General features: G+C 61.3%; 35 protein-coding genes (1 of these 35 cut by a window edge). 12 read left to right on the top strand and 23 right to left on the bottom strand.

Annotated features, from left to right (window positions below; genetic code table 11):
- The 12 genes from RTQ83_RS13115 to RTQ83_RS13060 all read right to left on the bottom strand — a co-directional run.
- Window positions 1–583, bottom strand: a 583-nt coding sequence (locus tag RTQ83_RS13115) for a glycoside hydrolase family 88 protein (RefSeq protein WP_312515110.1), incomplete at its 3' end; no start/stop codon positions are given.
- 179 nt (window positions 584–762) lie between these two features.
- Complete coding sequence (gene ahpF / locus RTQ83_RS13110; RefSeq protein ID WP_312515107.1) at window positions 763–2,331, bottom strand: alkyl hydroperoxide reductase subunit F; 1,569 nt, start codon at window positions 2,329–2,331, stop codon at window positions 763–765.
- 142 nt (window positions 2,332–2,473) lie between these two features.
- Complete coding sequence (gene ahpC, locus RTQ83_RS13105; protein WP_290420525.1) at window positions 2,474–3,037, bottom strand: alkyl hydroperoxide reductase subunit C; 564 nt, start codon at window positions 3,035–3,037, stop codon at window positions 2,474–2,476.
- A gap of 237 nt (window positions 3,038–3,274) precedes the next feature.
- The gene (locus RTQ83_RS13100; protein WP_312515102.1) at window positions 3,275–4,489 is read right to left on the bottom strand and encodes a hybrid sensor histidine kinase/response regulator; all 1,215 of its coding nucleotides are present in this window, start codon (window positions 4,487–4,489) and stop codon (window positions 3,275–3,277) included.
- Window positions 4,486–5,103: a chemotaxis protein CheB gene (locus RTQ83_RS13095; protein WP_312515098.1), complete on the bottom strand. Its 618-nt coding sequence runs from the start codon at window positions 5,101–5,103 to the stop codon at window positions 4,486–4,488. Before RTQ83_RS13095 ends, RTQ83_RS13100 begins: the two co-directional genes overlap by 4 nt.
- Window positions 5,100–5,891: a CheR family methyltransferase gene (locus tag RTQ83_RS13090; protein ID WP_312515142.1), complete on the bottom strand. Its 792-nt coding sequence runs from the start codon at window positions 5,889–5,891 to the stop codon at window positions 5,100–5,102. Before RTQ83_RS13090 ends, RTQ83_RS13095 begins: the two co-directional genes overlap by 4 nt.
- 35 nt (window positions 5,892–5,926) lie before the next feature.
- Window positions 5,927–9,439, bottom strand: coding sequence for a response regulator (locus RTQ83_RS13085; protein WP_312515095.1), 3,513 nt, complete (start codon window positions 9,437–9,439; stop codon window positions 5,927–5,929).
- A gap of 279 nt (window positions 9,440–9,718) precedes the next feature.
- Complete coding sequence (gene uvrA, locus RTQ83_RS13080) at window positions 9,719–12,280, bottom strand: excinuclease ABC subunit UvrA (RefSeq protein ID WP_312515092.1); 2,562 nt, start codon at window positions 12,278–12,280, stop codon at window positions 9,719–9,721.
- 203 nt (window positions 12,281–12,483) lie between these two features.
- Window positions 12,484–13,773 (bottom strand): glycosyltransferase, encoded by a 1,290-nt coding sequence (locus tag RTQ83_RS13075; protein ID WP_312515089.1) that lies wholly within the window; start codon window positions 13,771–13,773, stop codon window positions 12,484–12,486.
- 21 nt (window positions 13,774–13,794) lie between these two features.
- Complete coding sequence (locus tag RTQ83_RS13070) at window positions 13,795–14,331, bottom strand: pyridoxamine 5'-phosphate oxidase family protein (protein ID WP_312515086.1); 537 nt, start codon at window positions 14,329–14,331, stop codon at window positions 13,795–13,797.
- A 153-nt stretch (window positions 14,332–14,484) separates the two neighbouring features.
- On the bottom strand, window positions 14,485–14,964 hold the full coding sequence (locus RTQ83_RS13065; RefSeq protein WP_312515083.1) for a DUF1854 domain-containing protein: 480 nt from the start codon (window positions 14,962–14,964) through the stop codon (window positions 14,485–14,487).
- On the bottom strand, window positions 14,965–17,244 hold the full coding sequence (locus RTQ83_RS13060; protein WP_312515080.1) for an ABC transporter ATP-binding protein: 2,280 nt from the start codon (window positions 17,242–17,244) through the stop codon (window positions 14,965–14,967).
- Between the two features lie 323 nt (window positions 17,245–17,567).
- On the opposite strand from RTQ83_RS13060, the gene cphA (RTQ83_RS13055) reads away from it, so the two are divergent.
- The 10 genes from cphA (RTQ83_RS13055) to RTQ83_RS13010 all read left to right on the top strand — a co-directional run bounded on the left by cphA (RTQ83_RS13055) (window position 17,568) and on the right by RTQ83_RS13010 (window position 31,675).
- Entirely contained in the window at window positions 17,568–19,763 is a 2,196-nt protein-coding gene (gene cphA / locus RTQ83_RS13055; RefSeq protein WP_312515077.1) for a cyanophycin synthetase, read from the top strand.
- An 81-nt stretch (window positions 19,764–19,844) separates the two neighbouring features.
- Window positions 19,845–22,424, top strand: a complete 2,580-nt coding sequence (gene cphA, locus RTQ83_RS13050) for a cyanophycin synthetase (RefSeq protein ID WP_312515074.1) — start codon at window positions 19,845–19,847, stop codon at window positions 22,422–22,424.
- Window positions 22,425–23,214: 790 nt separating this feature from the next.
- On the top strand, window positions 23,215–24,435 hold the full coding sequence (locus tag RTQ83_RS13045; RefSeq protein WP_312515071.1) for an AAA family ATPase: 1,221 nt from the start codon (window positions 23,215–23,217) through the stop codon (window positions 24,433–24,435).
- Window positions 24,435–25,070, top strand: a complete 636-nt coding sequence (locus tag RTQ83_RS13040; RefSeq protein ID WP_312515069.1) for a DUF4276 family protein — start codon at window positions 24,435–24,437, stop codon at window positions 25,068–25,070. The genes RTQ83_RS13045 and RTQ83_RS13040 overlap by 1 nt, the downstream gene beginning before the upstream one ends.
- Window positions 25,071–25,124: 54 nt before the next feature.
- Window positions 25,125–25,967, top strand: a complete 843-nt coding sequence (locus tag RTQ83_RS13035) for a MaoC/PaaZ C-terminal domain-containing protein (RefSeq protein ID WP_312515066.1) — start codon at window positions 25,125–25,127, stop codon at window positions 25,965–25,967.
- A 504-nt stretch (window positions 25,968–26,471) separates the two neighbouring features.
- On the top strand, window positions 26,472–27,707 hold the full coding sequence (proV, locus tag RTQ83_RS13030) for a glycine betaine/L-proline ABC transporter ATP-binding protein ProV (protein WP_312515063.1): 1,236 nt from the start codon (window positions 26,472–26,474) through the stop codon (window positions 27,705–27,707).
- The gene (proW, locus tag RTQ83_RS13025; protein WP_312515059.1) at window positions 27,704–28,816 is read left to right on the top strand and encodes a glycine betaine/L-proline ABC transporter permease ProW; all 1,113 of its coding nucleotides are present in this window, start codon (window positions 27,704–27,706) and stop codon (window positions 28,814–28,816) included. Before proV ends, proW begins: the two co-directional genes overlap by 4 nt.
- Before the next feature lie 17 nt (window positions 28,817–28,833).
- A complete protein-coding gene (gene proX / locus RTQ83_RS13020) occupies window positions 28,834–29,877 on the top strand; it encodes a glycine betaine/L-proline ABC transporter substrate-binding protein ProX (protein WP_312515057.1) in 1,044 nt (347 codons plus the stop codon).
- Between the two features lie 154 nt (window positions 29,878–30,031).
- On the top strand, window positions 30,032–31,222 hold the full coding sequence (locus RTQ83_RS13015) for a dienelactone hydrolase family protein (RefSeq protein ID WP_312515055.1): 1,191 nt from the start codon (window positions 30,032–30,034) through the stop codon (window positions 31,220–31,222).
- A 6-nt stretch (window positions 31,223–31,228) separates the two neighbouring features.
- Window positions 31,229–31,675, top strand: coding sequence for a hypothetical protein (locus tag RTQ83_RS13010; RefSeq protein ID WP_312515050.1), 447 nt, complete (start codon window positions 31,229–31,231; stop codon window positions 31,673–31,675).
- Window positions 31,676–31,690: 15 nt separating this feature from the next.
- Here the strand turns inward: RTQ83_RS13010 and RTQ83_RS13005 are convergent, their stop codons facing one another.
- Window positions 31,691–32,014, bottom strand: a complete 324-nt coding sequence (locus RTQ83_RS13005; protein ID WP_312515048.1) for a hypothetical protein — start codon at window positions 32,012–32,014, stop codon at window positions 31,691–31,693.
- Between the two features lie 499 nt (window positions 32,015–32,513).
- On the opposite strand from RTQ83_RS13005, the gene RTQ83_RS13000 reads away from it, so the two are divergent.
- Both RTQ83_RS13000 and RTQ83_RS12995 read left to right on the top strand, forming a co-directional pair.
- Entirely contained in the window at window positions 32,514–33,347 is an 834-nt protein-coding gene (locus tag RTQ83_RS13000) for a hypothetical protein (protein WP_312515046.1), read from the top strand.
- Between the two features lie 83 nt (window positions 33,348–33,430).
- Window positions 33,431–34,180: a hypothetical protein gene (locus RTQ83_RS12995; RefSeq protein WP_312515044.1), complete on the top strand. Its 750-nt coding sequence runs from the start codon at window positions 33,431–33,433 to the stop codon at window positions 34,178–34,180.
- Window positions 34,181–34,812: 632 nt separating this feature from the next.
- On the opposite strand, the gene RTQ83_RS12990 is transcribed toward RTQ83_RS12995, so the two are convergent.
- The 10 genes from RTQ83_RS12990 to RTQ83_RS12945 all read right to left on the bottom strand — a co-directional run.
- Window positions 34,813–35,217, bottom strand: a complete 405-nt coding sequence (locus RTQ83_RS12990; RefSeq protein ID WP_312515042.1) for a DUF1353 domain-containing protein — start codon at window positions 35,215–35,217, stop codon at window positions 34,813–34,815.
- A 96-nt stretch (window positions 35,218–35,313) separates the two neighbouring features.
- Window positions 35,314–35,775 carry a glycoside hydrolase family 73 protein gene (locus tag RTQ83_RS12985; RefSeq protein WP_312515040.1) on the bottom strand — a complete coding sequence of 154 codons (462 nt, stop codon included), beginning with the start codon at window positions 35,773–35,775 and terminating at the stop codon, window positions 35,314–35,316.
- The gene (locus tag RTQ83_RS12980) at window positions 35,765–36,127 is read right to left on the bottom strand and encodes a phage holin family protein (protein ID WP_312515038.1); all 363 of its coding nucleotides are present in this window, start codon (window positions 36,125–36,127) and stop codon (window positions 35,765–35,767) included. The genes RTQ83_RS12985 and RTQ83_RS12980 overlap by 11 nt, the downstream gene beginning before the upstream one ends.
- Before the next feature lie 135 nt (window positions 36,128–36,262).
- Complete coding sequence (locus RTQ83_RS12975; protein ID WP_312515036.1) at window positions 36,263–36,703, bottom strand: DUF4376 domain-containing protein; 441 nt, start codon at window positions 36,701–36,703, stop codon at window positions 36,263–36,265.
- The gene (locus tag RTQ83_RS12970) at window positions 36,704–37,702 is read right to left on the bottom strand and encodes a hypothetical protein (protein ID WP_312515034.1); all 999 of its coding nucleotides are present in this window, start codon (window positions 37,700–37,702) and stop codon (window positions 36,704–36,706) included.
- A complete protein-coding gene (locus tag RTQ83_RS12965) occupies window positions 37,702–38,745 on the bottom strand; it encodes a hypothetical protein (protein WP_312515032.1) in 1,044 nt (347 codons plus the stop codon). The genes RTQ83_RS12970 and RTQ83_RS12965 overlap by 1 nt, the downstream gene beginning before the upstream one ends.
- Window positions 38,742–43,745 carry a DUF4214 domain-containing protein gene (locus RTQ83_RS12960; protein WP_312515031.1) on the bottom strand — a complete coding sequence of 1,668 codons (5,004 nt, stop codon included), beginning with the start codon at window positions 43,743–43,745 and terminating at the stop codon, window positions 38,742–38,744. Before RTQ83_RS12960 ends, RTQ83_RS12965 begins: the two co-directional genes overlap by 4 nt.
- 10 nt (window positions 43,746–43,755) lie before the next feature.
- On the bottom strand, window positions 43,756–44,109 hold the full coding sequence (locus tag RTQ83_RS12955) for a DUF1799 domain-containing protein (RefSeq protein WP_312515029.1): 354 nt from the start codon (window positions 44,107–44,109) through the stop codon (window positions 43,756–43,758).
- An 8-nt stretch (window positions 44,110–44,117) separates the two neighbouring features.
- On the bottom strand, window positions 44,118–44,450 hold the full coding sequence (locus tag RTQ83_RS12950; protein ID WP_312515027.1) for a hypothetical protein: 333 nt from the start codon (window positions 44,448–44,450) through the stop codon (window positions 44,118–44,120).
- Window positions 44,451–44,482: 32 nt separating this feature from the next.
- Window positions 44,483–44,868, bottom strand: the end of a protein-coding gene (locus RTQ83_RS12945; protein WP_312515025.1) for a phage tail tube protein. It continues 577 nt past the right edge of the window; only the last 386 of its 963 coding nucleotides appear in the window; the start codon falls outside the window, past its right edge; the stop codon is at window positions 44,483–44,485.

Here is a 44,868-nt window from a genome sequence, read left to right as displayed (position 1 = left end):
AGCGCCGGTCGCCGGTGATCCTGTACAGTTTGGTCATCACCGGCATCACCATGTAGAGGCCATCGGCCCACCACCAGTAATCGCGGTTGGGCGTACTCATCTGGTATTCCATGACTTCGCGGGCACGCGCGATGCGCTGCGGGTCTCGCTTCAGTTCGTACAAATCGGCGTAGGTCTGGAAGGCGATCTGCCAGTCGCCGAACAGCACGTAGTCGTCGGTTTCGCCGTAGCTATACTTCCATTGCGCTCGGTCGGTCGACTTCGCACCCATCCAGCGGTTGTGCTCGGCCCAGGCTTCGGAGTAACGCAAATAGGCCGGATTGCCGGTGACGCGATAGGCCTCGATATTGCCGGTATGATAGGCCGCCACGTTCCAGAACGCCCACTCGGTGGCGGGCGTGCGCGCCTGCCAGTAAGTGTTCACCTTGTCGATCACGGCCACGGCCTGGGCGCGAGTGACGCCGTGATCGCGCGTGGGGGCTCCGGCACAGCCCGCGAGCAGCACGCTCAGCGTGGCCAGGACGGCAATCAGGTATCTGGTCGGATTCATCTTCTCGATCGTGCGGTTGAGCTCGCCGATCAAGGTAGCACGGCACGCGTCGCCCAAGCCTTGAATCCCGACCGCCGGCGCCTGAAAACACGGGGTTTTGCATGATCCATGCAGTTTTTTGCATCCGCCAGACGAAAAAAAACGCCACTTCCCTCAGGGAAGCGGCGTTTGTCTTGTCGCGCAGCGGACCGTCACGGTCCGCCGGATGGTGCTTAAGCTGCCTTCTGCTCTTCCTCTTCCACCGGCTGGCGGATCAGGTAGTCGAACGCGGCCAGCGATGCCTTGGCGCCCTCGCCCACGGCGATGACGATCTGCTTGAACGGCACCGTGGTCACGTCGCCGGCGGCGAACACGCCCGGCATCGAGGTGTGGCCGCGAGCGTCGATCTCGATCTCGCCATGCGCCGACAGTTCGATCGTACCCTTCAGCCACTCGGCGTTCGGCACCAGGCCGATCTGCACGAACACCCCTTCCAGGTCCAGCTTGTGGGTCTCGCCGGTGGTGCGGTCCTTGTAGCTCAGGCCGTTGACGATCTTGCCGTCGCCGTGGATCTCGGTGGTCTGGGCCGACTTGATCACCTTCACGTTCGGCAGCGAGTTCAGCTTGCGCTGCAGCACCGCATCGGCGCGCAGTTCATTGCCGTACTCGATCAGCGTCACTTCCTTGACGATACCGGCCAGGTCGATCGCCGCTTCCACGCCCGAGTTGCCGCCACCGATCACCGACACGCGCTTGCCCTTGAACAGCGGACCGTCGCAGTGCGGGCAGTACGCCACGCCGTGGTTCTTGTACTCTTTTTCGCCCGGCACGTTGATTTCGCGCCAGCGGGCGCCGGTCGAGACGATCACCGACTTGGCCTTCAGCACCGCACCGCTTTCGGTATGCACTTCGATCAGCTTGCCGCCCACCAGCTTGTTGGCGCGCTGGGTGTTCATGATGTCGACGTCGTAGTGCTTGACGTGCTCTTCCAGGGCGACGGCGAATTTCGGGCCGTCGGTTTCCTTCAGCGACACGAAGTTCTCGATCGCCAGGGTGTCGAGCACCTGGCCGCCGAAGCGGTCGGCCAGCACGCCGGTGCGGATGCCTTTGCGGGCCGCGTAGATCGCGGCAGCCGCGCCGGCAGGACCGCCGCCGACGATCAGCACGTCGAACGGCTCTTTCTTGCTCAGCTCAGCGGCTTTCTTTTCGCCACCCTTGACGTCGATCTTGGACAGGATCTCTTCGACGTTGGTGCGGCCCTGGCCGAAGTGCTGGCCATTCAGGAACATCATCGGCACGGCCAGGATCTGCTTGTCTTCGACTTCTTTCTTGAACACGCCACCGTCGATGGTCACGACCTTGATACGCGGGTTGATCACCGACATCGTGTTCAGTGCCTGCACGACTTCCGGGCAGTTGTGGCACGACAGCGAGATGTAGGTTTCGAACACATAGTCGCCGTCCAGGCTGGCGATCTGGTCGATGACCGACTGCTCCAGCTTGATGGTGTGGCCGCCGACGTGCAGCAGGGCCAGCACCAGCGAGGTGAATTCGTGGCCCAGCGGGATGCCGGCGAAACGCACGCCGATATCGGTGCCGACGCGGTTGATGGCGAACGACGGGGTGCGCTCGTTGGCTTCCTGGCGCACGGTGATCTTGTTGGACAGCTCGGCGATTTCGCGCAGCAGCTCGTCCATTTCGCGCGATTTCGGCGAATCGTCGAGCGACGCAACCAGCTCGATCGGCTGCACCACTTTTTCCAGATAGGCTTGCAACTGTTTCTTCAGGGTCGCGTCAAGCATGATGTTTTCCTTGTATTGATTACGGATGATATGTCGAGAGTGCTTAACAAAAGCTTCGGCCGAAGGTTTTGGTAGGCACTCTAATGAAGCGGGCCGCCGCAGCGGCCCGTTTCAAGGGTGCTACTTAACTACCGGGTAAAGCTTAGATCTTGCCGACCAGGTCCAGCGACGGGGTCAGGGTTTCTGCGCCTTCCGTCCACTTGGCTGGGCAGACTTCGCCTGGGTGCGAAGCGACGTACTGGGCAGCCTTGACTTTACGCATCAGTTCCGAAGCGTCGCGGCCGATGCCGTTGTCGTGCACTTCCATGACCTTGATCTGGCCTTCTGGGTTGATGACGAAGGTACCGCGCAGTGCCATGCCTTCTTCTTCGATCATGACTTCGAAGTTGCGCGACAGGGTGCCGGTCGGGTCGCCGATCAGCGGGTAGTTCACTTTCTTGATCGCGTCCGAGGTGTCATGCCATGCTTTGTGAGCGAAGTGGCTGTCGGTCGAGACGCCGTAGACATTGACGCCCAGCTTTTCGAATTCAGGCTGGAACGCTGCCAGATCTTCCAGTTCGGTCGGGCAGACGAAGGTGAAGTCGGCCGGGTAGAACATCACCACCGACCAGGTGCCCTTGAAGTTCTCTTCGGTCAGGTCGATGAACTTGCCGTTGTGGTAAGCGGTTGCTTTGAACGGCTTGATCTGGGTATTGATGAGGGACATGGAATCTCCTGTTTGGGGTTGATGAAACGTGATGACAAGCAGTTTATCGTTCTGCCCGCCGTTTGTGAAATTGATTGATCCGATATTCTTGATTGATTTTACCTATCAGTCAAGTATTGTTTGGCCCATCTCGCTGAGACAGGCCAAACTCGAAGCCCGCACAGTGTGTCGCAAATGGCAAGCGGGTGCAACCGGCGTTTCGTTTGGGAAGAAGGTGCCTGGGTTGGCAGCCGAGCGTTATACGTCCGCTTCAGCGCACACCGGATGCTCGCTGCACGGCAGCACCAGGCTGAAGGTCGAGCCCTCGCCCGGCGTGCTGGTCACGCGCAGTTCGCCACCGTGCGAGATCGCCAGCTGGCGCGAGATGTACAGGCCCAACCCGAGGCCCTTCGGCTCGCCGTTGCGCGCGCCCCGTTCATAGGGCTCGAAGATGCGGTCGAGGTCAGCCGGGGCGATGCCCTTGCCGTGGTCACGCACGTCGATGCGCACCAGGTCGCCAAGGCGGTCGACACTCACCTGCACCGGCTGGCCGCAGCCGTAGCGCAGCGCATTGGTCAGCAGGTTGACGATCACCTGCTCGACCCGGAACTCGTCCCAGCAACCGGTCACCGGCGCGTGCGGCACCAGGGTCAGGGCATTGCCGGTAGTGGCCGCCTGCAGCGACAGGTCGCTCACCACCCGCTCCAGCAGCTTCATCAGCTCGACCTGGGCCGGACGGATCGACAGCTTGCCGCTGCGCATGCGCGAAACGTCGAGCATGTCGTCGATCAGGCGGATCATCGACTTGATCTGGCGCTCGTCGCGCTGGATCATGCCTTCCATCTGCTGCGGCCCGAAGGCGGCGCTGTTGCCGCGCTTCAGCTGCAGGCTGCGCATCTGGGTTTCCAGGAACAGGGTATTCAATGGCGTGCGCAGTTCGTGCGCCACCAGCGACATGAATTCGTCGCGCATCTTCAGCGAGCGCTGCAGTTCCTGCTGGGTCTGGTTCAGCTCGCGCAGCAGGGTTTCCTGTTCCTGCCGGCTCTTTTCTAACGCGATCATCTGGCGCGCGGTCTCGCGGCGCTGCTGATCCAGCGCCACGAACACATTGACCTTGCTGCGCACCGCGTCCGAGTCGAGCGGCTTGTACATGAAGTCGACCGCGCCGGTCTCGTAGCCCTTGAAGGCGTAATCGAGTTCGCGCCCGGCGGCCGAGACGAACACGATCGGGATGTGGCGCGTACGCGAGGTCGAACGCATCATCTCGGCCAGCTCGAAGCCGTTCATGCCCGGCATCTGCACGTCGAGGATGGCGAGCGCGAATTCGTGCTGCAGCAGCAGCGCCAGTGCGTCCTCGCCGGAACTGGCCTGGTGGATCACGCGCTGGTCGTGGCGCAGCAGCGCTTCCAGTGCCTGCAGGTTTTCGGGCAGGTCGTCGACGATCAGGATCTTGCTATGTTCTTGTTCGCTCATGGTGTCTCCAACAGGGGCAACACGGTGCGGATGCCGGACAGCGGCAGCACCAGGTGCGGGGCGCAGCGCCGGATTGCTTCCTGGGGCATGGTATTGGACTGTGCTTCTTGTGGGTCTTGTACGATGGTCAGGCCACCCTGCTCGCGGATGCGGCACATGCCGTCGGCGCCATCATAGTTGGCGCCGGTGAGCAGGATGCCGACCATCCGCTCGCCATACACGTCGGCGGCCGATTCCATCAGGACGTCGATCGCCGGGCGCGCGAAATGCACGGGCGCTTCGCAGCTGAGCGAAAAGCTGCGGTCGTCCTCGATTGACAGATGATAACCGGCGCCGGCGAAATACACATTGCCCGGCTCGATCGGCTGCTTGTCGCGCGCCTCGCGCACCGGCAGCGCGGTGCGGGCGTCGAACAATTCGGCCAGGCGGCTTTCGCGGTCGGCCGGCACGTGCAGGATACAGGCCACGGCCGGGCGGAAGCCTTCCGGCAGCGTCGGCAGCAGCGCAACCAGGGCATCGACTCCGCCGGCGGAGCCGCCGATCACGACCAGCTCGACCTGGCGGCCCTTTATCAGGGGTGCCAGCTGCTGCTCGGGAGTCGCTACGGGTTTCATGCAGCCACCTTGCGGAACAGGCGCTCGCGCCGCGCCAGCGGTTCGAAGCGCTCGGCGTAGCTGGAAAAGTCGATGCTTTCCTTGCTGCCCAGGCCCAGGAAGCCGCGGTGGCACAGCGACTCGTGGAACAGGCCGAACACGCGGTCCTGCAGGCGCCGGTTGAAATAGATCAGCACATTGCGGCAGCTGACGAAATGGGTTTCCGAGAACACGCTGTCGGTGGCCAGGCTATGGTCGGCGAAGGTCACGTTCTCGATCAGCTCGCGGTCGAAACGGGCGCCGCCATAGGCCGCCGTGTAATAGTCCGAGAACGCGGCCTTGCCGCCCGCCTTCTGGTAGTTCTCGGTGTACAGGCGCATGCGGTCGAGCGGAAACACGCCACGTCGCGCCGCTTCCAGCGACTCGGGATTGATGTCGGTGGCGTAGATGATGCTGCGCTCGAGCAGCCCTTCTTCCTTGAGCAGGATCGCCAGCGAATACACTTCTTCGCCGGTGCTGCAGCCGGCCACCCAGATCTTGAGCGATGGATACGTGCTCAGCAGCGGCGCCACCTGGTCGCGGATCGCCATGAAGTAATCCGGGTCGCGGAACATCTCGGTGACGGGAATCGTCAGGTATTGCAGCAGCTGGGCGAAGCCGTTCGGCTCGTGCAGCACCTTGGCCTGCAGCGCCGACACGGTGTCGCATTCCATTTCGCGCATGGCGACCAGCACCCGGCGCTTCTGCGAGGCGCCGGTGTAGTCGCGGAAATCGTAGTTGTATTTCAAATACACGGCTTCGACGAGCATCCGCAGCTCGATGTCGAAGTCGCTTGGCGGCTTGCTCAAATGCGCTCCAGGGTTGGCATCCAGACCCGCAGCAGCGAGTACAGGCGGGAGAGGTCGATCGGTTTGGCCAGGTAATCGTTGGCGCCGGCGTTCAGGCATTGCTCCTGGTCGTCCTTCATCGCCTTGGCGGTGATGGCGATGATCGGCAGGCGGTCGAAGCGGCCGTCGGCGCGGATGCGGCGCGTCGCTTCCAGGCCATCCATGCCCGGCATCATGACATCCATCAGCACCAAGTCGATGCCCGGCACTTCATCCAGTTTCGCGATCGCCTCGAAGCCGTTGCGGCCGACTTCGACCTTGGCGCCGCGCTGCTCCAGCGCGCTGGTCAATGCGAACACATTGCGCACGTCGTCGTCCACCAGCAGGATGGTGCGGCCCTCGAACACGCGGTCGCGTCCGCGCACCGCCTTGAGCATGCTCTGGCGCTCGCTCGACAGCTCGGATTCGACCTTGTGCAGGAACAGCGTCACTTCGTCCAGCAGGCGCTCCGGCGAACGGGCGCCCTTGATGATGATCGAGCGCGAGTAGCGCAGCAGTTGCGCTTCCTCGTCGCGCGTCAGGTTGCGGCCGGTGTACACGATCACCGGCGGGAACGAGCATAGCTCTTCCTGCGACATGCGCTCAAGCAGCTCGCCGCCCTGCATGTCCGGCAATTTCAGGTCGATGATCATGCAATCGTAGATCTCGTTTTTCAGCAGCTTGAGCGCTTCGCTGGCGGTGCCGACGGCGGCGATCTCGACGTCGTCGTCCTTGATCAGCTGGGTCACGCTGTCGCGCTGGCGCTCGTCGTCCTCGACCAGCAGCACGCGCTTGATCTTCTGGGTCGACTTTTCCTGCAGCTTGCGGAAAACGTCTTCCAGCTCTTCGCGCGAGCTCGGCTTCAGCGCATAGCCGATCGCGCCCAGGTGCAGCGCTTCGCCGCTGCTCTCGATGCTCGACAGCACGTGCACCGGGATGTGGCGGGTGGATGGATTGTCCTTCAGCTGTTGCAGCACGGTCAGGCCGGAACGGTCCGGCAGGCGCACGTCCAGCAGGATGGCGTCGGGACGCTGGCTGGCGGCCAGGGCGATGCCTTCGTCGGCGCTCATGCCCACCAGGCAGCGGTAATCCAGTTCGCGCGCCAGGTCGTACAGGATGCGCGCGAACGGCGCTTCGTCTTCCACCACCAGCACGGTGCGGCGGCCGTTGGCCGGCTTGTCGCGGTCGTCCGGGAAGGTGGCCAGCGGTTCGGCCTCGGCGGCGGCCGTGGCCACCGGCGCCGGCGCGCTGATCTGGATGGTCGAGGTGGCTGCCGTGTACACCGGCGCCGACACATTGGCCACGCTGGCGGTGCCGGCCACGATCGGGGTGGCGGCCGGCGGTACCGCCGGGATGCCGCGCGGCAGGGTCAGGGTGAACACGCTGCCCTCGCCCGGCGCGCTGGACACGGCCATCGAACCGCCCAGCAGGCGGGTCAGGTCGCGCGAGATCGACAGGCCGAGGCCGGTGCCGCCGAAGCGGCGGCTGGTGGTGCCGTCGGCCTGGTGGAAGGCGTCGAAGATCTTTTCCTGTTGGTCGGGGGCGATGCCGATGCCGGTATCCTGCACCCGGAACGCCACCGCGCCGTCCGGCGCGACCAGCACGTCCATGCTGACCGAACCGCTGTCGGTGAACTTCACGGCGTTCGACAGCAGGTTTTTCAGCACCTGCTCGATGCGCTGGCGGTCGGTATGCAGCGTGGCCGGCACCTCCGGCGCCACCGTCACCTTGAAGTCGAGCTGCTTTTGCAGCGCCAGCGGCTCGAAGGTGCGCACCAGGCCCTCGACCACGCGCCGCACCGGCACGTCTTCCGGCACCAGTTCCAGCTTGCCGGCCTCGACCTTCGAAATGTCGAGGATGTCGTTGATCAGCTGCAGCAGGTCGTTGCCGGCCGAATAGATGGTCTGGGCGAAGCGCACCTGCTCGTCGCTCAGGTTGCCGCTGGTATTGTCGGCCAGCAGTTTCGCCAGGATCAGCGAGCTGTTCAAAGGCGTGCGCAGCTCGTGCGACATATTCGCCAGGAACTCGGACTTGTAGCGGCTGGCGCTCTCGAGATCGATGGCGCGCTGCTGCAGCTGCTCCTGCGCCGATTGCAGCGCCGAGTTCTTCATGTCCAGGTTGAGCGCCTGCTCGGCCAGCTGGTCGTTGGTGGTGCGCAGCTCGGCCTGCTGGTTTTCCAGCGCCGACTGCGATTCTTCCAGTGCGCGCGACTGTTCTTCCAGCTCTTCGTTGGCGGTGCGCAGTTCTTCCTGCTGCACCTGCAGTTCTTCGTTCAGGGTCTGGCTTTCTTCCAGCGCGTCCTGCAGGCGCTGGCGGTACAGCACGGCGGCCATCGAGGCGCCGACCGCGGGCGCCACGAATTCCAGGAATTCCTGCTCGCGCTCGCCGATCTCTCCCAGGAAGGCGATCTCGAACACGCCCTTGACCTTGCCGTGGTTGTAGAACGGCGCGATGATCAGGGCGCGCGGGGTCGCTTCGCCGAGCGCGGTGGCGATCTTGATGTAGTCGCCCGGCAGGTCGCGCAGCACCATCAGGCGGTTTTCCTCGGCCGCCTTGCTGGCCAGCGTCGTACCCGGCTGGATCAGCTCGGCGCGCTGCTCGTCGCTATGGGCAAAGCCATAGGCGCCGATGCGGCGCATGATGCCGTCGTCAGAGCGCACGTACATGGCGCCGACCGCGCCGTCCAGGTATTTCACCACGTAGGGCAGCAGGGCGTCGGCCAGCGGCTCCAGGTTGTGGATGCCAGCGCTGCGCACCGTCAGGTCGTTCTGGCCCTTGCGCAGCCAGTCCTGGTGGCGCAGCTTTTCATTGTGCTCGGCTTCGTGCGACAGCACGTCGTTATAAGTGGTCGACAGGCGCACCAGCTGACGGCGGCCGAAGGCGGCCAGGCCGGCGCCGACCGCGGCGCTCAGGATCAGGAAGATCGCCACCGACCAGAACGTGGTGCGGCGCGCGGTGTCGCTGCGCTCTTGCAGCAGGCGCGACTCATTGGCCAGTACCAGGTCGAAGCTGCGCCGCATCTCGTCGGTCAGCAGGCGTCCGCGTCCGCTGCCGACGGCATCGATATAGCTCAGGTTATTGGCGCGGCGGCGCCCGATCATGTCGTTGGCGAACGCTTCCCACTGCTTCTGGATCTGGGCGATGCGCGTGACGCGCTCGGCCTGGGGCGCGTTGTCCTTGACCAGCTCGGCCAGGGTCTCGATCGACCCGTTCATGCGCTCGGCCGACAACAGGTAAGGCGACAGGAATTCCTCGTCACCGGCCAGCAGGTAGCCGCGCATGCCCGACTCCATCTCGGCCGACAGCTTGCGGATTTCATGCGCGTTGCCGATCACCTTCTGGGAATGCTCGACCCAGGTCATGTTATTGATCAGGTACGCAATGACGCCGATGAAAACGACCGCGCTCAGGATGCTCATCCCCAGAGGAAGCGCGACGTTACGGGTCAGAATGCGACGAAACTCGCTGTTATCGATGGTTGGACCGGCCATGCCTGTTGTTTTGATAGAAAAAAATATCCTAAGTGTAACGCAGATGTGAATTCACGCGCACACTGGAGACGCACGGTCGTGCGCAAACGTGCGGCTGCCTGCGCGTCGAGGATATTATCAAAATGCTTATGGATTGCGCGCACGTACGGGTGCGCGGAGGAAGGCGAACCTTACCACGAGACGCTTTGCGGTGCCGACCGGGGCTTAACAATTCGATCGCTGCGGCTCGTGGGGTTGGCGGCTTCGCCACCACCCCTACGCCACCTCACCATCACGCGATCACGCCAGATGCTTGCGCAAATACGGCGCCGTGCGGCTGACTTTGTTGCGCGCGACCTCCTGCGGCGGACCGGACGCCACCACCTTGCCGCCCTCCTCGCCAGCGCCGGGCCCGATGTCGATCACCCAGTCGCTGCCCGCCACCACCCGCATCGTGTGCTCGACTACCACCACCGTGTTGCCGGCATCGACCAGCCGGTTCAGCTGCACCATCAGGCGGTCGGCGTCGACCGGGTGCAGTCCGGTGGTCGGCTCGTCCAGCACATACAAGGTATTGCCGCGCGTAGCGCGCTGCAGTTCGGTGGCCAGCTTGATGCGCTGCGCTTCGCCGCCCGACAGCTCGGTGGCCGGCTGGCCCAGGCGCAAGTAGTCCAGGCCGACCTCCTTTAATACTTCGAGCGCGCGTTCCACCAGCGGCTCGCCGGCGAAAAAATCGATCGCCTCGCCCACCGTCATGCCCAGTACCTCGGCGATGTTCTTGCCGCGATAAGTCACTTCCAGCGTCTTGGCGTTGTAGCGCGCGCCTTCGCAGGTCGGGCACGGCGCATACACGCTGGGCAGGAACAGCAGCTCGACCATGACGAAGCCTTCGCCGGCGCAATGCTCGCAGCGGCCCTTGGCGACGTTGAACGAAAAGCGGCCGGCATCATAGCGCCGCTTCTTCGCATCCGGCGTGGCCGCGAACAGCTTGCGCACGCCGTCGAACAGGCCGGTGTAAGTGGCCAGGTTCGAGCGCGGCGTGCGCCCGATCGGCTTCTGGTCGACCCGCACCATGCGCTTGACGCCTTCCATGCCGGCCACGATGCGGCCTTCCAGCGGCAGCGCTTCGTCGCGCTCCAGGTCCGGCTCCTCGGATTGTTCTTCCTCGACCGCACCGCCCTGCCCCAGCGCACTGCCGACCAGTTCGACCAGCACCTGGCTCACCAGGCTCGACTTGCCCGAGCCGGAGACGCCGGTCACGCTGGTCAGGACGCCGAGCGGGAAATCGACCGCCAGGCCATCCAGGTTGTTGCGGCGCACGCCTTCGAGCTTGAGCCAGCCGGTCGGCTCGCGCGGCGTGCGGCCCGGCGCCGGCGCTTCGTTGAACAGGTAGCGCCGGGTCTGCGACTCCTCGACCTTGCGCAATCCTTCCGGCACGCCGCTGTACAGGATCTCGCCGCCGCGCTCGCCCGCCAGTGGGCCGACGTCCACTAACCAGTCGGCCTGGCGGATCACGTCCAGCGCGTGCTCGACCACGAACAGCGAGTTGCCGGCCGCTTTCAGCTGGGCCAGCGCATCGAGCAAGGCTTCGGTATCGGCCGGATGCAGGCCGGCCGACGGTTCATCCAACACGTACACCACGCCGAACAGGCTCGAGCGCACCTGGGTCGCCAGGCGCAGGCGCTGCAGTTCGCCCGGCGACAGCGTCGGCGTGCTGCGTTCCAGCGCCAGGTAACCCAGGCCCATGGCAAGCAGTACCTCGAGGCGCGCGGCCAGGTCGGCGGCAATACGCCGGCGCACGATCAATTGCTCGTTATGCAGTTTGGCGTCGGCCTTGTCGACCTTGCCCTCGGTTTCGGTGTACGGCTTGATCAGGCGCGCCAGCTTTTCCAGCGGCTGGCGCGACAGTTCGGCGATGTCGAGACCGGCGAAGGTGACCGACAGCGACTCGCGCCGCAGGCGCTTGCCTTCGCATTCCGGGCAGGCATTGCTGACCATATAGCGCGCCACGCGCTTCTTCATCGACGCGCTTTCGGTATTGGCGAAGGTCTGCAGCACGTAGCGGCGCGCGCCGGTGAAGGTGCCCTGGTAGCTGGGCGTGTCCTTGCGCTTGAGCGCGGCCTTGGTCTCTTTCGGCGTGAGGCCGGCGTAGACCGGCACGGTCGGGGTCTCGTCGGTGAACAGGATCCAGTCGCGGTCCTTCTTCGGCAGGTCGCGCCACGGGGTATCGACGTCGTAGCCCATCGTCACCAGGATGTCGCGCAGGTTCTGGCCATGCCAGGCCGGCGGCCAAGCGGCGACCGCACGTTCGCGGATGGTGAGACTGTCGTCCGGCACCAGCGACTGCTCGGTCACGTCATAGATGCGGCCCAGGCCCGAGCAGCGCGGGCAGGCGCCCTGCGGCGTGTTGGGCGAGAACGATTCGGCGTACAACAATTCCTGGCCGGGCGGATAGTCGCCGGCGCGCGAATACAGCATGCGCAGCGAATTGCTCAGCGTGCTGACGCTGCCCACCGACGAGCGCGCAGTTGGCGTGCCGCGTTGCTGCTGCAGCGCCACCGCCGGCGGCAACCCTTCGATCTCGTCCACCTCGGGCACCGGCATCTGGTGGAACAGGCGGCGCGCGTAGGGCGACACCGATTCCAGATAGCGCCGCTGCGCCTCCGCATACAGCGTGCCGAACGCCAGCGACGATTTGCCGGAGCCGGACACACCGGTGAACACCACCAGCGCCCCGCGCGGGATATCAAGGCTGACGTTCTTCAGATTATGCTCGCGCGCACCACGCACATGGACATAACCGTCTTCCACGGCGAGCTGGACGTGCTGCTGGGGATTCTTTGCGTTCTTATTGCTGGGCATCTGCCCTCCGACATCATCGACGATCCCCCATTCAACCGCCGGGCCCGACTGATGTCAGTGCGCTTTCCAACAATAACGCCTTCGACACCGCATTTCCCTTCCCTCGATGGGGTCAGATCCGAAAAGTGGACACGAGCTCAGCCGAAACGCGCACCATGCCGAGTCAAAAGCAGTGTTTGATGGCGTTCTTAAAACTTTATAGCTCAGTTCGTGTCTACTTTTCGGATCTGACCCCGGGGATTGAAAGACTGGTTGTGCGCTAGTGTTTCTAGTCGGTTGCACAAGGACTCGATGGCGGGCGGCGCGGTAAAGCGTTGCGCTATCTCGGCGCTGCGCTGAGTAACTTGTTCGACGCCGACTACCCGGCGCAGCGCGGCGGCCATGCGCGCGGGCGTCACGCGCGCCGCATGCAGGCTGGCGCCGGCGCCCAGCGCCACGACCCGGGCGGCGTTGTCGAACTGGTCGTGGGCGAGCGGCACCACCAGTTGCGGGGTGCCGGCGCGCAAGGCTTCGGCGGTGGTGCCGATGCCGCCGTGGTGGGCCAGCGCGGCCACGTGCGGTAGCAGCGCGTTCAATGGCACGTAATCCTGCCAGCAGATAGTCGGGGGCAATGATGACGCGATCTGGTCGCGGTGCGGGGTCAGGAAAATGGCGCGCAGGCCGAGCTGATTCACGGCTTGCGCTGCGGCTTCGAAATAGGCGCGCGCCTGGCGGTTGCCGGTGCCGGGCGTGAATACTACCGGCGGCGGTCCGGCGTCGAGAAAGGCGCGCAGTTCGGCGCTGGGCGCCGCGTCTGGTGCGGGGTCGTACAGCGGGAAACCGGCCTGGTGCAGCGGCTGCGGCCAGTCCGGCGGTGGCGCGGCGAACCAGTCGGGGAACAGGGCCAGTGACAGGTCGGCAATGCCGAGGATGTAATCGATCAGGCTGCGGACCGGCGCCAGGCCGCGCGCCGCGCGCTCCCGGTTCAGGTCGGGCAAGGCGACCGGATCGATGAAGCGCGCCGCCAGCGCACGCCACAGCCGGCGCCGTGCACTATGCGGCACCCAGCGCGGCACCGGCCACGGGCCCAGCAGCAGCGGATCGTGGACGGTCGGCAGGTTCGACGGCGCCAGGTAGGCGGCCGCGATCTTTAACGCCGGCTGCGCGCGGCGGCACAGGTCGGCTTCGGGCAAGGCCAGCGGATGCGCCAGCAGTACATGTTCCTTGTCGTTCGACAAGGCCTCGACCAGCGCCGGCAACTGCGCCATCGCCGGCCGCGTGGCCTGCCACACCACGGCCAGGCCGCGCGTCGCATGCCACAGATCGGGATGGTCGAGCACGGCCGGGTCGGCCGGCAAGCCGTGGAAGCTCAGCCCGGCCGCTTCGACATACGGCGCGTGCTGCTCGGGACCGAGCAGCGCCACCCGGTGCCCGCGCGCCGCCAGCGCCCGTCCGATCCAGAGGAAGGGAAACAGGTCGCCGGCCGAGCCGATCGTGACCAGCGTAAATTGCACGCCTGCGCCCGCCGCGACCGCTTAGAAGGTCAGCGTGCCTTCGATCGAATCGTCGAGCGTCTTGCCGATCACGGCGCCGACCGCCATCTTGGCGCCGGCCACCAGCTGGCCGTGCTTGTTGTCCCAGTAATAGCCGATTTTCGGCGTGACCTTGAGCACGGTGATGCGCGGATCGTCCTCGCCTTCGGTGAACCACACCTTCAGGTGCGAATCCCACAGCTGCTTGATGCGCGCCTTGTCCTGCGAGATCTCGGCGTGGCCGTCGATCTCCAGGAAGCCGGCGTGCTTGTCGGCCTGGAACATCAGCTTGACCATCGGATTGGTCTCCAGCTCATGGTTCTTGTGGCTGTCGACGCTGCTGAGGAACCAGATGGTGCCGTTGTCGTCGACTTCGCGCACGCTCATCGGGCGCACGCCGCGGCTCGGGCCGAGGCTGCCGCCGGTGCACAGGAAGCAGGTGTCAGCATCCTCGATCATGTCCTTGATGCGCTCGATGGCATCGGCGCCGCTCAGGTCGCGGCGGTTTTCTTCGGGTTGATTGCGGTTGATGGAATCCATGGTTGTCTCCTGAAAGCCTGGCCACATGGCCGATGAGACAACTTTAACGTTCCTGTAACCGCCGGTATGTTGGCGGACGTACGGATGGCGGCCATGCCACTGGCCGCCGGTACAAAGCCGGTTCGTCGCTTCCGTTCGGCAAGCCCCGAACGCTTACAGAAAGCGGTCCAGAATCTTGCGACTGTGCTTGTCGATCCGGTACATATCGCGCACCAGGAAATTGATGCCGTGGCTGTCCGCCACCAGCAGCGACGCTTCGCCGATGCGCCGGATATCCTCGTCCACCTTCAGCACGAACTGGGTATCGCCGCGATCGGTCTCGACGAACCAGGTACACGGCGTGGCAAAGCTCGACACGTCCTTGATGCGCACGATCTCGGGAATGAACTCGCGCCCTTCGATCTCTTCGCGCACCAGGGTGCGGATCTCTTCCGGCATCTCGGCCAGGTCGTCGATCCAGGCCACTTCCTTGCCGCCATCGCGCACCAGCGAGATGCCCTTGGTCGGCGCCTGGATCGGGAAGGCGCGCACCGGCATCACGCCGACGTGCTCCTCGCCGCTCTCCAACGTAATGATGAGCTTGCCGAAACTGTCGCGGCGCAATTTAAATGGAGTAGTGTTCACTGCGCTCATTTATACGTCCTTGTCGTCCATGTCCTGATCCACATTGCGCGCCTGCGCTTCGTAGAGGCGATGGTAAGCGCCTTCGCGCGCCATCAGCTCGTCGTGGCTGCCTTCTTCCACCACCACGCCGCGGTCCAGCACCACCAGCCGGTCGGCGCGGTGCAGCGTGGACAGGCGGTGCGCGATGGCGATCGTGGTACGGCCCTGCACCAGATTGTCGAGCGCCTTCTGGATTTCTTTCTCGGTTTCCGAGTCCACCGACGAGGTCGCTTCGTCGAGGATCAGGATCGGCGGATCGATCAGCAGTGCGCGCGCGATCGAGATGCGCTGGCGTTCGCCGCCCGACAGCCCCTGGCCGCGCTCGCCGACCATCGAATCGTAGCCCTGCGGCAGGCGCAGGATGAATTCATGGGCGTGCGCCGCGCGCGCCGAAGCGATGATCTCTTCACGCGTTGCGTTCGGCTTGCCGTAGGCAATGTTCTCAGCAATCGTGCCGAAGAACAGGAAAGGTTCCTGCAGCACCAGGCCGATATTGCGGCGGTAATCGCTCACCGCGAACGAACGGATGTCCTTGCCGTCGAGCAGGATCGCGCCTTCGGCCACGTCGTAGAAGCGGCAGATCAGATTGACCAGCGTGCTCTTGCCCGAACCCGAGTGGCCGACCAGGCCGACCATCTCGCCGGCGTTGATCTTCAGCGAAATGCCGCGGTTCACCGCGCGGTTGCCGTAGCGGAAACCGACTTCGCGCAGTTCGATATCGCCGCGGATTTTGTCCACCTTCACCGGGTTGACCGGGTCCGGCACGCTCGAGACGTGGTCGAGAATGTCGAAGATGCGCTTGGCGGCCGAGGCCGACTTCTGCGTCACCGACACGATGCGGCTCATCGAATCGAGCTTCACGTAGAAGCGGCCGCTGTAGGCGATGAAGGCGGTCAGCGTGCCGACCGTGATGTCGCCCTGCGACACTTGCCAGATACCGAAGATCCAGATCACCAGCAAACCGAGTTCGGTCAGCAGCGACACAGTCGGCGAGAACAGCGACCACACCCGGTTCAGCTTGTCGTTGACGGCCAGGTTATGCTTGTTCGCTTCGCGGAAGCGCGCCGATTCGCGCTTTTCCTGGGCGAAGGCCTTTACTACGCGGATGCCGGGGATGGTGTCGGCCAGCACGTTGGTGACCTCGCCCCAGACGCGGTCGATCTTTTCGAAGCCGGTGCGCAGGCGGTCGCGCACCACGTGGATCATCCAGGCGATGAACGGCAGCGGCACCAGGGTTACCAGCGCCAGCCAGGGATTCATGCTGAACAGGATCACGCCGGTCATGATGATGAGCAAGACGTCGGACAGGAAGTCAAGCAGGTGCAGCGACAGGAACACGCTGATGCGGTCGGAGCCGCTGCCGATACGGCTCATCAAGTCGCCGGTGCGTTTGCCGCCGAAATATTCCAGCGACAGCCGCAGCAGGTGATCGTAGGTGGTCGAGCGCAAATCGGCACTGATGCGCTCGGACGCCAGCGCCAGCACATAGGTCTTGCCCCAGCCCAGCGCCCAGGCCAGCATCGATGCGCCGAACAGCCCGCCCATGTACAGCCAGACCAGCGACTTGTCGATGTTCTGGCCGTTCTGATACGGGATCAGCACATTGTCCATCAACGGCTTAGTGAGATAAGGCGGAATCATGTGCGCCGCCGTCGAACCCAGCATCAAGAGGAAACCAAGCAGCAGTTGGCCCTTGTACGGCCTGGCGAAGCGCCACAGGCGGAACAGGGTCCAGGTCGACGGCGGCGTATGCAGCACCTTCTCGCAGATCGGACAGTCTTGCTGGTCGGCCTCGAGCGGCGCCTTGCAGCTCGGGCAGGTGTGCTGCTCGGGTGGCTGGACGGCGACACCGGACACGACACTTTTCACCTGGTCGACGAAATGGTCGACCACCCGGATCGCCTGCAGGTTCTGTCCCAAAGTAAACCGCCAGGATGCCAGCAAACCCTGCTCGTCGACCAGTTCCAGATGCCCGACACCGGCATGGTCATGATGGCGTAGCGCGAGCCCGGCACGATACGGCCAGTCGCGCCAGCCGGTTTCGCCCGGCGCGCGCGCCAGCAGACGGCGGCTTGTCACCAGCACCAGGCCTTTTGAAAAATGTAATTTGGCGTCGAGGTCAACCTCCACGCCGGCTAAAACGTTTTCCCCTGGTGCAAGCTGTTTCGCGACGTCACTTTGCCAGGCTTCAGGCAAAAAACTGGCGGCTACCGCCAGGGACGACGGACTAGCAAGTTGTTGAGTTGTCATGTATTGCGCCCGCTGATCAGGCAATGTGTTCTGGTAAGGGTAATGCGGTACGGAGGCTCGGCGACGCACGAGGATCGTCAATACACCTTGCGCGCGATTGCGTGAAACGCTCCACAGAGCGCTAGAACGTTCTTGGGTATCGTTTGGATGACAAGCGGGGGCGTATTGATGGGAATTGCGGCGCAGCAAGCCGAACAGTATACAGGACGGGTGCATGGTGTGCGCTGCGGTCGGCGGGCTTTCGCTACCGTAGTGGACAGTCAGGCAAACAAGGCAAAACCGCCACAAGCGCAGCAGCGCGGCCGGCGGCAAAAGAAGACAACATGATCAAGAAGAACGACATCAAGTTCCTGCGCGTGACTTACCTGCGCGGACCGAATATCTGGACCTACCGTCCGGTGCTCGAAGCCTGGCTCGACATCGGCGAACTGGAAGAGACTCCCTCGAACCTTCTCCCCGGCTTCACCGAACGCCTGACCGCCTGGCTGCCGGGACTGATCGAACACCATTGCGGCGTCGGCCACCGCGGCGGCTTCCTCGAACGCCTCCGTGACGGTACCTGGGCCGGCCACATCCTCGAACACATCGTGCTCGAGGTCCAGAACCTGGCCGGCATGAAGACCGGCTTCGGCAAGACCCGCTCGACCGGCGACTACGGCATCTACAAGATGGCCTTCCGCACCCGCGACGAGATCGTCGGCCGCGCCGCACTGGATGTGGCGCACCGCCTGATGATGGCCGCCATCAACGACGAAGCCTTCGACCTGGCCGCCGACGTGCAGCGCCTGACCGACATGGTCGACCGCCACTGCCTGGGTCCGTCGACCGCCCACATCGTCGACGCCGCCACCGACCGCCGCATTCCCTCCATTCGCCTGACCGACGGCAACCTGGTGCAGCTCGGCTACGGCGCCGCCCAGCGCCGCATCTGGACCGCCGAGACCGACCGCACCAGCGCCATCGCCGAAGGCATCGCCAGCGACAAGGACATGACCAAGTCGCTGCTGGCTTCGTGCGGCGTGCCGGTGCCGGAAGGCGCGATCGCCCGCAGCCTAGAGGACGCCTGGGAAGAAGCGCAGGACATCGGCCTGCCGGTGGTGGTCAAGCCGGTCGACGCCAACCACGGCCGCGGCGTGTCGCTGAACCTGATGACCGAGGCGGAAGTCAAGGCCGCCTACACCATCGCCTCGAACGAAGGCGACAGCCGTTCGGTGCTGGTCGAACGCTACGTGACGGGCAGCGAACACCGCCTGCTGGTGGTCGGCCGCAAGGTCGTCGCTTGTGCCCGCGGCGAGTCGGTCTGGGTGCAAGGTGACGGCCGCCACACCGTGGTCGAGCTGTGCGATATCCAGATCAACATCGACCCGCGCCGCGGCGAGAGCGAGGAATTCCCGCTCAGCCCCGTCAAGCCGCGCGAAAGCGAAGAAAACCAGCTGGTGCTGCAGCGCCAAGGCCTCACGCCCGACTCGGTACCGCAGAACGGCCAGAAAGTGCTGATCCAGCTGAACGGCAACGTGGCCGACGACGTCACCGACCTGGTGCACCCGGACGTGGCGCATGCCGCCGCCCTGGCCGCGCGTATCGTCGGCCTGGACATCGCCGGCATCGACCTGGTGTGCGAGGACATCTCCAAGCCATTGGACGAGCAACGCGGCGCGATCATCGAAGTCAACGCCAGCCCGGGCCTGCTGGCCCACATGAAGCCGGCCAGCGGCACCCCGCGCAACGTTGGCAAGGACATCGTCGAGCACCTGTTCGCGCCGGAAGACAGCGGCCGCATCCCGGTGGTGGGCGTGACCGGTTCCAAGGGCTGCAGCCTGATCACGCGCCTGATCGGCTGCCTGGTCAACATCACCGGCAAGGAAGTCGGCGTCGCCAACGGCGAAGGCCTGTACCTGAACGCGCGCGCCATCTCGCAGCGCGACAGCACCGGCGTCGAAGCGGCCCAGCGCGTGCTGATCAACCGGAACGTAGAGACCGCCGTGTTCGAATCGAACGCGCGCTCGATCCTGCAGGACGGCCTGCCCTACGACCGCTGCGCGGTGGGCGTGGTCACCGACATGGACGGCGTCGAAGACCTGGTCGATTTCTATATCCGCGACGACGACGCGATGCGCAACGTCATCCGCAGCCAGGTCGACGTGATCCTGCCGAGCGGTGTCGCGGTGCTCAATGCCGCCAACGAACGGGTGGCGGAACTGGCTGAATTGTCGGACGGCGGCGTGATCTTCTACGCGGTCGATGAGCACAACCCGGTGCTGGCGGCGCACCGCGCGGCCGGTAATCAAGTGGTGTTCGCGCGCGACGGCCGCATCGTGCTGGCCACGGGCGAGCAGGAAACCAAACTGGTGGCGCTGTCGGCGATGAAGCCGTCCACCGTGAAGTATCCCGAAAACGTGCTGGCGGCAGTGGCGGCGGCATGGGCGCTGGGCGTGTCCAGCGACCTGATTTGCGGCGGCCTGCGCGCTTTTGATGCAACCCCGGCCACCCCCGCCACCCCGAAAAAAACGACTCACTAAAAAACGGCCCGGCTTGTCGCCGGGTCCTGGTGCCCGCCCTGGCCTCGTGCCTGGCGCGGCCCACGAAAGGAATGACGCTTTATGGAAGTATCTCGCGTACGGGCCCTGCGTGGCCCCAATCTCTGGAGCCACCACACTTCGGTCGAGGCCATCGTTTCGTGCTCGCCCGAAGAGGAATCGATCGCTGGCTTGAGCGGCTTCGAAGCGCGTCTGCGTACCCGCTTCCCGCAGATGGGCGCCCTGCAGCCGTTCGGCCATGACGACACCATCCCGCTGGCCCACGTACTGGAGCTGGTGGCGTTGACGCTGCAGGCCGAAGCCGGCTGCCCGGTAACCTTCAGCCGCACCACCGCGACGCTGGAAACCGGCATCTACCAGGTGGTGGTCGAGTACAGCGAGGAAGACGTCGGCCGCCTGGCGCTGGAACTGGCGCAGGGCCTGATCGACAGCGCCCGCAACGACACGCCGTTCGACCTGGCCGCCGCGCTGAAACAGCTGCGCGACCTGGACGAGGACGTGCGCCTGGGCCCATCGACCGGCTCGATCGTGCAGGCCGCCGTGGCGCGCAACATTCCGTTTCGCCGCATGACCGAAGGCAGCATGGTGATGTTCGGCTGGGGCAGCCGCCAGCGCCGCATCCAGGCTGCCGAAATCGACGCCACTGGCGCGATCGCCGAATCGATCGCGCAGGATAAAGAACTGACCAAGAAACTGCTGGACGCCGCCGGTGTGCCGGTGCCGCAGGGCCGCAGCGTAACAAGCCCGGACGACGCCTGGGCCGCCGCCATGGAAATCGGCCTGCCGGTGGTGATCAAGCCGAAGGACGGCAACCAGGGCAAGGGCGTGACGGTCAACGTCACCAGCCGCGAGCAGCTCGACGCCGGCTTCGCCGCCGCATCGAGCTTCCGCGAAGACATCCTGGTCGAACGCTACCTGCCGGGCCACGACTACCGCCTGCTGGTGGTGGGCGACAAGCTGGTCGCCGCCGCGCGACGCGAACCGCCGCAGGTGATCGGCGACGGCAAGCATACCGTGCGCGAGCTGGTCGAAGAAGTCAACCGCGACCCGCGCCGTGGCGACGGCCACGCGACCTCGCTTACCAAGATCCGCTTCGACGACATCGCCCTCGGCACCCTGGTACAGCAAGGGATGAATGCCGATTCGGTGCCGGCCGTCGGCCAGCGCGTGGTGCTGCGCAATAACGCGAATCTGTCGACCGGCGGCACCGCCACCGACGTCACCGACGACGTCCATCCGGAAGTCGCCGCGCGCGCGGTGGCCGCGGCCCACATGATTGGCCTCGATATCTGCGGCGTCGACCTGGTGTGCGACAGCGTGCTACGTCCGATCGAAGAGCAGAACGGCGGCATCGTGGAAGTGAACGCCGCGCCGGGCCTGCGCATGCACCTGGCGCCATCGTTCGGCAAGCCGCGTCCGATCGGCGAAGCCGTGATGGACACGCTGTACGCGCCGGGCGACGATGGCCGCATCCCGGTGGTGGCCGTCACCGGCACTAACGGCAAGACCACCACGGTGCGCCTGATCGCCCACCTGTTCTCGACTTCGGGCCTGCGCACCGGCATGACCAATACCGACGGCGTGTACATCGAAGGCCGCCGCATCGACAGCGGAGACTGCAGCGGCCCGCGCAGCGCGCGCAACGTGCTGCTGCATCCGGACGTTGACGCCGCCGTGTTCGAGACCGCGCGCGGCGGCCTGCTGCGCGAAGGCCTGGCCTTCGACAAGTGCCAGGTGGCGGTGGTGACCAATATCGGCGCCGGCGACCATCTGGGCCTGAACTACATCACCACGCTCGAAGACCTGACGGTACTCAAGCGCGTGATCGTGCAGAACGTGGCGCGCAACGGCATGGCGGTACTGAACGCCGCCGATCCGAGCGTCGCCGCGATGGCCGCCAAGACGCGCGGCTACGTCACCTTCTTCGCCCAGGATGTCGGCATTCCGGTGATGTCGATGCATCGCGCCCAGGGCAAGCGCGTGGTGTTCGTCGAGGACGGGCACCTGGTAGCGGCCGAGGGCAAGTTCGAGGAGCGCATCGATCTGCGCGAGGTGCCGATCACGCGCGGTGGCGTGGTCGGGTTCCAGGTCGAGAACGTGATGGCGTCCGTCGCTGCGGCCTGGGCAGCGGGCATCAAATGGGACGTGATCCGCCTGGGCCTCAAAACCTTCGTCGGCGAGAGCGACAATGCGCCGGGCCGCTTCAACGTGTTCGAGTACCGTGGCGCCACCTTGATCGCCGACTACGGCCACAATCCGGACGCCATCGCGGCGCTGGTGAATGCCGTGGAAAGCATGCCGGGCAAGCGCCGTTCGGTGGTGATCAGCGGCGCCGGCGACCGCCGCGACCAGGACATCACGCAGCAGACCGAGATCCTGGGCAAGGCGTTCGACGACGTGTTGCTGTACCAGGACCAGTGCCAGCGTGGCCGCGCCGACGGCGAAGTGATCGCGCTGCTGCGCGCCGGTTTGAACGGCGCCACCCGCACCAGCCACGTCGAGGAAATCAACGGCGAGTTCGTGGCGATCGACCGCGCACTCGAGCGTCTCGACAGCGGCGACCTGTGCCTGATCCTGATCGACCAGGTCGACGCAGCGCTCGCGCACATCGCACGCCGCGTCAAGGAAGCGCATAGCGCCTGACGTCTTCCACCGGGGCGGGAAGCGCGCTATCCTGAACGGATGAGCAACCCGCCCCTGTCTTCCTCTCCTCCACTACCGAAGCTTGGCGTCGCCACGCTTATGAAGGAGCTGCTCAACTTATCCCCGCGTCCAGTTACGACACCAGCAAACTCCGCTTCTCAACTCGACAAAAGCTAGCGCGAGCATATGCAGCTTTACCACGCTACGCGGCCTTCGGCATCGCTGACGCCTCAGTGCCGACTACACGCTTTCGATAGCGCAAGTCTACAGCGCCTTGAGCATGTACTAAAACGCTTGCTACTGAGCTAGGCATCAGTGTGCATGTCTACACTGATAGCGTAAAGCTTACGCAGTCAGAAGTGACAAACGATGGCGACACTCTACGATGTGTCCGCTTAGTCAAATCGTCATAGCTAGCGCCGCGCAGAACTTCACCTGACCATGAGAACTACTCGGAAATTCTTCACCGTTTGCAACTTCTTACGAAGTCAACACCAAGCGATCAGAGTAGAATAATGAAATCTACATCTGACTCTTCACTAGGAGGCTGGGAACATCATCGACATGGAGCATGTCTGCACTTGGGCCGAGTTGTTGTGTTCAGGCGTATCTCAATGGCGTTCATCTCTTTGCAAGAGTGTAAAAAAGTAGTATTGCAAATAGCTTTATGTGTAGACATAGGTCAAATTGTCTTAACTTTTGTCAGGGCAATTCAAAAAAGCCACTATGATCAAAGAGTAACTTGTGACTACTCTACAAACTATAGCTAATATTAATATTTGAGGCATCAATGTTTTCGACAATAGAAATTCGCAAATTCCGTTCATGTCGCGACGTGAGGCTGTCGAACCTAAATGAAATTCTAGTACTAATTGGGCGAAACGGCGCAGGAAAGACCAATGTGCTTAAGGCAGTTCAATGGGCTTCGCAATTCGCCAGCAGTAATTTCGACAAGAATAATATAGCATCCAAGCGCCTGCATGCCAGCGATGGTGACGTTGCGCTCACATTTTCGGTTGGAGAGCGGTCTTTCTGCTATGAACTTAAGCGAACCTCAACGTATGATTTTAGTATTACGGAATTTAAAGTAGAGTTAGAAGAAAAAATCTCTATTTGCGAAGGCTCGCAACGCACCACATGGATTCATCGTACTGGCGAGCAAGTCAATCTACACGCCTTACCAAGCGAAGCGGTCACATCTTTTGAGATTGCAAGCACTACTTCAGTAGTTGCTGCAATTCAGGCTCTATTTCCAGAGAAATCATTTTATCGAGCCATTGCCACCGACATCCAAAAATTTATGTTCTCGGTGAAATATTACCCTCTTCATAATTTTGAAGAGGCTTCTGACAATGCCGCAATATCAGGCCAAGATTACAAAAAATGGAAAGCGACCAAATTCAGAGAACTAAACACACTTAGTTCTTTGGTGCTCACTCTTATACATATGAAAGAAGAGCGCGAAGAAAGTTTCAATGAGCTCAACTCACTGATTGGAGCGAATGGAATGGGTTTAATTGACGAGATTCAAGTCATATCTCATAAATTCAATAACCCAACTTCGAATTTATTCACTGATAGCGATGAAAATACCTACCACTTTGTACGCTTTATCGTGCATAACAATGATGAGGAACAGGCTTCGTTCGGCCATGGGATCAGCGATTTGTCATTCGGCACCACTCGTATTCTTTTCCTTTTAGTATCCCTTTTGTATGACCGTGCAACTGTGTCACTTGTTGAGCAGCCTGAAGACGGTATTCACGTCGCTCTCATTGATAAATTGATACCACTATTGAGGTCTTATGCGAATGACGCCCAGTTCATTGTTGCAAGCCACTCGACTGCCATACTAAATCGCTCTAAACCTGAAGAAGTCCGATTAGTTAGCAATGCAGATGGTACAACTCAGGTAAGAGCGCTGTCATCTGAAGAATTAGCAGCTGCCGCTGGATATCTTGAGGAAGATGGCCCGCTTTCTGATTTTTTAATATCTCTTGGTGATGATTGATGTACGCAATTCTTGGAGAAGACAGTTCTGATGTAGAGATGCTAAGCACTCTGGTGAAACGCATCGCGAAACGACAAAACCTCACAGTGAAAAAGATGGGGTATGGAGGATGTGCAGAATTACTCATAAAAGGTGCCAAACAAATAAGAGCTTATAGCCGCATAGGGTGCACGAAGTTTATTATTTGCTACGACTCAGACCGAGCAGAACCACGCGCACGACATGCTGAAATTGTTGAAAAGGTAATTGCAAAGTCGGAGATCAAGGGTGATTTCTGCGCTTTAGTCCCCATTCAAGAAATCGAATCTTGGATTCTGGCAGACCTCCCTGCTGTATCCAAGATAATTCCCTCATGGAAACCAACCAAAATCATACATAACCCCGAGTTGCAACAAGATCCCAAAGAATATTTGGAAGATTTAAGTAAGACTGCTCAGCATCGCCCTTTGTACAGTCATGCCTTACATAATCCACGAATTGCTGAACATTTATCGCTCGAGAAAATTGCAAGGAAGTGCCCTTCTTCGCTTCCATTATTTGAGTTAATTCAGAGCGGTATAGGCAACCATCCCTGGCCCAAATACGGTTCAAACAAAGACCGAATTGAAAGAATTGTCGAAAATTTGACGCTATGACTTGCTGCGGCTTGACATCTTCCACTAAAGCGGGAAGCGAGCTATCCTGAACGGATGAGCAACCCGCCCCTGTCTTCCCCTCCTCCACTGCCGAAGCTCGGCGTCGCGACGCTGCTGAGGGCGCTGTTCAAGCGTCCTGCGCGCTCCGCCGAAACATCACTCGCCGCCAGCTACCGCCTGGACCGTATCGACCGCGCCCATGTGCGGCGCTACAACGCTGTCTTCGGCTTCGATGGCAGCGCCGTGCCGGTCACCTTCCTCTACCTGCTGGCGCAGCGCGCGCAGCTGGCGACGCTGATCGAGAAGCCGATCCCGTTTCGCATTCCCGGCCTAATCCACGTCGAGAACCGGCTCGAGATGCACGGCAAGATCGATCCCGATGCGACATTGGCGCTGGCCACGCAGGTCGCGCTGCCGCCTCCCGCGCCCAATGGCGCCGTGCTGTGCGTGCTGCAGACGCGTGCGTTCGCGGGCGAGCGGCTGGCGTTCACCTGCGACAGCACCTACCTGATCAAGCGCGGCAGCCGGAGCGGGCGCGCCGAATCCGCTCGACCCGACGCCCCTGCCGGCGGGCGGATCGGCAGCTGGACGCTGGCATCGAATGCCGGCCGTGCCTATGCCGCCCTGTCTGGCGACTGGAATCCGATCCACCTGTGGCCGTGGAGTGCACGGCTGATGGGCATGCGCGCGCCGATCATCCACGGCATGCATTCGGTGGCGCAGGCCTGCGCCTTGCTGGAACGGGCGCGAGGTCAGCGCGTGATGCGGCTGGATTGCCGCTTCAAGACGCCGGTACCGCTGGGCGCCGACGTCATGCTCGTCGGCGGGTTGGAGGATGGCCGCTTCGCTGTCTCGTGCGGCGAACGTGTGGCGGTCGAAGGCCAGGCGATCGGATGAAACGGATGCCGTTTTTTTAACGGCGCAAGCTCGGTTTCCAAGCCGCGAAGTTACCTTCTTGGTGCGTTGCCTAACATTACTAGCACATTCCATTTGGAAAGCCAATTGACGCAATTGTCATTTTGCATTACAATTGACGACAATTAACAACAGTTATGCGTTGTAACACCCTGCAGTACAGCATTTCTCACGCCATGCGCGGGAAATCATCCTTGGGCCCTTGCGCCCACATCAAGTAATCGTTTGACGCAATACCGCGTCAGCATCCCGGCGCCGCACTAACGCGGCGCCTGCGTCGTCAGAAGTCCTGAGCCCAGCCTCTTTTGACACGCACGACACAGCAACGGCATCCACTTCGCCGCGAACGCGTGTCCCGCTCCCTTTTCGTCGCCCGTGCGCGCCTGGCGCCAGCATGCGTTGCCGACGGCCCGGGTGCGCCGATTTCCGTTCGCGCCGATGGCTGTGCAGTGTCATTCCATTCGCCCAACGAAGGAGAACCACAAAGTGGCAAAGCAAATCATCATCGACCGTGTCTTCAAAGTCTTCGGCGATCATCCCGAAGCAGCACTGGAACTGGTCCACCAAGGCGCCAGCAAGCAGGACATCCTGGCCAAGACCGACTGCACCATCGGCGTGTTCGACGCCAACTTCACCATCGAAGCCGGCGAGATCTTCGTCATCATGGGCCTGTCCGGTTCGGGCAAGTCGACCATGGTGCGCATGCTCAACCGCCTGATCGAGCCGACCGCCGGCCGCATCCTGGTCGACGGCTACGACATCAACACCCTGCCCGATGCCGAACTGCGCGCCCTGCGCCGCAAGGACATCAGCATGGTGTTCCAGTCGTTCGCACTGCTGCCGCACGTCTCGGTGCTGGATAACACCGCGTTCGGCATGGAACTGGCCGGCATCCCCAAGGCCGAGCGCCACGCGCTGGCACGCCAGGCGCTGGAACAGGTGGGCCTCGCCGCCTACGCCGCCAGCTATCCCGACGAACTGTCGGGCGGCATGCAGCAGCGCGTCGGCCTGGCCCGTGCGCTGGCCTGCGACCCGTCGATCCTGCTGATGGACGAAGCGTTTTCCGCGCTCGACCCGATCATGCGCACCGACATGCAGTCGGAACTCCTGCGCCTGCAGCAGATCAAGCGCCGCACCATCGTCTTCATCTCGCACGATCTTGATGAGGCAATGCGCATCGGTGACCGCATCGCGATCATGAAGGATGGCCACGTGGTGCAGGTCGGAACGCCGGAAGAAATCCTGCGCAAACCCGCCAACGACTACGTGCGCAATTTCGTGCGCGGGGTCGATGCGGCGGCCGTGTTCAAGGCCAGCGACATCGCGCGCAAGAGCCAGATCGTGGTGTCGGAGTCGCCGGCGCGCGGCTCGCGCGCGGCCCTGTCGATGCTGGAAGAAGAAGACCGCACCTACGCCTACGTGGTCAATCCGCGCCGCGAATTCCTCGGCGTGGTGTCGGTAGACTCGCTGCGCAGCGCCCTCGACGGGCACACCGGTCCACTGGGCCTGGCGCACGCCTTCCTGCCCGACGTGCAGACCATCCGCGCCGACGAACCGGTCGCCGGCCTGTTCGGCCAGGTGGCGCAGCTGCCGTACGCGGTGCCGGTGGTGGCCGACGACGGCAGCTTCCGCGGCGCGATCAGCAAGACCACCTTGTTGAAATTCCTCGACCGCGACACGCCCGCCGTTCCAGAGGCACAGATTCAGAAAGGACAAGCATGAATTCGAGTAGCGCAACCGTAGTGCAAGCTGCCGCAGAGCAGGCCTCCCAAGTTAATCCCTGGCTGCCGTCGCCGCCGGGCGACACCTCCTGGCTCGACGCCGCCGGTCCTGCCGCCACGCTGGAACACGCCGCCGGCCTCGACCTCGCGCACGTCTTCGACGGCGCCCTGCCGCTGCAAGCGTGGATCAACGAAGGACTGGGCTGGGTGGTCGAGCATTTCCGCCCGCTGTTCCAGGCCGTGCGGGTGCCGATCGACGCTACGCTGACCGGCGCCAGCGACCTGCTGCTGGCCGTGCCGGCGCCGCTCCTGATCGCCATCATCGGCCTGCTGGCCTGGCAGTTCACCAGCCGCACGCTGGCGGTCGGCACCGTGGTCTCACTGCTGGCGGTGTCGATGCTGGGCGTGTGGCCGGAAGCGATGATTACCCTGTCGCTGGTGCTGACCTCACTGGCGTTCTGCCTGGCGATCGGTCTGCCGCTCGGGATTTTCCTGGCCAGCAGCGACCGCGCGCAAAACGTGCTGCGTCCGCTGCTCGACGCGATGCAGACCACGCCTGCCTTCGTGTACCTGGTGCCGGTGGTGATGCTGTTCGGCATCGGCAATGCGCCGGGCGTGATCGTCACCATCATCTTCGCCCTGCCGCCGCTGGTGCGCCTGACCAACCTCGGCATCCGCCAGGTGCGCCCTGACCTGATCGAAGCGGCACGTGCGTACGGCGCCTCGCCGTGGCAGCTCCTGAGCCGCGTGCAGCTGCCGCTGGCAATGCCGTCGATCATGGCCGGCATCAACCAGTCGCTGATGCTGTCGCTGTCGATGGTGGTGATCGCCTCGATGATCGCGGTCGGTGGCCTGGGCCAGATGGTGCTGCGCGGTATTGGTCGCCTGGACATGGGCCTGGCTACCGTCGGCGGTCTCGGCATCGTGCTGCTGGCCATTACGCTGGATCGCCTGACCCAGGCCATGGGCCAGCCGCGCCGCGGCGTGCGTCACTGGTACCAGACCGGCCCGGTCGGCTTCATCCTGCGCCGCGTGGGTGGCAATTCGGCGCGCAACGATGCCGATGTGGCCACGTCCGCCACGCCCGCCACGCCCGTCACCGCAAAATAAAACAAGAAAGGATATCGATGCAATCGACCGAACGCTTCAACCTCATTCAGAAGACCCAACGCCGATTCCGCTGGGCCTCGGCCCTGGTGCTGGCCGCCCTGTTCCTGACCACCGGCCTGGCCACGGCGCAGACGGACGACCTGCCCGGCAAGGGCATCAAGGTGCAGGCGCTGCAAGGCCCGCTGGCCGAAGAGACCTTCCAGACCATGCTGGTCAACAGCGCACTCGAAAAGCTGGGCTATGAGACCCAGCCGATCAAGGAAGTCGCCTACCCGACCGCACACATTGCCATCGGCAACGGCGACGCCACCTTCCTCGCGGTGCACTGGGATCCGCTGCACCAGGACTATTACGAGAATGCCGGCGGCGACGCCAAGCTGCTGCGTACCGGCCAGTATGCCGGCCCAGCCGCGCAGGGCTACCTGATCGACAAGGCCACGGCCGAGAAGTACAAAATCACGAATATCGACCAGCTGCGCGATCCGGCCATCGCCAAATTGTTCGACCACGACGGCGACGGCAAGGCCGACCTCACCGGCTGCGACCCGGGCTGGGGGTGCGAAGCGATGATCGAGCACCACATGGACGGCTACAAATTGCGTCCGACGGTCACGCACGTGCAGGGCAGCTATTCCGCACTGATCGCCGATACGATCGGCCGCTACAAGCGCGGGGAACCGATCCTGTACTACACCTGGACCCCATACTGGGTGAGCAGCGTGCTGGTGCCGGGCAAGGACGTGGTGTGGCTGCAGGTGCCGCATTCCTCGAATCCGCAGAACGCGAATACCAAGCTGGCCGATGGCAGCGATTACGGGTTCTCGGTGAATACCACGCGCTTCGTCGTGAACCGCGCCTGGGCCGAGAAGAACCCGGCGGCTGTGAAACTGTTTGAAGTCATGCGCTTGCCGATTGCGGACATCAATGCGCAGAACGAGCGGGTGCGTAATGGTCAAGGCTCGCAGGCCGATATCGCGCGCCATACGGCGGGCTGGATCAAGTATCACCAACAGGTGTTCGATGGCTGGATTGCGCAGGCACGGGCGGCGGCGAATCGCTGATCCGGAAATGTGGATGCGGCCGTGACGAAATAAACTAATCACCATGCAATACCATGCGAGGCGAATGAAAATCGCCTCGCATGTGGGTACCCGACAATAACAATGCTAGTGTAGGGATCTAAGCGGCGATTGCCTCTTCATCCACGGGACTTGCATGCGCGTCGCTATCCTCATCATTACATTCCTCTTTTCCACGCTGGCGCACGCTGAAAGTCTTTTCGCGTTCTCGAACGAGCCGGGAATTCACCCTGTCGGCGTACGCTACGTCAAGCAATACGATCGTTCGCGGTCGTACACCCCACAGCGCAATATGCTGAAACGCGTGTTCTTCAGCGAGCCGCAACGGGGCAGACCCATCCAGACGGTCATCTGGTATCCATCGGAAAAAGGCGGCCAGCCCATCAAGTTCGATGAGTATCTAAAGCTGGTCGGATGGGAAACCGATTTCGACCGTTCACCACGAGAACAAACACAGGTAGTCAACGACTGGCTGCGGATGGTTACCGATGGCAAGCGCAAACGGCAGGTCGAATCCGAGCGGCGCAAGGAAATGCGGGCAATTCGCGACGCGGTTCCGAAAACAGGCAAATTTCCGGTGGTGATTTACGCACCGAGCATCAATAACACCACATTCGAGAACGCCGACACTGCCGAATTCCTGGCAAGCCATGGCTATATCGTGATCGCCGCGCCGACCATCGGGGAAACCAGCCGCTGGATCAAGAGAGATCTGAAGCACGCCGAACTGCAGGCTGACGATATCCGCTTCCTGATCGATTACGCACGCACACTGCCGCAGGCTGACATGACGCGTCTGGCTGTAGCCGGATTCAGCTGGGGTGGTCTAAGTAACGTGCTCGCGGCCTCGAAAGACGATCGGATCAAAGCCCTGGTCTGCATCGACGGCGCGGTACGCTATTACAACTCGATCGTCATGCAGGCCAGGTATGCCGTACCGGAGAAGCTGAAAACGCCACTGCTGTTCCTGGCGCAGGGTCCGGCATCGATGGAAACCAATATCCGCCTGAAGGAAGACATGAGCGGCAGCTTCATCAGCCGCATGATCAACGCGGACGTATACCTGCTGACGATGTATCCGATGGAGCACCAACATTTCGGATCCTCATACATCCGGCTCGATGACGCTGCCGAATACAAGGAATACACACCCGAAGAGGTATCGTTTGCCTACAGCCTCGGCGCCAGGTATATCCTCAACTTCCTGAACGGTTACCTGAAAAACGACCCGGCCGGCCGCGCCTACCTGACAAACCGACCGGTCGCCAATGGCGCTGCGCCACATGCGTTGAGAATGGAAACCATGCCTGCCAAAGGAAAGCGCTAGCAAAGCATGACTACGAAACGCTACCTCACCCGATATCATATCGCCGTCGTGGGGAAGTTCACCCTGATCGGCCCTGCCATCGGCGTGCTGGCTGCGCTACTGTTCGATGCACCGAATCTGTTGGCTAACCTGAGAAGCGATTTTCTGTTCGTCTTCCTCCTGTTCGGATACATCTATGGTGCGGTACCTGCCTTGTTTGCAGGGCTGCTATACACCATGACATGGGACGTGAAGGCGTATTTTCGACGCCTGACCGGGGTGCAATTCGGCCTCCTGCTCGGCGCTGTGACCGGACTCATTGCGTTCACCGCCTTCGCCGCACTCGCTGTTCCCAAGGGTGTACCAGAAGATGTGGTGGTCTACTTGCTTCCGATGACGGCTGGCGCGGCATGCGGCGCCCTGGTGGCCCGCGAACGTGCGCAGTCGCTTGGCAGGATCAAGGACGATGGATGACGCCGGAGCAGTGAGCTACCGGAAGGCGACCATGATCAAAGAGCGCACGACCACAAGCGCAGTGAGCAGTCCCAGCCAGGCCGGCAGTGACCGCCGCCGGCCGCTGAATGCGAATGCGCTGGCCCCGAACACGACAGCCGGACCAATCCAGACCGCAAGCCGCAGCATGTCCAGGCGCGCGTCTCCCTCGCACACGTCGATTGGGCAGTAAGCGGCCGCAGCGCAGGCAAAGATCCGCGCGCACAGCCACTGGCTCACCGAGTCGGCCACTACCAGGCTGGCGCTGCCCAGCAGAGCGAACACCATGGCAATGGCGAGCCGATTGGCATGACGGATCACTTGATCTCCTAAAACGAAATCTCGGACGAGCGACTCAGATCTGAATATCCCCACGATGTTCCCGCCGGGCCCAGGCCCAGGCGCCGCCCCATCGTGGAGAAGAAGCTCACGCCCGTCAATGGTTGGCACGCAGACGCAGATGCGCCAACTACCCGATCGTGCCGTGACATCCGTTCGGAACGACACAAAACCGTGCACTTGTGGCATCGTCCCACCCCATCAATCGGGGTAAAATGGCAAGTCCCTGGCTTTGCACCTGCTCTGCCGTACCGATTCAAGAGACATGACCACCGTTCCCACCGAAATCAACGCCGCCGCGGCAAAGAGCAGCGCGGCAGCCAAGCACACGCCCATGATGCATGGGGGTCTTTACCTATACACGCATCAGTAATCTTGCGAAAGTTACGCCAAAACCTACGCCTATGCGATGAAAAGAAAGATGTACAATTTGCAACCCTGCGCGGTATAGTTGGAGTTTGAGTTTCTTGAAAAAATCCAAATGCCGCAACATCGCGACCCGTGTATGTTTTGTCAAGAAGACAAGCCTTTAACATATCAACATGTCTGGCCTGCCTGGCTTAGAAAAATTTTTCCTCATCCACCGAAGTCCTCTACGAATTTTCATCAAACGCTGAGCAATAAGCCTTCTCCCAAAGAAGTATCAATCTTGGCAAAAAATAAAATCCGGCAAGGATATTTACTTTCTGTCAAATACCGTAAAGTATGTGCTCATTGCAACAATGTATGGCTAAGCGGGATTGAGGAATCGGTCAAACCCAATGTCGAGAAACTCATACTGGGAATGAGTGTGAACTTGAACGGAGAAGAGCAAAGAGCGTTAGCACTGTGGATCACGATCGTAGTAATTATGGCTGAGTTAACCCATCCAGAAAACATGGGTATTGCCAAGGATATCCCAAACCAGATCTACCAGTCCAATTTGCCGCTCCCTTTCGCCCGAATATATTTGGGCCAATACCTCGGCTCCGATTATTCGCCATTTCGTTACCGCCACCATGCAGGGGTTTTGATGAAGCCTCACGCACTCAAGCAAGGCGTCATACCACCAACAAAACCGAATTGCCAGACTTCGGCCTTCGTGCTTGGTGAACTGTTGGTAGTGGTTGATAGCGCAGATGAAGAATTTTACAGTGATTTCGCCCAGACTCGTATCGGCTACGGTTCGCCTCTGGTTGAAATTCATCCTACACCTTCAAACTTATTGACTTGGCCACCGTCAGCCCCCATAGGGGACGCTGCATGCGATCTCATATGCGAGGGCCGTTTCCTGTCATACTATGATACTGAGAAACTAACCATTAGCACCTCGTAAGAGGTATTAATTTTTTGGCACCGCATCCAAAGTGGGTCTATACTGGGACTTATAGATAAAGATGGTTAAGGAGAATTTCGGAAATGAGTCGATTTGTGCCAACCACGGAGGAGCGAGCCGCAGGATCAGCGTTATTTGATTTTTTGCGCCAAGCTGGTCACGATTTGATCGACGAGGACTTTGACGACCGCCCAGACTTAACATACAAATTAAATGGTCACTACATGGGCTGTGAAATTGTCGGCATGATACCCGCAGATATGCAGCAAGCGATCAGAACTTTCTCTAAGGTCATGTTTCGACGTGAGGTGGACGTTGCAAAGATTACGATTCCTATTGAGCCAGATATGTGGATGCAGACCGCCATTGAGCGGAAATGGGCCAAGGTTCAGAAATACCCACTTAGCAAATACACAAAAAATCTCTCATTATTGGTGCATTATCCAATGCTCGGCCCTCACGATCCAGTCGAGTATGATCGTGATGAATTTATCGATGGAGTCTGCTACGGGCAATCTGTTGCATCTCACGGCTTTAAAAACATATTCTATTGGTCTGGCAAGAAAATTTATCTCCTTAATTATAAGAAACCTTCGGCGCCAAGGGTAATGGGCGATCTTTCAAAAGGCTATCCGTGTTATTGCATTTATATCATGAGCGCAGGCGCTGAAGGATTGGAAGAACGGTTCAAAGATCGACAAATCCCATTGCAAATGGCCCCTGATCGTGTAAAGCATATCAAGCCGCTTGATCCAGCTTATCGCAATCTGAAGCCGCACGAACCAGAAGGAGATTTGCGCTTTGAACTAGATTTTAAGGCTAGTCCAATCTAACTGACCATTCTTGAACAAAGGCCGGACCGCCATCACCTTGAGGCCGCTCCTCGCCTTTGAATAGCATGCCTTGGCTATGCATAGTAATCAGCCGGGCCTCGTGGAGCAGCGGCAACAGCGGATCACTGACTTGGGAATTCGGATCTGCGACGCAGGCAACGATGGTGCCGGCCAAGCCATAGACCCGCACCTCGCCCTCGACATGCGGCGCTGCGCCGATCTCCCGATCAGATAGCCGCTTGCCGCGATCCCGCAATCGTTTCACTCTTCCGTACATGCGAAGAGTTTAGCACCGTTGATCTGGATCAAACCCGGTGCTGATTCCGGCGTTAGGATCGACCGATGGATTCCCGAACCGACCGCCTGACAGCTGTGTACGTCGACCTTGCTGCGAACATCGCAGATGTGTTCGGAATGTACCCCGGCGTTTCTTATCTACACGAGCGAGGTGTCGACCTTGGTGTGGTCCGTCGCGTCATCCTGGAGCTCGGTCCGCGCCGCGGTGATGGTAGTGGCAAGCGGTCCACTCGAGGCCAGCGTTTCGCGAGGATCTGGGTCGGGCGGGACGATCCGCCCGCTGTAGACGGAAAACAATAGGATGGGGCCATGCGGCGTGATGATGTGAAACTCCATCAAGCTGCCTTCGTCGTCGCGGGCGCAGACTTGTAGCGCCGGGAGCCAAACACGCGGACAGCAGCCCACATGGGGCCGCGCTGCCACTCCGGGATCCCCATAGCGCCCAGCGCTTCCAAGTACACGTTGTCGGCCATATCGCGCCGCACCTTACCTTCCTCGTACAGGAAATCGTGGATGACCGCCGCTTCGTCACCGATGCCCCCGAACAGCCAGTACGTGAGTGGCGCGCGCGGAACGCTGGCATAGTCGGTCACGAAGCCAGCCGGCACGATGACCAGGTCGGCCAGCAGCGCCGAATAGTAAACCAGCGGCGCGAGCAGCACACGGTCCTTGGTGCCGAGCGACACGCGCTCGTCGCGGAGCTTGGTCAGGAACTCGCTGCTATTTGCCGGTGGCGCCATCGCGCACCTCGTTGCCAGTGTAGGTGCCGCTGCACTGCAGGGCGAGGTTCGAACAGCCGGCCAGGGCCAGCACCAATGTAAGCATCAGGATCCGTTTCATGGCTTGCCTTTCAGGTTGTCGTACTGGGACATGCTCCGGCCGTGCATGACGGCGATCAGGCTGTCGGCGTACTTGGGATCGGTGGCGTAGCCGGCTTTCTGCAAGGCGCGCGCCCAAGCTTCGCCGGTGACCTCCCGGAAGCAAGGGGCGTAGCGTGGGTTGGCCTTCAGGAAGCGCGCGCGGTCGACAATGCAGTCGTCGATGCTGGCGTAGGCGCGGAACTTGGCGACGACGTCGACGCGCTTTCCGGCGACGTATTCGTGCGTCCGGATGTCGACCGTCTTGCCCTTCCAGGCGCGGTCGGCCTTGATCCCGAACAGGTTGTTGCCCGGTGCGCGGGCGCCCCAGCCCGATTCAAGCGCGCCCTGGGCGATCGTGACCGACGCCGGAATGCCGTGCTCGCGCTGCACACGCTGCGCGGCCGGCAGCAGCAGGTTGATGAATGCGCTAGGCGGCATGGTCGTCGTCCTTCTTCTGGACATCGACAGGCAGATTCAGGCGCGCGTTCATCATCGCCTCGAACCTGAACAGGGCACGCGATCCCATGTGCGCTGCAATGCCGACGAATGCGTATTTAAGCGAGACGGGGAAGCTCGGAATGGCATCGCACAAGTGTGCGGTTACGATGCCGGTGAAGCCTGCGATGACGAGCTCCCCGACGAGCTCGGTGATGTTCCAGGCCCGCGCGTGACCCTCGCGCATCTTGCGCACGAAGCTCGCCCAGCCGCCCCAGAGCGATAGAGCGATGAGCAGCGCCCAGTTGATGAGGGTGTCGTAGTCGAAACCGCCAGTTGGCGGGGAATGGTTCATGATGGACTTTCAGCGTGGACTGTAGGCCCGGCCAAGAAGCCGGGGAAGCACACAGTTTCACGCTGAGCCCGTCTCATTTCTCGGAAGGATGAGACTGATTGCTGAGCAGGCCGAGGCAGAAGCGACCAGCTTGAATCACCAGGTGATAGCTGCGATCTCTTCCGCCGTGCTGGCGTTTTCCAGCTGAGCTTTTAGGACTTGCGAACGCATGAAGTTCGCAGCGCCCTGAGCTGTCATCGAGGCGTACAGCGCGCGGAATGCATTTACGTCCGGTACTGGCAGCATCGTATTGTCAGCAGCCTTCCACATGCCAGGGAACCCGGTAGGAAAATCTCCAAACAGACCGATGTGATTAGCCACGCCGTCAATGTCCGAGCGCGAGAGTGCATCGCAATCAAAATGCTTATCGGCATGTGCAAAGGTTGACGTGTTAGCGGCGGAACGCCATCCATTGATCTGTTCGTTCTTGGCTACTTTCAGTGCCTTGATGTTGCCGTTGCTTCGCCCTACGATCTCAACCAGTTCATCGGGGGTGGCATCGCGGATGACGCCATCTACCATTACTTGGACTACCATTTAAGTATTCCTATTTCCATAGATGCGGATAATTCCGCTGGTGAAAGAAAATCCGGGGGGCGGGATGATCCGAAACCCGCTAGCAGGCGTAGTTGTGGCGATGGTTCCGATCGACAATCGCCCAGGAACAGCCGAATCACACATACGAGATTCAAGCATCTTGAGCGAGCCATTTACATTTCTTACCTCAACAACGCCCGTTACTTGAGTGGAGTAACCCACCATCACACCAGTGGACTGAGATCCCCCATTAATAACATTTGTGTTGGTATATCCGCTTGTTCGAGCAACACCTCCAAAAGCCAACTGCAGCAATGAAACTTCTGGCGAACCATTATTTGTAAGCCCTTGGACTTCAATAGTATATTTATCGTAAAGCGCGCTGAAGATGCTCAGGAAATCGATACTCGCTACTGCCGACGCGATTGTTACTGATGCCAGCGGAACCATCCCGCTGACGCCGATTTCGCCTTTGTCGCCGCTGCGCTGGAAAAACAGGAGCAGGAGGTCATCTTTCACGAATGGGCTGGCCGAGCTGCTGTCCGTGCACACGACCGTCAGGTTGCGATAGCCGGATGGCGCCGCGCGCGCGGTAACGTCAAACGTCATCCACTTGCTATGGTCGCCCTGCTTCACCAATCGAATTGTGCCCTTGATCACGCTGGTCGATGAGTCCATGGTATCGAGGAGCGTCGTATAGTCCTGGCCGCCTGCAGTCAGGTCCAGGCGCATGACCGTGGCCGAGTTCTGTGTCGCGCTCGACAGGCGCAGCTTGCCAGCACCTGGATCCGCGTCTGCTGTTGCAGTGTCGAAGATATACGGCAGCGCGTATGCACCACCAGCCTGCAAAGCATTCATCGCACCGAGCGTGTCGTTGACTTCACGCCCCCACTTGGGAAAATTCTGGAACACATAAGCCAGAAGGTTATCGAACACCTTCTGTTCTTGCGTCCGATTCGGCATCTGCGATTCGTCCAAGAATGTAGTAATGCCAGCCATTAAACGGCTCCTTCAATAGTTAAACTCATGAGTGATTTCATCTGATATTGGAAAACGACTTTGAAGCTGCCGTAGCGGCCAGCGACAACCGTCGAGCCGCCAGGCCCGCCGCCGAACCAGAACAGCATTCGCTGACGGCGTTCGAACAGGCGCCCCTGCAGGTATTCAACCTGGTCGTTATCAACACTGACATCGCACGACATCCGCTTGGCATATGGCCGGATGACAGTATTGCTGGTGCCATCGAAGTTGAAAGTCGTGCTCGAGTAATCCTTGCCCTCGGTGGACAAGCCAAGCAACGTCGGACCGAAGTCATCAACCGGACCAACCCCGGCCATGCCGCACTTCGCGATGCCGCCAATCTTGCGTATGCAGATCGTGATCAGCGCGTTTGCATACACCGGCATCTTCAGCGTGCCGAAGAAGTCCTTGCGGCGGATCCGCTTGAAACACCAGTTGAAGAACGAGCTTCCGGACGTGGACTCGACAAGTTCGGCGGTCTCGCTATAGACGAGCCCTTCCACCTGGTCGACCACGCTGATGCGAATCTCATCAGCAAATACGTTCCCCAAGTACATGCCCTGGCAGATTGCCTCAGGCGATAACACCAGAATGATTTCGTCGGGAAACTCGGTCTGCGTGTTGTTGTACTCGTCGAGCATCTTGCGCCGGTTGGTAACGCCGCGGGGTGTCCAAGCGGTGGTATCAGTCAGCGCCTTCCCGGTATTGTTCGCGATTAACGACTGGAAGACCTTCTCCGTGCTCGACTCATACACCAAAGCATCCTTGGCGAAGGTCGCCGCGAAGCTGTAAGCCAGCTCGGTTATGGGCACGTTCGAATACACAAGGCCTGCACCTGCACCGATCACTTCGCCGGCGTCGAGCAGGACGTAGGGCGCCTTGCTCAGATCTGCCGGGTCATAGGTGACGCGCAGCGTGTTGGCAGGCGCCATCTGCTGCACGCCGTTGCGATCGTAGTACGGAGCTGGAGCAGCGCGCGTACACGTCACGGTACCCAGTGTTGCCGGGTCAACGATGATCATGCTGGAATCACTTTCATTGCAAGAGGCTTGTCGCCATTGATCGCCGCGTCCAAGTGCTCTGCCGCAGCTTGTGCGCCGCCGGCGATGGCACGGTTCTCGGCGCTGTTGGCTTCGCGCAGCGCTGCCACTTCGGCACGTAGCGCGCGGACCTCTGCTACCAATGCATCGCTGCCACTGGTCGGCTGCATCAGCCGCCCCATCAGTTCATTGGTCTGAGAAGCATTGAAGATGCGCGATGGGCCTGTTGCCTCCAGCTCCGGGCCGTTCTCACCCACGATCCGCCAGCCACCACCGTGGTCCCCACCAGCAGCGAAGCCAGGGATCCCGCGCAGTGCCAGGCTGGAACCAGTAGTGACTCCTTTCTGCTTAAGGAAATCTTCCTGACTACCCGAGCCGATGGCAGCGAGTTCCGGCGTGGCACCTTTGAGAAACTCCGCGCGCTCAGCTGCGTCCATTGTCGGGCCGAACGCATTCATCCAATACGCAAGGCCCTCAGCGTCCGGCGCGCGGCCCAATGCGCTTTGATAGAGCTTGCGAAGGTCGGCCTCGGCCGAGTTGGCGATGCCGTCAACGATCTGCGATACAGGTGCACCACCGGCCGCGGCGTTCTTCCACCACTCGAAGCCGGCCGCGTCTGGCGCACGGCCGAGGTGCGTCTGGTAGGCGTTATTGATTGCCGAAGTGGCGGCGACCATCGGATTATTTTGCGCCGCCAGGATCGAGCCCTGCAATGCGCGGATCGCATCCAGAATCGACAACCCGGTGACGCTCTGCCCTTTGAGGAGCTCGACTTGCTCCTGATGCCGATTGAGCATCTGGTCGTACACGTCGAGCTGCTCCTCCAGCGTTTTGAGGGCGCGTTCTTCAGTCGACAGTGCAGCGTCCGACAAATCGGCCAGGTCTGCCATGCTGTTACGGGTGCGGTACAAATCCCGCTGGTAGTCAGCAAACGTCTCGAACTGTTCGCTCGCGTCCTGAGACAGGATGCTCAGGGTCGCCTGCAGCTTCTCCGAATCAGGGAACACGCCACCGGCGCGTGCGATCGCTACGAACGTACTCAGGTCACTCTGGGCGCGAGCACGATCAGCAACCTCGTTACCCGGCCCGCGCATGCCGTCGATCGTGCTGCGCAGGCTGGACGACACCGCACGCAGCTTGTTCGCCGCCTCGGTATGGCTTTGCACCTGCGACTGCAGCACAGCCCGCTCACGATCGACAACGCGCTGTAGCGTACCGAACGTCGCATCGACGCCGCTCAGCAATCCTTCGGCCGCGTCTTTCGCGGCCTGGACGGTGGCCGTCTCTGCCATCAGCGCCTGCAGACGGTCCCACATCGGACGATTCGCTTCAGCCACCGCATTACGTTCTTTCTCGAGCAGCTGTGCACGCGTCATGGTCAGCTGGTCAATCTGGTCCTGCAGACTGCGCTGCTCATCGGCCACCTCTTGCATCGACTTGCTGGTTTCTTCAGCTGCCGGATATACCTGAGCGAACGCTTCGGCCAGGCTCATCAGCACCGTGTACTGCTTGGCGCCGGCTTCGGTGGTCAGGTCCATGCCCATCACGACGCTCTTGAATTCGTCGCGCGTGTCTACCGAGGCCAAGCCCATCGAAGCCAGCTGGCTGGTCACGTACTGCTGCACGGGCGCCAGGCGCTCGGCCTCGGTCAGGAAGTCCTTCGCGAATGCCGAGGTCTGTTGCGCAAGCTCGCCGATGCCGCCGGACAGGTTGATCAGGCGCTCGCGTGCCGCCAGGCTCTCCATGCCGGCAGCGCCGACCTTGCGGCCGATCGACGCCATGATCGCGTCCAGGGTGGTGTAGTTCGTCGCCACGCGGGCCAGCGTCTCCAGGTAGCCCTCGCCCACTTTCTGGAACTGGTCCAGGCCGGCGACGCCGAACTTAGCCAGGTCGTCACCGACCTTGGAGAACACGCCCTCCAGCTCTTCCTGGATCTCGTCGTCGGACAGGCCTTTCAGGCTGACCTTGCCGATATCGACCACAAAGCTGCTCAGCTGCGCGTTGAACGCGTCGGCGCCAAAGCCGAGCATCTGGCCGGCCTCGTACACCGTGTCGTACAGCGACGTCAGGACGCTGGAGATCTGGCGGTTGCCCTCCTCGCCCAGCCCCTGCGTGGCCGTGCTCTTCTTGTCGCTGCTGAACCAGCCGCCGTCCTTCTTGATGTCGGCATACTGCATGGCGTTCAGGCCGCCGGCGAAGATGCTGCGGAAGTCCGTCTTGTCGACGGCGAAGCCGGTGTCTTCGACCGTCTTCTTGCCGCCGAAAACGCTGCCCAGCGCCTTGCCGATAAAGGTCTTGCCGATGATCGCGCCCAGCGCGGCGCCGAGGGCCAGGCCCAGCGGGCCGCCGAGCATCATCCCAATAGCACTCGGCCCCATACCTACGTACACGCCGCCCATCGCACCCAAGAGCCCGCCGCCAGCAGCACCGCCAATGCCAATCGCCTTCGAGTCGAAGACGCTCTTCTCCATGCCCTTACCGAAGTCGCCCGTCACGCCGGTGGTGCGCACCAGGAGCGAGGCGAACTGGCCGATCTCGGATTCGATGTTGCGCAGCGAGATCAGCATGTCGTTGCTGACGCCCAGGTTGTCCAGGGTCGATTGCTCGATCTGCTCCAGTGCACGCGCGATCGAGCCAGACTTGGCGTCCGAACCGAGCACCGTGCCGGTGCCCTGCTGCTTCTGGCGCGACTCGGACAGGCTCGGGCCGCTGCCGGACGTGCCGCCGATGGCGACACCCAGGCCGGCCACGAGCGCGCCCATCGCGGCCATGCGGCCGAATGCGGTGTACGGGTCGCCGTTGCCCTGGTTCAGGACAGCGGCGATACCCTTCGGCACCAGCTCGGCCATTGTCATCGCCAGTTCGGCCGCGTGGAATACCTTCGACACCGTCATCAGCGTCTGGTAGCCGCGGCTCTGCTCGCCGAAGAAGCCTGCCGCCGCCCCAGCCATGTCGCCGTATCCGGACAGCCGGTTCTTGGTTTCCATCTCGCTCAGGCGCGCCAGGTCCTGCATGTACTGCATCTCAGTCTTCTTGCCGCTGGCGTAGGCGATGCGGGCGTTCTCCCGCTGTTCGTCGAACTGTGCCTGCCGCTTGCTGAAGCCGTCGAGCGACGCTGTCAGTTCGGTCAGCGCCGTGCCGGCCCCGCCGAACGATTCGCGCAACGCCTCGCCGAAGGTTTGCGCACGCGCTGGGTCGAGGAACTCGTCCAGCGATTCCGCTGCCTTGCGGCCGGCCTCCATGGTATCGACCTGGGCGAGCGCTGTCGCGCTGCGCTTCTTTGCGGCGATCAGTTTTTCGAGATTCTCGATTTCGTCCAACGTCATCCCTGTCGATGCGCGCTGTGCAAGCTGCTCTTCCAGACGCGCGAGGCCCAGGGCCTCGATCTCGCCTTTCGTTTTGCCATATGTGCGCGCCAATTCCTCGTTGCGCTCGGCCTCTACGAGCGCATCCTCGATGGTCTTGGCCGCAGCGGCAGCGTATGTGGCCCGCGTCTTTTCCCAGCTGGCGAGTCCTTCTTCTGCTCGCTTGTTTGACTCTATGACTTCTAAGTTGGTGACGTACTCCTGAATCAGCATGTCGACGTGTGCTTGCTGGATTTCGCTAAGCGCAACCTTCATCGATGCCAGCTGTTGTGCCAGATTGATCTGCTCCTGTTGACTGGCGGCCAGTGGGGCGCCGCTGTTGATCTCAATGTTGGTCTGGGCGATTTTGGCTTGGATAGCATGCGTGAGATTCCGGTATGCCTCGGCCTGACGCTCCGCATCCTTCGTCTCTTCATCACTACCCGACTTGTAGCCTAGCGTCGTCTTGGGCATCTCTGTGCCACCTTTAGGCACGTCTACGTCGGCTATGCGGTTCGAAATCCGTTTAAGGACTGCTTGCTCAAATTGATTCGCAGGCTTGTTCCATAGAGCGTCGTACTTCCGGTTTGCTTCTTCCAAAATTGCATTTCGCTCAGCTGATACTTTTTTTATGTCTTCGAGCGGCGAACCCCCGCTGATCAGCTTGCGCGCCATATTTACTGGTGTCATTGCCCATGCGAGCGAGAGGTCAGCTGAGACAACTTTAAAACTTCCCGATATTGCGGAGAATGCCCGAGGTAGTAGGACTGCCACGTCTGCCACTCGAGCGAGGCCTACCGCAAGATCATCCGCCCAGCTAGCGATCTCACCACTATCAATAAGGCCATTCTCCGACTCAATAACGTCAGTGAAACCCTCTGCTAAATCGGACATCGCTGGGAGAGCGGCTGCAACGATAGAAGCGAAGGCTTCATCAGTACGCTGTGCCAGAAAACCAAATTTATCCTGCAACCCAGTCGCTTGGGTGACCGCCTCGCTAGTGACGGCTGAGAAACCATCTACGCTTTCAGCAAGGTCGTTTAGAAAGGGCATCAGGTCTGCACCAGACTTCCCGAACAAGTCATTTACCAGTGCAGCCTTGCTGGCGTCATTCTCGTACTGCTGCAGGCTCTTCGCCACGTCGATCATCACATCGCCGGGATCACGAAGATTGCCAGCGCTGTCTTTTGCTGACACGCCAACCGCGGCCAGCGCCTTAGCCGTTTTACTCGACTTCTCATCAACGGTGGTCAGCCCTCGTGCGAGCTTGACCATCGCGGGGTCAACACTTCCGGCGAAGTCTACGCCGAACACTTTTGCGACTTTCTGTATGCGGGACAGACTTTCGACGCTCGTGCCGATCTTCTGCGATAGGTCGTCCAGCTCGCCCATGGAGTCCAGCACACCAACCACCTTGTTGCCTAAGGTCGCCAGCGACACCCCAGCAATGGCGAATGACGTCACATTGCCGATAGTCGATTGCAAGCCGGTAATACGATCGTTCAGACCGCCTACTTGATTGGACAAGTTCTGCAGCGACTGTCCGTTCATTCGACGAAGCACGTCCGCAACGCTCTCGACCCTGCGCCGACTTTCGGCAGCACCATCGATAACCATTTCAATCAGCGCGCGCACCATCGTTTTTCCCTTAGCTCTCTCGTTTGCGCGCCCACTCATCCAGGCACGCCCGTTCCATCATTTGAATCAGCAGAAACATTTTCTGGCGCGACTTCTTCTTCAGGCCGCGCAGGCGTAAGCAGGTCTCAACACCCGGGTAACTCAGCCCAGTAGCACCGGCCATGCTTGCATTCCATTGGGTCTGGATTGCAAGCCACATTGAGAACGCTTCTTCGTTCTCAGGCCAGAGCCAGAATTCGTCGCGAACAATAATTAGACCACCTGAGACGGTGAGCCCGAAGGCGGCGAGTCCCTCGTCGAGACTTTCAGCTTCTTCGGGCTCGTCGTCACCAAACTCAATTTGGCCGCGCGCCAGCAGGCGCACGACCTCGGTCAGTTTTTTGCGACTGCGGACACCTGTTCCATGTACGAATGCAAAATCATCACCGGCAAGCCAGCGTTGTCGAGCAGCTCGTCCAGCTGCTCACGACCGAACGGAACCGGGTTACCATCGGCATCGAGCATGCCGTCCCAGCCTTCAGCGACCTTCTGCACGAAGCCTTTGACTTCACCCTTCTTGTCCTTCATCACGATGTCGATCTCACCCTGGGTGAGGCGCTTGCAGTTCAGGGTGAATTCGAAGTTTTGCGGTTTACCGTCTTCACCTGGCAACGCACCTTTAACCAGCACAGGGAGTTTGTTGAGTTTTACGAGCTTGAACGCCATGGCGTCATTCCTTTCAGTTGTAGAGGGTTTGGTTACAGGCAGACCATGCGCCACTCGTCGTTACCGTTGACCGGCACCAGGCGCAGGTCGAAGCCGATCAGGCGGTTGCCGTTGAGCTCCGACTTACGCGGGTTGGTCAGCTGGACTGCCGGCGCGAAGATCAGGACCTTGTTGCCCGACGCGGTGCCGATGGTGAAGCCCAGGCTCTGCGTTTCGTTGGCCCTGACCTTCACCATCAGCGCGGCTTCTTGCGCTGCGGTCAGTTCCATTTCCACGGTGGCCGTGGACTGGCGGTCAGCGATGTCAACGACCTCGGTGCTGAGCATCGGCGTGAAGTTGACCGTATTGCCGAAGTTCAGCTCCAGGCCGGTGCTGTTGTAGATGGTGCCGTCGGTCAGGACGCCGGCGGCGTACGTCG

It is taken from the genome of Massilia sp., assembly GCF_031995545.1.
Classification (GTDB): domain Bacteria; phylum Pseudomonadota; class Gammaproteobacteria; order Burkholderiales; family Burkholderiaceae_D; genus Telluria.
The sequence above is the reverse complement of the archived record's forward strand: the minus strand, read 5'-3'. Positions and strand labels throughout refer to the sequence as shown.

Bases quoted from the DNA above. Each gene is read 5' to 3' on its own strand.
- RTQ83_RS13010 (WP_312515050.1), top strand. From the start codon at position 31,229: ATGACTACGAAACGCTACCTCACCCGATATCATATCGCCGTCGTGGGG.
- RTQ83_RS13070 (WP_312515086.1), bottom strand. From the start codon at position 14,331: ATGGATTCCATCAACCGCAATCAACCCGAAGAAAACCGCCGCGACCTG.
- RTQ83_RS12960 (WP_312515031.1), bottom strand. From the start codon at position 43,745: ATGGTGCGCGCGCTGATTGAAATGGTTATCGATGGTGCTGCCGAAAGT.
- ahpF (WP_312515107.1), bottom strand. From the start codon at position 2,331: ATGCTTGACGCGACCCTGAAGAAACAGTTGCAAGCCTATCTGGAAAAA.
- RTQ83_RS12965 (WP_312515032.1), bottom strand. From the start codon at position 38,745: ATGATCATCGTTGACCCGGCAACACTGGGTACCGTGACGTGTACGCGC.
- RTQ83_RS12950 (WP_312515027.1), bottom strand. From the start codon at position 44,450: ATGGCGTTCAAGCTCGTAAAACTCAACAAACTCCCTGTGCTGGTTAAA.
- proX (WP_312515057.1), top strand. From the start codon at position 28,834: ATGCAATCGACCGAACGCTTCAACCTCATTCAGAAGACCCAACGCCGA.
- RTQ83_RS13040 (WP_312515069.1), top strand. From the start codon at position 24,435: ATGTACGCAATTCTTGGAGAAGACAGTTCTGATGTAGAGATGCTAAGC.
- cphA (WP_312515074.1), top strand. From the start codon at position 19,845: ATGGAAGTATCTCGCGTACGGGCCCTGCGTGGCCCCAATCTCTGGAGC.
- uvrA (WP_312515092.1), bottom strand. From the start codon at position 12,280: ATGCCCAGCAATAAGAACGCAAAGAATCCCCAGCAGCACGTCCAGCTC.
- RTQ83_RS13060 (WP_312515080.1), bottom strand. From the start codon at position 17,244: ATGACAACTCAACAACTTGCTAGTCCGTCGTCCCTGGCGGTAGCCGCC.
- cphA (WP_312515077.1), top strand. From the start codon at position 17,568: ATGATCAAGAAGAACGACATCAAGTTCCTGCGCGTGACTTACCTGCGC.
- RTQ83_RS13090 (WP_312515142.1), bottom strand. From the start codon at position 5,891: ATGCTCGTCGAAGCCGTGTATTTGAAATACAACTACGATTTCCGCGAC.
- RTQ83_RS13095 (WP_312515098.1), bottom strand. From the start codon at position 5,103: ATGAAACCCGTAGCGACTCCCGAGCAGCAGCTGGCACCCCTGATAAAG.
- ahpC (WP_290420525.1), bottom strand. From the start codon at position 3,037: ATGTCCCTCATCAATACCCAGATCAAGCCGTTCAAAGCAACCGCTTAC.
- RTQ83_RS12995 (WP_312515044.1), top strand. From the start codon at position 33,431: ATGAGTCGATTTGTGCCAACCACGGAGGAGCGAGCCGCAGGATCAGCG.
- RTQ83_RS13015 (WP_312515055.1), top strand. From the start codon at position 30,032: ATGCGCGTCGCTATCCTCATCATTACATTCCTCTTTTCCACGCTGGCG.
- RTQ83_RS12975 (WP_312515036.1), bottom strand. From the start codon at position 36,703: ATGGTAGTCCAAGTAATGGTAGATGGCGTCATCCGCGATGCCACCCCC.
- RTQ83_RS13085 (WP_312515095.1), bottom strand. From the start codon at position 9,439: ATGGCCGGTCCAACCATCGATAACAGCGAGTTTCGTCGCATTCTGACC.
- RTQ83_RS13100 (WP_312515102.1), bottom strand. From the start codon at position 4,489: ATGAGCGAACAAGAACATAGCAAGATCCTGATCGTCGACGACCTGCCC.
- RTQ83_RS13035 (WP_312515066.1), top strand. From the start codon at position 25,125: ATGAGCAACCCGCCCCTGTCTTCCCCTCCTCCACTGCCGAAGCTCGGC.
- RTQ83_RS12985 (WP_312515040.1), bottom strand. From the start codon at position 35,775: ATGCCGCCTAGCGCATTCATCAACCTGCTGCTGCCGGCCGCGCAGCGT.
- RTQ83_RS12980 (WP_312515038.1), bottom strand. From the start codon at position 36,127: ATGAACCATTCCCCGCCAACTGGCGGTTTCGACTACGACACCCTCATC.
- RTQ83_RS12990 (WP_312515042.1), bottom strand. From the start codon at position 35,217: ATGGCGCCACCGGCAAATAGCAGCGAGTTCCTGACCAAGCTCCGCGAC.
- RTQ83_RS13065 (WP_312515083.1), bottom strand. From the start codon at position 14,964: ATGAGCGCAGTGAACACTACTCCATTTAAATTGCGCCGCGACAGTTTC.
- RTQ83_RS13000 (WP_312515046.1), top strand. From the start codon at position 32,514: ATGCCGCAACATCGCGACCCGTGTATGTTTTGTCAAGAAGACAAGCCT.
- RTQ83_RS13045 (WP_312515071.1), top strand. From the start codon at position 23,215: ATGTTTTCGACAATAGAAATTCGCAAATTCCGTTCATGTCGCGACGTG.
- proW (WP_312515059.1), top strand. From the start codon at position 27,704: ATGAATTCGAGTAGCGCAACCGTAGTGCAAGCTGCCGCAGAGCAGGCC.
- RTQ83_RS12970 (WP_312515034.1), bottom strand. From the start codon at position 37,702: ATGGCTGGCATTACTACATTCTTGGACGAATCGCAGATGCCGAATCGG.